52 protein-coding genes (2 of these 52 only partly in view) are annotated in these 57,671 nt (G+C 36.9%); 22 read left to right on the top strand and 30 right to left on the bottom strand.

The genetic code is table 11. From position 1 onward, the window contains the following. Positions 1 to 279: the end of a tetratricopeptide repeat protein gene (locus ACB104_RS01340; protein WP_370476478.1), read on the top strand. It extends 3,096 nt beyond the left edge of the window; the window shows 279 of its 3,375 coding nt (coding positions 3,097–3,375); its start codon lies off the left edge, out of view; it ends in the stop codon at positions 277 to 279. Positions 280 to 301: 22 nt separating this feature from the next. Here ACB104_RS01340 and ACB104_RS01335 read toward each other — a convergent pair whose 3' ends face one another. From ACB104_RS01335 to ACB104_RS01310, 6 genes are all read right to left on the bottom strand, one after another. Next, the gene (locus tag ACB104_RS01335) at positions 302 to 715 is read right to left on the bottom strand and encodes a DsrE family protein (protein ID WP_370476477.1); all 414 of its coding nucleotides are present in this window, start codon (positions 713 to 715) and stop codon (positions 302 to 304) included. A gap of 13 nt (positions 716 to 728) precedes the next feature. Then, complete coding sequence (locus ACB104_RS01330; RefSeq protein ID WP_370476476.1) at positions 729 to 1,406, bottom strand: Tat (twin-arginine translocation) pathway signal sequence containing protein; 678 nt, start codon at positions 1,404 to 1,406, stop codon at positions 729 to 731. Positions 1,407 to 1,408: 2 nt separating this feature from the next. Continuing rightward, on the bottom strand, positions 1,409 to 2,449 hold the full coding sequence (locus tag ACB104_RS01325; RefSeq protein ID WP_370476475.1) for a c-type cytochrome: 1,041 nt from the start codon (positions 2,447 to 2,449) through the stop codon (positions 1,409 to 1,411). A 268-nt stretch (positions 2,450 to 2,717) separates the two neighbouring features. Next, positions 2,718 to 6,263 carry a 4Fe-4S binding protein gene (locus tag ACB104_RS01320; RefSeq protein ID WP_370476474.1) on the bottom strand — a complete coding sequence of 1,182 codons (3,546 nt, stop codon included), beginning with the start codon at positions 6,261 to 6,263 and terminating at the stop codon, positions 2,718 to 2,720. A 14-nt stretch (positions 6,264 to 6,277) separates the two neighbouring features. Continuing rightward, entirely contained in the window at positions 6,278 to 6,832 is a 555-nt protein-coding gene (locus ACB104_RS01315; protein ID WP_370476473.1) for an OsmC family protein, read from the bottom strand. Positions 6,833 to 7,036: 204 nt separating this feature from the next. After that, complete coding sequence (locus tag ACB104_RS01310) at positions 7,037 to 8,881, bottom strand: sigma 54-interacting transcriptional regulator (protein WP_370476472.1); 1,845 nt, start codon at positions 8,879 to 8,881, stop codon at positions 7,037 to 7,039. A gap of 119 nt (positions 8,882 to 9,000) precedes the next feature. Here ACB104_RS01310 and ACB104_RS01305 point away from each other — a divergent pair, with 119 nt between their 5' ends. Then, positions 9,001 to 11,034: a FlgO family outer membrane protein gene (locus ACB104_RS01305; protein ID WP_370476471.1), complete on the top strand. Its 2,034-nt coding sequence runs from the start codon at positions 9,001 to 9,003 to the stop codon at positions 11,032 to 11,034. An 87-nt stretch (positions 11,035 to 11,121) separates the two neighbouring features. Next, positions 11,122 to 11,457: a DUF4870 domain-containing protein gene (locus tag ACB104_RS01300; protein WP_370476470.1), complete on the top strand. Its 336-nt coding sequence runs from the start codon at positions 11,122 to 11,124 to the stop codon at positions 11,455 to 11,457. 107 nt (positions 11,458 to 11,564) lie between these two features. On the opposite strand, the gene dnaN is transcribed toward ACB104_RS01300, so the two are convergent. From dnaN to ACB104_RS01270, 6 genes are all read right to left on the bottom strand, one after another. Continuing rightward, a complete protein-coding gene (gene dnaN / locus ACB104_RS01295) occupies positions 11,565 to 12,683 on the bottom strand; it encodes a DNA polymerase III subunit beta (protein ID WP_370476469.1) in 1,119 nt (372 codons plus the stop codon). A 173-nt stretch (positions 12,684 to 12,856) separates the two neighbouring features. After that, positions 12,857 to 14,524 (bottom strand): gliding motility-associated ABC transporter substrate-binding protein GldG, encoded by a 1,668-nt coding sequence (gene gldG / locus ACB104_RS01290; RefSeq protein ID WP_370476468.1) that lies wholly within the window; start codon positions 14,522 to 14,524, stop codon positions 12,857 to 12,859. After that, positions 14,517 to 15,002, bottom strand: coding sequence for a hypothetical protein (locus ACB104_RS01285; RefSeq protein ID WP_370476467.1), 486 nt, complete (start codon positions 15,000 to 15,002; stop codon positions 14,517 to 14,519). The genes gldG and ACB104_RS01285 overlap by 8 nt, the downstream gene beginning before the upstream one ends. Then, positions 14,999 to 15,718: a gliding motility-associated ABC transporter permease subunit GldF gene (gldF, locus tag ACB104_RS01280; protein WP_370476466.1), complete on the bottom strand. Its 720-nt coding sequence runs from the start codon at positions 15,716 to 15,718 to the stop codon at positions 14,999 to 15,001. The genes ACB104_RS01285 and gldF overlap by 4 nt, the downstream gene beginning before the upstream one ends. 60 nt (positions 15,719 to 15,778) lie before the next feature. After that, on the bottom strand, positions 15,779 to 16,075 hold the full coding sequence (locus ACB104_RS01275; RefSeq protein WP_370476465.1) for a putative quinol monooxygenase: 297 nt from the start codon (positions 16,073 to 16,075) through the stop codon (positions 15,779 to 15,781). Positions 16,076 to 16,088: 13 nt separating this feature from the next. Next, complete coding sequence (locus tag ACB104_RS01270) at positions 16,089 to 16,982, bottom strand: SAM hydrolase/SAM-dependent halogenase family protein (protein ID WP_370476464.1); 894 nt, start codon at positions 16,980 to 16,982, stop codon at positions 16,089 to 16,091. Between the two features lie 154 nt (positions 16,983 to 17,136). On the opposite strand from ACB104_RS01270, the gene ACB104_RS01265 reads away from it, so the two are divergent. Both ACB104_RS01265 and ACB104_RS01260 read left to right on the top strand, forming a co-directional pair. Continuing rightward, positions 17,137 to 18,090, top strand: coding sequence for a PhoH family protein (locus tag ACB104_RS01265; RefSeq protein WP_370476463.1), 954 nt, complete (start codon positions 17,137 to 17,139; stop codon positions 18,088 to 18,090). 164 nt (positions 18,091 to 18,254) lie between these two features. Beyond that, positions 18,255 to 19,205, top strand: a complete 951-nt coding sequence (locus ACB104_RS01260) for a phosphoribosylaminoimidazolesuccinocarboxamide synthase (protein ID WP_370476462.1) — start codon at positions 18,255 to 18,257, stop codon at positions 19,203 to 19,205. Positions 19,206 to 19,451: 246 nt separating this feature from the next. Here ACB104_RS01260 and ACB104_RS01255 read toward each other — a convergent pair whose 3' ends face one another. The 6 genes from ACB104_RS01255 to ACB104_RS01230 all read right to left on the bottom strand — a co-directional run bounded on the left by ACB104_RS01255 (position 19,452) and on the right by ACB104_RS01230 (position 24,211). Then, on the bottom strand, positions 19,452 to 20,099 hold the full coding sequence (locus ACB104_RS01255; protein ID WP_370476461.1) for an HAD family hydrolase: 648 nt from the start codon (positions 20,097 to 20,099) through the stop codon (positions 19,452 to 19,454). 6 nt (positions 20,100 to 20,105) lie between these two features. Continuing rightward, the gene (locus ACB104_RS01250; RefSeq protein WP_370476460.1) at positions 20,106 to 20,897 is read right to left on the bottom strand and encodes a carbonic anhydrase; all 792 of its coding nucleotides are present in this window, start codon (positions 20,895 to 20,897) and stop codon (positions 20,106 to 20,108) included. 84 nt (positions 20,898 to 20,981) lie between these two features. After that, positions 20,982 to 21,701: a 3-keto-disaccharide hydrolase gene (locus ACB104_RS01245; RefSeq protein WP_370476459.1), complete on the bottom strand. Its 720-nt coding sequence runs from the start codon at positions 21,699 to 21,701 to the stop codon at positions 20,982 to 20,984. A 144-nt stretch (positions 21,702 to 21,845) separates the two neighbouring features. After that, on the bottom strand, positions 21,846 to 22,682 hold the full coding sequence (locus ACB104_RS01240) for an OmpA/MotB family protein (protein ID WP_370476458.1): 837 nt from the start codon (positions 22,680 to 22,682) through the stop codon (positions 21,846 to 21,848). Between the two features lie 96 nt (positions 22,683 to 22,778). Further along, positions 22,779 to 23,768, bottom strand: a complete 990-nt coding sequence (locus ACB104_RS01235) for a glycosyltransferase family 2 protein (RefSeq protein WP_370476457.1) — start codon at positions 23,766 to 23,768, stop codon at positions 22,779 to 22,781. Then, positions 23,765 to 24,211: a type I restriction enzyme HsdR N-terminal domain-containing protein gene (locus tag ACB104_RS01230; RefSeq protein WP_370476456.1), complete on the bottom strand. Its 447-nt coding sequence runs from the start codon at positions 24,209 to 24,211 to the stop codon at positions 23,765 to 23,767. The genes ACB104_RS01235 and ACB104_RS01230 overlap by 4 nt, the downstream gene beginning before the upstream one ends. A 124-nt stretch (positions 24,212 to 24,335) precedes the next feature. Here ACB104_RS01230 and holA point away from each other — a divergent pair, with 124 nt between their 5' ends. The 9 genes from holA (at position 24,336) to sppA (ending at position 33,968) form a co-directional block, all read left to right on the top strand. Beyond that, positions 24,336 to 25,340, top strand: a complete 1,005-nt coding sequence (holA, locus tag ACB104_RS01225) for a DNA polymerase III subunit delta (RefSeq protein ID WP_370476455.1) — start codon at positions 24,336 to 24,338, stop codon at positions 25,338 to 25,340. Between the two features lie 7 nt (positions 25,341 to 25,347). Beyond that, positions 25,348 to 26,013: a uracil-DNA glycosylase gene (locus tag ACB104_RS01220; protein ID WP_370476454.1), complete on the top strand. Its 666-nt coding sequence runs from the start codon at positions 25,348 to 25,350 to the stop codon at positions 26,011 to 26,013. A 588-nt stretch (positions 26,014 to 26,601) separates the two neighbouring features. Then, positions 26,602 to 27,441, top strand: a complete 840-nt coding sequence (locus ACB104_RS01215) for a 1,4-dihydroxy-2-naphthoyl-CoA synthase (RefSeq protein WP_370476453.1) — start codon at positions 26,602 to 26,604, stop codon at positions 27,439 to 27,441. After that, positions 27,429 to 28,343: a 1,4-dihydroxy-2-naphthoate octaprenyltransferase gene (menA, locus tag ACB104_RS01210; protein ID WP_370476452.1), complete on the top strand. Its 915-nt coding sequence runs from the start codon at positions 27,429 to 27,431 to the stop codon at positions 28,341 to 28,343. The genes ACB104_RS01215 and menA overlap by 13 nt, the downstream gene beginning before the upstream one ends. A 34-nt stretch (positions 28,344 to 28,377) precedes the next feature. Continuing rightward, positions 28,378 to 29,055, top strand: coding sequence for a metal-dependent hydrolase (locus ACB104_RS01205; RefSeq protein WP_370476451.1), 678 nt, complete (start codon positions 28,378 to 28,380; stop codon positions 29,053 to 29,055). Continuing rightward, a complete protein-coding gene (locus ACB104_RS01200; protein ID WP_370476450.1) occupies positions 29,056 to 30,102 on the top strand; it encodes an o-succinylbenzoate synthase in 1,047 nt (348 codons plus the stop codon). Positions 30,103 to 30,113: 11 nt separating this feature from the next. Beyond that, positions 30,114 to 31,073 (top strand): CPBP family intramembrane glutamic endopeptidase, encoded by a 960-nt coding sequence (locus ACB104_RS01195; RefSeq protein WP_370476449.1) that lies wholly within the window; start codon positions 30,114 to 30,116, stop codon positions 31,071 to 31,073. Between the two features lie 2 nt (positions 31,074 to 31,075). Continuing rightward, complete coding sequence (locus tag ACB104_RS01190) at positions 31,076 to 32,152, top strand: AMP-binding protein (protein ID WP_370476448.1); 1,077 nt, start codon at positions 31,076 to 31,078, stop codon at positions 32,150 to 32,152. Positions 32,153 to 32,207: 55 nt separating this feature from the next. Continuing rightward, positions 32,208 to 33,968, top strand: a complete 1,761-nt coding sequence (gene sppA, locus ACB104_RS01185; RefSeq protein WP_370476447.1) for a signal peptide peptidase SppA — start codon at positions 32,208 to 32,210, stop codon at positions 33,966 to 33,968. Between the two features lie 63 nt (positions 33,969 to 34,031). On the opposite strand, the gene ACB104_RS01180 is transcribed toward sppA, so the two are convergent. Then, positions 34,032 to 34,454, bottom strand: a complete 423-nt coding sequence (locus ACB104_RS01180; RefSeq protein WP_370476446.1) for a DoxX family protein — start codon at positions 34,452 to 34,454, stop codon at positions 34,032 to 34,034. Positions 34,455 to 34,511: 57 nt separating this feature from the next. Next, the gene (locus ACB104_RS01175; protein ID WP_370476445.1) at positions 34,512 to 36,140 is read right to left on the bottom strand and encodes an acyl-CoA carboxylase subunit beta; all 1,629 of its coding nucleotides are present in this window, start codon (positions 36,138 to 36,140) and stop codon (positions 34,512 to 34,514) included. A 178-nt stretch (positions 36,141 to 36,318) separates the two neighbouring features. On the opposite strand from ACB104_RS01175, the gene ACB104_RS01170 reads away from it, so the two are divergent. The 3 genes from ACB104_RS01170 to ACB104_RS01160 are packed head-to-tail and all read left to right on the top strand — an operon-like array spanning position 36,319 to position 38,058. Next, complete coding sequence (locus tag ACB104_RS01170) at positions 36,319 to 36,852, top strand: NADPH-dependent FMN reductase (RefSeq protein WP_370476444.1); 534 nt, start codon at positions 36,319 to 36,321, stop codon at positions 36,850 to 36,852. A gap of 25 nt (positions 36,853 to 36,877) precedes the next feature. Beyond that, positions 36,878 to 37,315 carry a MarR family winged helix-turn-helix transcriptional regulator gene (locus tag ACB104_RS01165; protein WP_370476443.1) on the top strand — a complete coding sequence of 146 codons (438 nt, stop codon included), beginning with the start codon at positions 36,878 to 36,880 and terminating at the stop codon, positions 37,313 to 37,315. A gap of 23 nt (positions 37,316 to 37,338) precedes the next feature. Then, positions 37,339 to 38,058, top strand: a complete 720-nt coding sequence (locus ACB104_RS01160; protein WP_370476442.1) for a pirin family protein — start codon at positions 37,339 to 37,341, stop codon at positions 38,056 to 38,058. A gap of 4 nt (positions 38,059 to 38,062) precedes the next feature. Here ACB104_RS01160 and ACB104_RS01155 read toward each other — a convergent pair whose 3' ends face one another. The 6 genes from ACB104_RS01155 to tsaD all read right to left on the bottom strand — a co-directional run bounded on the left by ACB104_RS01155 (position 38,063) and on the right by tsaD (position 43,384). Next, positions 38,063 to 39,241, bottom strand: a complete 1,179-nt coding sequence (locus ACB104_RS01155) for a THUMP-like domain-containing protein (protein WP_370476441.1) — start codon at positions 39,239 to 39,241, stop codon at positions 38,063 to 38,065. A 6-nt stretch (positions 39,242 to 39,247) separates the two neighbouring features. After that, entirely contained in the window at positions 39,248 to 40,336 is a 1,089-nt protein-coding gene (locus ACB104_RS01150) for an AI-2E family transporter (RefSeq protein ID WP_370476440.1), read from the bottom strand. 21 nt (positions 40,337 to 40,357) lie between these two features. After that, complete coding sequence (locus tag ACB104_RS01145) at positions 40,358 to 40,858, bottom strand: TrmH family RNA methyltransferase (protein ID WP_370476439.1); 501 nt, start codon at positions 40,856 to 40,858, stop codon at positions 40,358 to 40,360. A 66-nt stretch (positions 40,859 to 40,924) separates the two neighbouring features. Continuing rightward, on the bottom strand, positions 40,925 to 41,569 hold the full coding sequence (locus ACB104_RS01140; protein ID WP_370476438.1) for a DUF4159 domain-containing protein: 645 nt from the start codon (positions 41,567 to 41,569) through the stop codon (positions 40,925 to 40,927). 1 nt (position 41,570) lies between these two features. After that, positions 41,571 to 42,275 (bottom strand): 16S rRNA (uracil(1498)-N(3))-methyltransferase, encoded by a 705-nt coding sequence (locus ACB104_RS01135; RefSeq protein ID WP_370476437.1) that lies wholly within the window; start codon positions 42,273 to 42,275, stop codon positions 41,571 to 41,573. 86 nt (positions 42,276 to 42,361) lie between these two features. Next, positions 42,362 to 43,384, bottom strand: a complete 1,023-nt coding sequence (tsaD, locus tag ACB104_RS01130) for a tRNA (adenosine(37)-N6)-threonylcarbamoyltransferase complex transferase subunit TsaD (protein WP_370476436.1) — start codon at positions 43,382 to 43,384, stop codon at positions 42,362 to 42,364. 150 nt (positions 43,385 to 43,534) lie between these two features. Here tsaD and ACB104_RS01125 point away from each other — a divergent pair, with 150 nt between their 5' ends. From ACB104_RS01125 to ACB104_RS01105, 5 genes are all read left to right on the top strand, one after another. Further along, complete coding sequence (locus ACB104_RS01125) at positions 43,535 to 47,935, top strand: translocation/assembly module TamB domain-containing protein (protein WP_370476435.1); 4,401 nt, start codon at positions 43,535 to 43,537, stop codon at positions 47,933 to 47,935. Positions 47,936 to 48,090: 155 nt separating this feature from the next. Beyond that, entirely contained in the window at positions 48,091 to 49,077 is a 987-nt protein-coding gene (gene pfkA, locus ACB104_RS01120) for a 6-phosphofructokinase (protein WP_370476434.1), read from the top strand. A 17-nt stretch (positions 49,078 to 49,094) separates the two neighbouring features. Beyond that, positions 49,095 to 50,099 (top strand): type I glyceraldehyde-3-phosphate dehydrogenase, encoded by a 1,005-nt coding sequence (gene gap, locus ACB104_RS01115; RefSeq protein ID WP_370476433.1) that lies wholly within the window; start codon positions 49,095 to 49,097, stop codon positions 50,097 to 50,099. A gap of 90 nt (positions 50,100 to 50,189) precedes the next feature. After that, positions 50,190 to 51,050: a BadF/BadG/BcrA/BcrD ATPase family protein gene (locus tag ACB104_RS01110; RefSeq protein WP_370476432.1), complete on the top strand. Its 861-nt coding sequence runs from the start codon at positions 50,190 to 50,192 to the stop codon at positions 51,048 to 51,050. Between the two features lie 117 nt (positions 51,051 to 51,167). Further along, complete coding sequence (locus ACB104_RS01105; RefSeq protein ID WP_370476431.1) at positions 51,168 to 52,388, top strand: ATP-binding cassette domain-containing protein; 1,221 nt, start codon at positions 51,168 to 51,170, stop codon at positions 52,386 to 52,388. Between the two features lie 74 nt (positions 52,389 to 52,462). Here ACB104_RS01105 and ACB104_RS01100 read toward each other — a convergent pair whose 3' ends face one another. From ACB104_RS01100 to ACB104_RS01085, 4 genes are all read right to left on the bottom strand, one after another. Next, positions 52,463 to 53,119 carry a class I SAM-dependent methyltransferase gene (locus ACB104_RS01100; protein ID WP_370476430.1) on the bottom strand — a complete coding sequence of 219 codons (657 nt, stop codon included), beginning with the start codon at positions 53,117 to 53,119 and terminating at the stop codon, positions 52,463 to 52,465. A gap of 100 nt (positions 53,120 to 53,219) precedes the next feature. Next, a complete protein-coding gene (locus tag ACB104_RS01095; protein WP_370476429.1) occupies positions 53,220 to 54,110 on the bottom strand; it encodes a transglutaminase family protein in 891 nt (296 codons plus the stop codon). Next, positions 54,111 to 56,669, bottom strand: a complete 2,559-nt coding sequence (locus tag ACB104_RS01090) for a circularly permuted type 2 ATP-grasp protein (protein ID WP_370476428.1) — start codon at positions 56,667 to 56,669, stop codon at positions 54,111 to 54,113. Between the two features lie 6 nt (positions 56,670 to 56,675). Beyond that, on the bottom strand, positions 56,676 to 57,671 hold the 3' end of the coding sequence (locus tag ACB104_RS01085) for a transglutaminase family protein (RefSeq protein ID WP_370476427.1). Its footprint extends 2,334 nt past the window's final position; the window shows 996 of its 3,330 coding nt (coding positions 2,335–3,330); its start codon lies off the right edge, out of view; its stop codon occupies positions 56,676 to 56,678.

Here is a 57,671-nt window from a genome sequence, read left to right as displayed (position 1 = left end):
GTGAAGGGTAAAAATAAATCGGTTGGTATTTATGAGTGTTTTGATGGGGATGAAACTGAAAGTAAGGAGCAAAAGTTGAAAACAAAATCCACTTTTGAAAAAGGTTTGAAATACTTTTTCAATAAAGAATTCCCCAAGGCATCTGCAGCATTTGATAAAGTTTTGAGCAAAAATCCACAAGATTATGTGGCAAGCTACTTTATTACCAAATCTGCAGAATATACCATTTCAGGAACTCCAGAAGATTGGGATAAGGTTAATGTATTCGATAAAAAATAAACCAACAATTAAGGGCAAAATATTATTGTCCTTCTTTTATGTACCCCCAGCCTTCTTGTTGTTTTTCTATAATTTCTAAAATACCATCGGGTACGGTTTTTACGCCTTTTATGAGTTTTGATTCGTCAACCTTATGGCGTTTCATGGTACCTTCGCAAATAACAAAGTCTATATTGTCTTTCTGTGCCAGGATTTCTAAATCTTCTGCAACCGAAGATTTGTCTTTAAGCACCATGTCCATGGCACCACTGTACATGACAACTTCAAATTTAGAATCTGGATATGCGTTAGACATTGCCTTAACGTGTCTTACAGTAGATTCATGCACTTTTGTGTTATTGCTAGTTACGTCAAATACTATTTTGACAGGTTTAGCTTGTGCATAAGCCACTCCTGTAAAGGCCAATGCCAAAACTAGATTAATTAATGTTTTCATAATTTATTTGTTTTTATTCTCCTGCAAAGATGTATCCGCAGCCATGTTCTTGAGCTCTACCTAAGGCCCAAACCCCTGAAGGAACTAACTGTATGCCCGGAAGAACGCCGTTAACCCATTCTTCATAAACTGCCTTAGGGTCTAAGTTCATTTGTGTTGCTACTGCATTGCTGTATACCTTAGTGGCCAAATCACACGCACAGAACATAGCGCCTCTTTCTTGTAGCCTTTTAATGCCCTCAATTTGTGGAAGCGGAAAATCGCCTTCTTGGGGTTCGTAATAAGGATTTCTTTTATAAGGGGTGCCATCTGCTTTTTTAACATTAAATACCTCACCTAACGGATATTTTGTCCACAAACTGTCTTCTAAGGCCAATCCAAGGGCACTGTGTCTTAAAACAGTCATGGCGGTCATATCTTCATCTGGTGTTCCAGTGCCATTATTGGTGAGATAAAAGGCCCAGTTCCATGTTATGGGGAAGCCCATATGGGGTGTTGATCCGTCGTACACGATTCTGTGTGACCCTTTAATATTGTCAAACCAGTTTTCAGCGTCATTCATTTTCTTTGTGTCAGAAACTGGAATATTCGCGTAAATTGGATTAGTTAGCACAGAAAAAGTGCTTGCTGTTGCGCCAAGGGCTAAAGCTCCTAGGAATTGTCGTCTGGAATTGCTGTTGTTTGTTTTCATAATTATTTGGTTTTGGTGATATTATACTTCTCTTTATAAAATGCCATAATTGGTTGAAATGGTCCTAATTGATGTTGTTCAATTGAAAAATCGTCTGCATAAGGGGGATAAGGTGTCGAGACGGGTTTTTTCTTTAAGTCCGGAAAATCTCGTTCAGGATTTTGCTTTTGGGGTCTCGGTTTTTGGTTGATATATCCTGCTACATCATAAGCCTCTTCATCGGTTAACACGGGTGAGTCATAAGAGGCCAGCTCAAAAGGCATGTTTCCTTTTATGAATTTAGCCGCTGTAATTACACGGTTCATGCCAGCGCCATTATTAAAAGAATTTTCTCCCCATAAAGGTGGGTATTCGAAAGTGTATCCATCGATTGCCTTTTTACCTTGCCCATTTTTGCCATGGCATGTAACACAATGTTTGGTGAACACTTTGTTGCCATTATCCAGATTTACGGCTCTGTTTGGAATTTCTAGTTTAACAAATCCTGTACCCTTAATTTTGCCATCTTTTGGGGCGTGTCTGCTTAACCATTCTAAATAGCTTACTATGGCTTTCATTTCTTTGCCGTCTTCGGGTAAAACTCGGCCATTCATACTACGTTCCATACATCCGTTAATGCGTTCTTCAATAGTGCCTATTTTATTTTCCCTTCCACGGAATTGAGGAAAACGCTGAATGATGCCAATCAAGGGTGCGGAAAATGGTTGTGTTCCCAGGTTTAAATGGCAGTTTCTGCAGGCAAGTCTATTGCCTTGATATGCCATTTGGGGGTTTCCATTATCGGGCCCTAAATACTTTGGTGTTTTTGAAAATAGCTCATAGCCATATTTTAGCATTTCATTGTCTTTTGAGTTGCCAACTAATGAAACGTCATAGTTCTTGTCATAAATATTAGATAGTTTGTGGCCTGATTTAAACCCATTAAGCGGTATAACATCAAAGCAGCAAAACAAAAAAAGAACGGCTAATATTATAATGGAACTGAAGTAAATCAATACAAGCCTAATAGCTTTTTTATACAAATGAAAGGCGTCATCCTGCATTCTACTGTTTTATAAAAAGTTAATTAATTCAAAAGTTTCATTATCCATTAAAGGGCAATATTTAAATCTTAGTCTTTTAAGATCCTTTAAAACGTTAACGAATTTGGGGCGCGTTATTAGTAAACAGTCTTGAGAGGTTGAATGGCTCACCAGGGTGATTTTTCAAAAAATTGAACAATACCTGACCTAAAGTTACAAAAAAATAGTGTGTCGATTGGGAAAACCGAGGCTTTTATGTCCATTCGTCTTGTCATTTCCTCTTAAGGGTTCAATTTTTATATGTTAGTTGTTGATTAATCTTTTTGTTCTGTAAAAGTTTTGCTCTATTCATAAATGGAGGACAAGAAAGTGCTAGATATTTATCAAACCTTCTATCTATATGCTTTTGAATTTGCCGAGTTTTACTGTTGAATTGTTCGGGGTAATTGTCAAAAAGTTTTGAAAATCTACCCTCCAATTTCAGATAATCTTGAATTTTAATTGATGGCTCTTTGGAATCCAATTGCAAAGTATTCAATCTTTTTTCAGCACGTCTCGGGTCATTTCTGTACAATAACCATTGCCCAGAATTAACCGCAGATTTATGGTACTTTGTTGGGTTTTTCATATCTATGCCATGGGATTCACTATGGCAGTAGGCAATTATAATTGAAGGGCCATCAAAGCTTTCAGCGTCATTAAAGGCTTTCAAGGTTTGTTCTTGGTCGGCTCCAATCGCTACCGATGCCACATAAACATTGTTATAAGTCATGGCCAAAAGTCCTAAGTCTTTCTTGTGTTTTTGTTTTCCGTTGAATTTAAATTTTGCTTCTGCTCCAAAAGGTGTTGCTTTTGAGGCTTGTGCGCCCGTATTATCGTAAACCTCATTGTCCAATACCAAGATGTTTATATTCTTTCCGGTGGCAATAGCATGGTCTAATCCACCATAACCAATATCGTATGCCCAGCCGTCGCCGCCAACAATCCAAACGCTTCTTTTAATTAAACTATCAACAATTGCCAAAAGTTGTTTTGCTTCCGGTTTTGAGATTTTGTTCAATAAACCCTTGAGCTTATTGACCCGTGCTCGTTGGCTGTTTATTTCAATTTCATTTTGTTGGGACGCTTTAAGAATATCATTAACTAAATCAATATCTAAATGAGGCGCAAGTTTTTTTAGAAGTTGTTTTGCTTGGTTTTCTTGTTGGTCTTTGGAAAACTTATAACCCAATCCAAATTCGGCATTGTCCTCAAACAGGGAATTTGACCATGCAGGGCCTTGTCCGTTGGCGTTTTTGCTCCAAGGGGTTGTCGGTAAAGCACCTCCAAAAATAGAACTCGCGCCAGTTGCATTGGCAATGAGTAATCTGTCACCGAATAACTGCGATAATAGTTTTAGGTAAGGCGCCTCACCACAGCCTTCAACACCACTTGAATATTTAAATAAAGGTTCTTGTAATTGCTGTTGGCTCACTTTATTAACATTGATTTTCCTTCTGTCGAATTCTGGAAGGGTTTCAAAATAGTCCCAGTTTTCGATTTCATCGTTAAACGTTTCGGATTTTTTAAATAGTTTTAAAGCTTTAACAGGACAAGCATCAACACAGTTGTTGCAGCCGTTACATTGATTGGGATTGACTAGGATGGTGTAGTTCATCAAGTCAAAATCTTGGGAAACAACATAGTCGAATTTTTCGGGTAAAGATGCAATAAACGTATCCTCAAAAACTTTAATTCTTAACGCTCCTTGTGGGCAGGCCATACTACACGCTCCACATTGTGTGCACAAATCGGTATTCCATTCTGGTAAAAAATGGTTGTTTGTTATTTGGTCATACTTTGAAGTATCTGTTGGATAGGTGCCATCTTTTGGAAGAAGACTAACCGGTATGTCGTTGCCTTGGTTGTTTAAAAGTTGCCCTAAAAACGAAGCATTAAATGCTTCATCAAAGTCAATATTGGTTGATTCTTTTTCGCTAGTAATCGTAGTTTCAACTTCATAAATAAAATCCAATAAATTAATTAGGTTTTCATTAAAGTCTATGTCATTTTTTAAAGCCAAAAAACAAGCATGGAATTCTGAAATATTGTTTTTATTCAAAACAGTACTGGCTTTTATTTCATCAGTGTTTACAGTTAAGAGTTGTATTTTCTTCTTAGTAATTAATTTTTGAGTTTTAGCCGTTAACGATTGCCAAAATGCTTTTGATGTTTGTGAAGTGTTAACCAAGAGCGTACCTCCTGTTATAAGTTTTTTAATGACATCAGTGTTTTGCGTGAAGTGTGCATATTGGCAACCGATAAAATTGGCCTGTTCTATTAAGTATGGTGCTCGAATTTGCTTTTTGTCAATGCGCAGGTGAGCGATGTTATGACTGTTTGATTTTTTATAGTTGCAAGCAATGTAACCTTGAACAAATAAGTTTTTGTTTTGTCCAATGTGCTCTAAGGTATTATTGAAGCTTTCGGTGGCTTTTTTGTTTTTTTCTTGATAAAAAATGGCTTGATAGTGACTGTTTTTTAAAATGACGTTTTCTGAATAGTCCAAGCTTAAGTTTGTTACGTCGTCATTAATGCCAATGGTAAAGTTATTTTTTGGTTGCTCTTGTTTTAAGTTGATAAAAATGGCCGCAACCATTGACGGTGTAAACTCTTTTGAAGATAACCCATAGCGACCTCCAATAATTCGTGGTATCGAGCTAATCTCACTTTTTTGATAAGTTTCTAAAATGGATTGAAGAACATCTAAATATAAAGGTTCACCAGTACTTCCAGGTTCTTTGGTTCTGTCTAAAACGGCTATGGACTTCACTGATTTTGGTAGCACTGAAATAAGATGTTTGGTGCTAAATGGACGAAACAATCTGACTTTTATCAAGCCATATTTGTTTCCTTTCTCATTTAATTGATTGATTGTGGTTTCAATAGTTTCAGTTGATGAAGCCATTGAAATGATGATGTGTTCAGCTTCTTCATGTCCAACATAGTCAAAAAGTTTATACGTTCTGCCTGTATGATTGGCCAACAAATCCATTTTATTTTGAACAACATCGGGACAGAAATTATAAAATGAATTAATGGCTTCCCGACTTTGAAAAAATACATCTGCACCTTGAGATGTACCCCTTAAAATGGGATTGTTAGGGTTTAAAGCCCTTTTTCTATGTTTTTGAATGTGTCGTTGGTCAATTAGTGAATGAATAGTTGAATCATTTATAATATCTATTTTATTGATTTCATGAGATGTTCTAAAACCATCAAAAAAATGCACAAAAGGGATTCTTGATTCAAGAGAAGCTGCCTGTGAAATTAAGGCGAAATCATGGGCTTCTTGCACAGAGGAACTTCCTAACATGGCATATCCAGATTGACGAACGGCCATAACATCGCTATGGTCACCAAAAACGGAAAGTGCATGGGTGGCGATACTTCGGGTTGCCACATGAATAACATTGGGTGTAAGTTCAGCGGCTATTTTGTACATGTTGGGTAGCATCAAAAGCAAACCTTGTGATGCCGTAAACGTTGAAGATAATGCCCCTGTTTGTAGCGCACCGTGCATGGCTCCAGCAACGCCAGACTCGCTTTGCATTTGAAAAACAGATGGCACATGGTCATTCATACCAAGTTTTTTTTCTGCGCTCCATTGTTCAACCAATTCGCTTATTTCTGAGGCTGGCGTAATGGGATAAATGGGAAACACCTCATTAGTTTTATATGCTATTTGTGCTACGGCCTGATTTGCGTTCAATATTTTCTTTGTGGTGGATTTCATTTTTGAAGGTGTTGAAAAATGGAAGTGAAAAAAAATGGCTACTTCGTGTTGAGTAGCCATTTTTTTAATTGTTGTTACCCTTTAATAATTTCAATTTTTACAGGGGTTGGGTTTGTAATCATATCGAATACTGGAGAAAATTTAGCTAAATTTTCCAATTGCTCAGCAGAAGCATCCGATTTAACCTTCAATTGCATTGTAATGCCATTAAAACCGGTTCTAACTTCAGGATCTAATCCTAAAAAGCCGTGCAAATCAGCAGTACCTTTAATTGTAGATTCTGCACCTTCAATATCAATACCGTTTGCTGCTGCATGATAAACCATGGCTCCTGTTAAACAAGAACTTAAAGCGTGCAATACTACTTCTGGTGGAGTAGCGGCTTCGTCTTTCCCAAGCAATACATGTGGGTGGCTACATTCCATGGTGAATGTTTCTTCACGTGTGGCATCTTCTTGGCCTGCACCGTAAAATCCTTTGATGCTGGAAACGCAATGTCCGCCATCAATCCAATTGTTTTTTGCTCTGAATTCGAATTTTGCCAATTCCGGTTGTTCTTGAATATGACCGATTGTTTCTACTAATTGGTCTACGTTTACACCGTTTTTTACATTTGCTGTTGTAATCATTTTTTAAAATTTAAATTGTTAAACATTATTGTTTGGTTGAAGTAAAGCCAATGGCGTGCCAAACTATATAACTAATTTGTAATCAGTTATATAAGTTGAATTTAGACTGCTAAATAATTAACGATATTTCATAAATTAACGAAATGTCGTTATTTAATTAACGAAATGTCGTGAAATGATTTGTAGTTTTTGAATGGGAGGGGATTAAACAGGCCTTTCAATACCCAAGGCTTTAATTCTCGATGCGAGGGTTGTTGGTGGTAGTTGTAATATTTCGGCAGCACCGTTTTCACCAGAAATTTTCCATTTGGTCTGTTTCAGGGCTTTCAAGATGTTTTTCTTTTCAAGAGCGACCAGTTCTTTTGAAGTCAAAATTTTTTCTTGGACTGGCTCTATTGCTCTTTCATCTTTACCCAGATTATTTGGGATGATGGTCTGCCAATTAATGTTCCCTTTTTTGGAGACAATAACGGCACGTTCAATCAAATTTTGAAGTTCCCTAACATTGCCTGGCCAAGGATAGGAGATTAGTAGAGCCTTGTCATTGTCTGATAGTTCAGCAATGGGTTTATTTAGTTTTTTTGAAAACTGCTTAATCATTTCCTCGGCAATTAAACAAATATCATTGCCTCTATCCCGCAATGCGGGTATTTCAATGGGAAAGACATTCAATCTATAATATAGGTCTTCCCTAAACTTTCCTTCTTTTGAAAACTCAAAAAGGTTTCTGTGTGTTGCCGCAATAATCCTAACATCAACTTTAATGGTTTCTGAACTTCCCACAGGGTCAAATTCGCCTTCCTGAATGATGCGCAGCAGTTTAGGTTGAAGTTCTAAAGGCATTTCACCTATTTCATCTAAAAAGATGGTGCCTTTATCAGCCAATAAAAATCGTCCTTTTCTACTTGCTGTAGCTCCAGTGAACGCTCCCTTTTCATGGCCAAACAGCTCACTTTCTATAAGGTTGGCCGGAATGGCCCCGCAATTAATCCTAATCAGGGGTTTATCATTTCTGTTGCTTTCTTTGTGTATGGCTCGGGCAACAAGTTCTTTACCTGTTCCTGTTTCGCCATGAATTAAAACAGTAGCGTCGGTTTTTGCGACTTGCTGAATGAGGTTCAAGGCATTTTTCATGCTTTTATCCTCGGCAATTATTCCATAGCTATTTGTGAGCTCCTGTATTTCTTCGGTTAAATATTCAGTCTGTTTGGTGAGTAAATTGATTTTATCTTCGGCAATCAAGCGCTCCTCAATATTTCTTAAAATGAGCGTGTAAAAGGTTTTGGAACCCTCACCATATTTGCTTATTGTGCCTTCGTTTAATGTTTCAGTATCTTTTGATCCAATAACTTTAACTATGTTTGGCAAGTATTTGTTGATGGATTTGCTGTTGTTTTCTTCCCTAACAATGCCTTCAATCAAATTTGCGCTGTCGTCATCAAAGAAAAACAAAATATTGCGTTGCAGCACGTCTTCATTTTCCAGTAGTTTGTTGGCCGAAGGGTTCGTTAAAAGTATTTTAAAATCGTTGCTAAACATAATAATGGCATCCATGGCGCCGTCAATCAGGCCACTCAATTTGCTGTTCGCCACTTCAATTTCCAATTTTGATGAAGCTAGTCGCTCTTGAATGGTATCAAGCTCGCGATGGCGTTTTATCATAACGGCCAAAATACCTTGCGCAAAACCACTATCATTTTTCATTAAATCGAAAAATTGTTCACGTTCAATTTTTAAAACTTTGGTATTTTCCAAGGCAGTTACTGAGGCCGATCGGGTGTCATTATCTATTAAGGCGTATTCGCCAAAACAATCATTTGATTTTAGTGTGTCGTAGATATGTCCTTTTTCATGGACTTTAACTTTACCGTGGGTAATGACGTACATCGAATCTCCAGTATCTCCTTTTTTAAAAATCGTTTCATTTTTAATGAAAGTTTCCTCACTAACGTTATTGGATAAACGTAGAAGGGATTCGTGCGATAACTCTGAAAAAAAAGGGGTTAGGGATAAAAACTTAGGGATATTTTCTGATGCTGCCTCAGCCATAGCATTGATTGTTTTATGATAAAGATATTAATTATTATGAGGTTTTTTGAGCTTTGTTTTTTTAACATTCAATTTCTAAAGATAATTAATTAAATTAGTTGCTTAACTCTACATGCAAGATGCCACGACATAGAGAACTTGTTGCGATTATGTTTACTGATATTGAAGGGTATACCTCATTGATGCAAGACGATGAGAAAGAGGCCTTATTGATAAGAGAAAAGCATCGAGAGATATTTGTGAGATGTACCAATAAATTTAAGGGAGAACTCATTCAATATTATGGTGATGGTACGTTAAGTACGTTTAGAAGTTCGGTAGAAGCCATTAAATGTGGCATTGAAATGCAGAAAGCATTTAGGGCTGAGCCGTCTATTCCAGTTCGAATTGGTGTACATGTTGGAGATGTTATTCGAACTGAATCAGATATTATAGGAGATGCTGTAAATGTTGCTTCTAGAATTGAATCTTTAGCAGTTGCAGGCAGTATATTGATTTCAGATAAAGTAAATGATCAAATAAGGAATCAAAAAGATTTATCTACTAAGTTCGTTGATGCCGTGCATTTTAAAAATGTAGATAAGGTGATTCCTGTTTTTGCAATTGCTAATGCAGATTTAGTAATTCCTGATAAAGACCACCTCAAGGGAAAAACCAAGCCAAATGACCTTGAGGTTTATAAAAGGTATAAGAAAAGGAGTTTTTTATTTTTAGGAATTCTATCTCTAATTTTTTTTATTTTACTTTTTACTCTTAAGAAAGGGGGTAAAGAATATGGGCTTAAGCAGCCTACATTGGCTGTTCTTCCTTTCAATAATATGAATGACGATGACCAATCCAATATTTTTACAGATGGAATCACAGAAGATATTATAACGCATCTTTCAAAAATTCAAAATCTGCAAGTTATTTCAAGGGCATCAGCAATGCACTATAAAGGAACCAAAAAATCAATACATGAAATAGCAAAAGAATTAGATGTGAATTATATTTTAGAGGGTAGTGTTAGGGTTAATAATAATCAAGTACGCATTAACGCAAATCTAGTTGATGCGGATAACAATAAAAATTTATGGGCTGACAATTATGATAAGACGCTGGTGGAAATTTTTAAAATTCAGAGTAATGTATCTAGAGATATTGCAAAAGCTTTGCAAATTACTTTAAGCGAAGGAGAGGTGCTCAGAATAGATAATCAACCTACTACAAATCCCGAAGCTTACAAAGCATTTAAAGAAGCACAAATGTATTTTCATAGAGGTGGGGGCAAAGTAGAGGAATTAAAAATGGCGGAAAATTTATTTAAAAAAGCTATTGAAAAAGACCCCGAGTTTTGTAGAGCTTATGTCGGTGTTGCGGAAACTTATTTAGAGTATATTTTTTGGGGAAGAGAATCGCCTAAAAAAATGATAGAAAAGGCTAGTGTACCTGCCTTAACGGCTCTAGCTATTAATTCAAATGATGGAGGTACTTTTGGGGTCTTAGGTGCAATAAGCTATTATAAATATGAAAAGGAAACAGCGATTAGATATTTGAAAAAAGCCATTGAACTAAATCCAAGTTATGTTGGCGCTTATAATAAATTGGCATGGATATATGCATTCGAAGGTGAGTTGGAATTAATGGAAGAAAATTTCAATAGAGTTTTGAAATTGGACCCTTTGTCTCCGAAGTATATTGGAGATATGGGGCAGGCTTATTATTATTTAAATGAGTTTCAAAAAGCAATAGACCTTATTGATGAATCTTTGAGTAAGTTCCCCAACGATAATATGCTAAAATGGATGAAGGCGACTAATTTAGCTGCTATTGGTAAATATCAAGAAGCAATTGACCTTTACACATCTAGAAGTGTTGCTTCCCACACTAATTGGATGCTCGGATATTGTTACGGTATGATTGGAGAATATGCTAAAGCCAAAGAAATTTTAGATTACCAACTTAACAAGAGTAAAACGATTTATGTACCAGCTTACATGATAGCGACAATTTACATGGGCTGCGGCGAAAAAGATAAGGCGCTGGATTACCTTGAAAAAGATTACGAATTCGGTGGTCAAGGATTGTTTTTTTGGGGATTGAAACAAGATATCAAGTTTAAGCCACTTCGAAATGAACCTCGTTTTATAGCCTTATTAAATAAAATTGATTAAGTACTATAATTTAATTATTAATATCTATTTGTAACATTTCAAATTTGAACGCGTCGTATAAGTGTCAATCAAAACACGACCATCATCATGAGACAGGATAACCAACTTTTAGTTATTACACATTTAGCCCAGTTGCTTACTTTTTTAACAGGATTTGGAGGACTTATAGTTCCTTTAGTCATTTGGGCAATCCAAAAGGAAAATGTATACAAAATGGATGAACAGGGAAAACATATTGTCAACTTTCAATTGAGTATGCTGGTGTACACCATAATTTGTATTCCTTTGGTATTTATACTGGTAGGTATTTTTGGCCTGATTATTTTAGGGATTATATCCTTTATATTTCCAATTATTAATGCCATTAAAGCGAGCCACGGAGAAAAGCCCACATACCCTTTATCTCTTAATTTTATTAGTTAGTTTAGTTATATTGAGATAAACAAAACGCCCACCAAATTGGTGGGCGTTTTTAGTTTGCTGCCAAAGGCAACTTACTTATCTAGTTTAGTTTAGAGGTTTTAAAGGAATTAATTGTTGAGCATTACAGGCATTACCAACATAGTCACTTTCTCTCCTTCATCAAGTCCGTCAATTGGCGTTAAAAGACCAGCTCTGTTTGGCATACTCATTTCCAATTGTACGTCGTCGGAATTTAGGTTATTTAGCATTTCGGTTAAAAACCGCGAGTTAAAACCAATTTGCATATCATCGCCTTGGTAGTCGCATGTTAAACGCTCTTCGGCTTTATTGCTGTAATCAATATCTTCGGCAGATATATTTAATTCAGCACCGGCAATTTTTAAGCGAATTTGATGTGTGGTTTTATTAGAAAAGATGCTCACACGACGAACAGAGTTTAAGAATTGATTTCTATCAATCACCAGTTTGTTCGGATTTTCTTTTGGAATTACGGCTTCATAATTAGGGTATTTTCCATCAATCAAACGACAAATCAATTCGGAATTTTCAAAAGTGAATTTGGCATTGGAGTCGTTGTACTCAATAGTTACGTCGTCTTCACTTGCTGCTAAAATACCTTTTAAAAGATTTAAAGGTTTTTTAGGCATGATGAACTCTGCCACTTGGTTGGCCGAAACATCCTCGCGTGTGTATTTTACCAATTTGTGGGCATCGGTAGCGACAAAGGTTAAACCTTCAGTTGAAAACTGGAAAAATACACCGCTCATTACCGGGCGTAAATCATCGTTACCTGCAGCAAAAATAGTTTTGCTAATTGCTGTTGCCAAAATATCACCGGTTACAACCGTTTTGCTCGGGTCTTCCAATGCTACTGCTTTTGGAAATTCATTTCCATTGGCATAGGCCAAGGCATATTTACCATGGTTTGAGCTTATTTCAACCGTATTGTTGTCCTCAACAATAAAGGTAAGTGGTTGCTCAGGGAATGTTTTCAAGGTATCCAATAACAACCTTGCCGGTATGGCCACGCTGCCTTCGCTATCACTTTCAACATTTAAGGTTGACGACATGGTGGTTTCTAAATCGCTTGCAGAAACAGTTAATTGGCTGCCATTCAATTCAAATAAAAAATTGTCGAGAATAGGTAGGGTGTTCGAGCTATTTATAACACCTCCTAAAATTTGTAATTGTTTTAATAAATACGTGCTTGATACTATAAATTTCATCTGAAGATTTTATCGTTTTTCTCAGGTTAAAGGAAATAAAGGTTTTAAGCTATTTCTAGAAAGTTTACTAAGAAATCCAATTTATTTCGCCAACCAGCTTAGTTTAAATTGTCATTATATTACTTACAAATATATCCCAATCAGTCTATATTTCGAAACAAACTTATTAACATTTAGCAAGCAAATTTTTTCCTTCTAATGTAGTTGAAGACAAGTCCAAAAAGACCTAATAAAACCAATGGCAAGGCAATGTTTATAAGCTGCCACTTGGTTTTTTCGTCCGCAATTTTTTCTTGGTTTAAAAAGGCTACGGCAATTTCTTTGGAACGAATGTTTATAAGTCCATTATCGTCCAAAAGGTAATTTACGGCATTCAGTAAAAATTCCTTGTTGCCATACAATTGCCCTGTCCATCTGTCAAAGCCCAATTCTTGCGGCGTGTTTCTAACCACGTCGTTTTTAATCACGTCACCGTCAGCTACCACAATCATTTTGGTTGGTTCGCTTTTATCTTCTACTCCTGACAGTTTAAAAGGCTTAATGCGGTTGCTGTATACGGAACTGAATTCACCTTCCAAAAGAACGGCAAGTGTTTGGTTGCCTTTGTTGAACAATTGCGGATTTTGCTCTTTGGTAACAATGTCCAAACTCACTTCTCGTGGCGTGCCTTCCAATTTAGTCAATGGGGCTGACTTTAAAAGAATGGTTTTTTTAACTTGGTTTTTAAGGGTGTCTATTTGGTTGGCAAAATCAAATTTCACCAAATTTAAATTATTGACGATTGGGTGGTTGCTACTCGAACCCGCCAAGGGCGAATAGGGCCATTTTAGATGTTGAAATTGCGATTCGCTGCCACTGCCCATGGCCAATGTAATTGGTGCAGAATATAAAGAACTAACCATAACCGGATTTATGCGAACACCATATTTAAAGAAAAAGTCGGTTAAGTTTAAATCCCTCGTAACAGCATAATTTTTACCCGAAGCATTGTATAGACTATCTTTTTCCATGATTACGGCATCAATCAACCAAAGGCTCTTTCCTCCGTTCATGGTGTATTGGTCCAAAACCAGTTTTTCCTCTTCGGTAAACGCTTCGGTGGGTTTTGCGGAAATTACCAAATCATAGGTTTCAATTTCCTTAAGGGCGTTTTGTGGGTTTGAAGCAACACTATCCAAAGTAAAAGGTGCGATAAAATAGTATTCACCTAGTTTTTTCAAGAAGTCGGCTATGTATTTGTCCTCTAGTTGTTTATTGCCTTTTAAAATGGCTATTTTTTGGTGTTTTGGTTTGGTAAGTTTGTTAAATCCGTCTGCAAAAGCATATTCCAAATGTTGCACGGAATTGGTAACCAGCTCTTGCTGAGAAGCACCAATTTTGTTTTTCACCAAAGGAATAATAACCGTTTGCCCATTATAACTTGCCAAAGCCCACGGAAAAATGACCGCCAGAGAGGATTTTCCACTTTCTTGAACACTAAGTTGCATTGGCGTTAAACCACGTTGGGTAAGTTGCTGAATGTTCTGTTCTTTTGTGCTTTCTTCTTCTAACGGGTTGATGAAATCAAAGACAATATTTTTGTTTTGTGCTGCAAACTCTTCAAGTAATTGTTGTGTTTCCTTTTGAAGTCGTCTGAATTCCGAGGGGAAATCTTCACCTTCCAAAAAAACGTCAACAACAATGGGAGATTCAATATCCTTTATAATGTTAACGGCCGATTCGCTTAAAGTATAACGTTTATCTGAAGTTAAATCAAAACGTTTGTAAACCTTGTGGCCTAAAAAGTTAACGGCAACCAAAGCCGCGATAAGAATGACGATATGTTTTAAATATTTAGTCAAAAGTTTTTTCTAATTGATATGAGGTAACCGACTTCACTTTGTTGTTTTCAAAATTCAGTTCAATGCATTCTTGCATGTTGTTAAACGCTCCGGGTTTAAAACCCATATTGTAGTTCCATTTATCCGGTGAGTTGGCTTTTATCGCATTATCCCACCCGTACCATTCGCTTTCACCTAAAAGGTTTTCTACTTCATTTTTGTCCTTTCCAATAAAAATACTGTCGTTTAAAATTTCATGTGCCATTTCGAAGCGCAATGCGGGTTCTGCTTCCCAAGCCTCGGCATCAAAATGTTTTTCATGATTATAACTACTGAAAATATTCAAAATTGGGTAAAACACATAAAAATAAACGATTGGCGTTAAAACCAAACTGACCAAAAAAGTTAGCCATTTGCGCTTATCAATGGTGTTGACAAACAGCCAAACCAACACAAAAACCAAAATCATAGAAATAATAAAAATTGGTGTAATAATCATTTACGTTCGGTATTCAATTTTAGTTTGGTTAACATTAAAAAAAACATGGTGATGCTCAAAAAATAAACAATATCCCTTGTATCCAGGACACCTCGCCCCATGCTCTTAAAATGGGCATTCATGCCTAATTGTTCAACAAAATTACTGGATGTGTAATCGGCGATGCCTTCAAAACCAATGTAAAAGAAAAAGCAAATAAAAACCCCAACAATAAAGGCCACAATCTGGTTGTCTGAAAGGGTAGAGGCAAACACGCCTATTGAAGTGTAAGCGGCCACCAAAAACAAGAGCCCGAAATAAGAGCCCAATGTGCTTCCCATATCCAAATTCCCAACAGGGTTGCCCAATTCATAAACCGTGTAAGCGTACAGTAACGTTGGAATTAAAGCTATAATAATTAAGATAAAGGCGCCAAAATATTTGCCCAAAACAATGTTGAAAGCCGATATGGGCTTGGTGAGCAACAGTTCTAAAGTGCCTTGTTTTTTTTCATCTGAAAAACTACGCATGGTTACCGCAGGAATCAAGAATAGCAAAATCCATGGAGCCAAAAGAAAAAACGACGATAAGTCGGCAAAGCCGTAGTTTAAAATGTTAAAATCACCCTTGAATAGCCAAAGAAATAGGCCGTTTACCACTAAAAAAATTCCAATAACCAAATACCCGATTGGTGAGGCAAAAAACGAATTTATTTCTTTTTTTAAAATGGCTAGCATTAAAGGTATTTATGGTTCAAGGTTTCAGAATCAAAATTCAAATATCGTTAATTTAATTCGTTATTTAAGCGTTTCAATTTTTTCAACACTCCAAGCCTCTGGACGAATGCTAAAAAGCGGCTTAACCCTGCTCCAGACTTTTTTGAATAATTCCGATTTTCGATATTGTTCCAAATGTTCTTCAGATTCCCAATAACTATAGGTAAAAAATACGCTCGGGTTGGTTTTATCTCTATATAACTCCAAATAAGAACAGCCTTCAAAAGCCCTAATATCTCCCTTGGTGTCATGGAAATTATCTAAAAAAGCATCAATATTCTGCTTGTAAAATCCCATTTTCACTATTCTTACTATCATAGATTACGTTTGTTTAAAAGTCGGTAGCTTTAGACACAATTTGTGGCATGTCAATACCTTTTGGTGTTAAGGGAGCAGCAATAAAATTAATGCTCACAGCATCCATTAATCTGAGCCCCAAAAGTGTTGAGGCACTGCCCACATTTTCACTATTGCTTTTGTAAACGGCAATTTCCAAAAAATCCCCAGAGTTAAAAACGGCTAGTTTACGGCCCTCGTCGTGTCGTTTGTTTTCGGGAATTTCAAAGTTTACAATGCCACTATATTTCTTGTGTATCTTTTTAAAGGTGTAGTTTCTGGCTGAAATTTCGAAAGACCGTCCCTTCTGAATGGCCTCAAAGAAACTTCGCTTAATGTTGGTCACCACATTTCCGTAATTATCCACGTATATCACACTACCCACAATTTGCGTTTTGTCGTCGTTCACATAAGGCACAATGTTCTTGATGGGTTTTATTTCTTCAATGTTTTTGCCAATAACCTCCAAGGTTCCGCCGCGCGCAATATGGCAAGCCACTTTTACAAACACATCCAAAACAGGGAAACTGGTTTGTATTTTATCATGGATGTTAATTTCAACAATTTTTTGTGGCGCAATTTCAGAACAAATCATGCTCATAATACCATTGTTGGCACATATAAAATAGTGGTCGTCCAGTTTAAGCGCAATATGTTTGTTTTCAGGATTTAATTCAGAATCAATCCCAATAATATGAATGGTGCCCTTCGGAAAACTTTTATAAGCATTTTGAATAATGTAAGCGGCCTCAGGAATATTAAATGGCGAAACGGAATGCGAGATATCAACAATTTTCACTTCGGGCAGTTCACTGTAAATAGCACCTTTTGTTGCGCCAGCAAAGTGGTCTTTTTCGCCAAAATCGGTAGTTAGGGTGATGATTGCCATGGGCAAAATTGTTGATATGTTTTTAGTTCGTGGTCACTCAAATTTAGTATTTTTGAGTTTTAATAACCAATTACAAAACTAAGAAATCATTTTGTCTGATTGGATATAAATCACATTTAATCAAACGGAAATTTTAAAAAATAATTATAAGCCTTTGAACGAAATCATTCTTGAACTTGAAGAGATTGCTCCAAAAGAACTTTTTGGAGCTCAAAATGCCAACATCGAACTTATAAAAAAACACTTTCCTAAGTTAAAAATAGTAGCACGGGGCAATAAAATTAAAGCTTTTGGTGATGAAGAATTACTGGAGGAGTTTGACCATCGTATGACTATGCTTTTTAAGCATTATGGAAAGTATAATAAGCTAGACGAAAACACCATTGAGCGTGTATTGACCAGCCAAAGCAGTGACGATTATAACACGTCACAACAAAGTGGTGAAGTCATTGTACATGGTGTAGGCGGAAGGTTGATAAAAGCCCAAACCACCAACCAACGTAAATTGGTAGAGCTGATTCGGAAAAACGATATGGTTTTTGCCATCGGGCCAGCAGGTACGGGAAAAACCTATACAGGAGTGGCTTTGGCGGTTCAGGCCTTAAAAAACAAAGAGGTAAAGCGTATTATTTTAACGCGCCCAGCCGTTGAGGCAGGGGAGAACCTTGGGTTTTTACCAGGCGATTTGAAGGAAAAGCTAGACCCATATATGCAACCGCTTTACGATGCGTTGCGCGATATGATTGCACCAGAAAAATTGGCGCATTATATTGAAAATGGTACCATACAAATTGCACCGTTGGCGTTTATGCGCGGTAGAACATTGGACAATGCATTTGTAATTCTTGATGAAGGTCAAAATACCACCCATGCGCAAATGAAAATGTTTTTAACCCGAATGGGAAAAAACGCTAAATTTTTGTTGACGGGAGATCCAGGGCAAATCGATTTGCCACGTCGTACCATTTCAGGACTCAAGGAAGCCTTATTGATTTTGAAGAATGTTGAAGGCGTAGGCATGATATTTTTGGATGATAAAGATGTTATCCGCCACAGCTTGGTTAAAAAGGTGATTGAGGCCTATAAGAGTATTGAAAACAGAGAGTAGTTTAGTTTATAGTTTTCAGTTGCGGTAAACAGTTAAATTACAAATTGATGTCACCCTGAGCGGAGTCGAAGGGTCTTTCAAAAAATAAAATAATTTCGAGGTTTACGCTAAAGCGTAATGACGATAAGAAATCAAAAATCGAAAATCGAATTTCGAAAATCAAAATGAGTAATACCATAATCGATACCAATTTCAATTTTCCAGGGCAAAAAAGTGTTTATAAAGGAAAGGTAAGGGAAGTTTATAACATAAATGATGAACAATTGGTGATGATAGCCACCGACAGGCTTTCAGCCTTTGACGTTGTTATGCCAAAAGGTATTCCATACAAAGGGCAAATACTCAACCAAATTGCAACCAAAATGATGGCAGCCACCGAAGATTTGGTTCCGAATTGGTTGACCGCCACTCCAGACCCCAATGTGGCCGTTGGGCATTTATGCGAGCCTTTTAAGGTAGAAATGGTGATTCGTGGGTATATAAGCGGTCATGCTGCTCGCGAGTACAAAGCAGGAAAACGTATGCTTTGCGGTGTGCCTATGCCAGAAGGTATGAAAGAAAATGATGCTTTTCCAGAACCAATCATAACACCGGCCACTAAAGCCGAAATGGGCGACCACGACGAAGATATTTCCCGAGAAGATATTTTAAAACGGGGTATTGTTTCAAAGGAGGATTATGAAATCTTGGAAGATTATACCAAAAAACTCTTTAAGCGCGGCACTGAAATTGCAGCGGCACGAGGCTTGATTTTGGTAGATACCAAATACGAATTCGGAAAAACTAAAGATGGAAAAATTGTATTGATTGACGAGATACACACCCCAGATTCGTCAAGGTATTTTTATTCCGATGGTTATAAAGAACGCCAACAAAAAGGCGAGCCACAAAAGCAGTTGAGTAAAGAGTTTGTGCGCCAATGGCTAATTAGCAATAACTTTCAAGGATTAAAAGGGCAAACTGTGCCTTTTATGAATGACGAATACGTTGAGACCGTTAGCGAGCGCTATATAGAGCTTTACGAAAATATTACAGGCGAAACTTTTATTAAAGCCGATGTTAGTAACATTCAAGAACGTATTGAAGCTAATGTTTTGGCTTATTTGAAAAAGTAAAAATAAATGATATGATTAAAAAAGGCTTTACATTTTGTAAAGCCTTTTATTATTATGTTGATTTTAAGGTGGGCTTATCGTTATGATATGCGTCGTTTTAATGACTTATATCAGTCGATACTCAAACAAGTTCAGCACATGTAAGCGAAGTTATATTTTTAAAATCAAAAAGTAAATAATTACGGCATATATAAAAAATAAAAGTTGTCAACTTTTTAAAAGTTAATAGTTTGGTTTTAAAGATAATTACAACAAATCCATCAGCTCCAATGGGTGCTTTAGTATATGTTTCGCACCGCTTTCAATTAATTCGGTTTTATCCCTAAAACCCCAAGACACACCAACGGCAAGCATTTTGGCGTTTTGTGCGGTTTGGATATCTATAGCGGTGTCTCCTACAAATATGACTGCTTCAGGCGGAAGATATAAGGTTTTGCTAATTTCCACCGCTTTTTTTGGGTTGGGTTTTTTGTGTGCCTCATTGCTCAATCCTTCAACAGCTTCAAAATAATTTGGAAACAGTGCCAAAACTATTTTTTTGGTCAGTTGGTCTGTTTTGTTGGAGAGTACGGCTAGTTTTATGTTTTCGGTTTTCAGGTGGTTTAACAGGTCTATAATGCCATCGTAAGGCTTGGTTTTTTGCGTGCATTGGGTACTGTAAATACTCATCATTTCATTAAAAACAGTCTCAATTTGTGCTTCCTCGCGCTGGTTTTCTGGTAAAGCCCTTACGACCAAGCGTTTTATACCGCTACCGACAAATTGTTTATAGGTTTCATAACTATGCGTTGGGTAATTGTAGCTTTGTAGCACGGTATTCATGGCATTGGCTATATCTTCAATTGAATTTACCAATGTGCCATCTAAATCAAAAATTACGGCTTTATAACCCATATTGCACTAATAATTTAAGGTTACCACCCGGTCGTTTAAGGGTTGTTCGTTACGGTAGTTGTTTAATGGCATGTTGTTTTTAAGTTTTACTACCTCTTCAACCGAAAGTACAATGGGTTGTTCAAAAACCACCCAATTAACATTTTCACTGCATGGTGGGGTGGTTAACGAGCCATTGTAAGAGTAAAAATTATTGTTGCCCTTAAAAAGGGAAGACAAATCTATGTTGTGGTGAATGTCTTTATTGGCTCCGTTTTCAATGGGTAAAAAGCTATCGAAAAACTCGAACAACTCACTGTCGTCACCTTCTTCACCCAAAATGCCCAAAACGGTGATTTTACCTAATTTACTGAGGTGTACCAAATGCATTTCAATAGGGTAGATGATACCGTTGATGCGATGCTCCGAAGGCTCATGAAAATGAATTTGCTTGAGGTAAAAGGTTTCGTTTTTGTAGTTGATGGAATCACCAGTTTCAAAATCAAACTGTATGGAATGCCCATTGTTTTCAACCTTACTGATAAGTGTTGTAGGTGTATACAGTATTTTTAAATCGGTTTTGGTAGCCGAAGAATCTGTATCTTTATGAATAATGTTTATGGGTGATTGGTGTTTTCCATCGCAATTGGAATTTTTTTCAATTTCAACCCAATGCTCAGGCGATGTTTCTCCAGAATAACTCCAATGTTGTTCATGTTCCGTCTGTTCGTGGGTGGTTATGGTTTCGCTTTTCTCGTTTTTACAAGATGAAGCCAATAACAAGCCACAAGCCAATAAAGTGAGGGATTTGGTACTCATTATGTTAGTTTTTTTAAGCTTTAAAATTAAATAATGAAGAATTCATAAAACCTAATTTTTATCAGTTTATATGGATTTTTTTTGTTATTCAGAATTCAAGGTTTTAAGTTGAATGTTTTTAAATTCAACTTTCATTGGTGGCCCCGTATGCACCTGTACGCCAATGAATCCTGATTGCTTTCGGTTTAAGCTATCGTTATCTGTAACATCACTCATAAGCTTTCCGTTAACAAAATGCTGCAATCTGTTGTTTTTTGCAATAATGTGAAAGGTGTTCCAATCGTTGTCTTTTATATAATTTAAAAGACTATCTTGGTTTCCCAAAGATGCCAGAATCTCCGAACTTTGCCACGCATTGCTCACAATATTGTTTTTTAACGAGTTTTCACTTTCTGGGTTGGGCTGGGAATTAACAATGACCTTTTGGCCGCGAGGCGCCAATGTTGTGCGTCCGCGTTCTTCGTAATTCATACCCGTGTATCGGTTACTACCGTCAATATCACCTTGATAGCCTTTTAATGCAAAAGGTAACGTGTCAATTAACGAACTTCTGTAATTGATGCCACTGTTTCCTTTATCGGAAATTTTAAAGTCTAATTTCAATTCAAAATTTGATGGTGCGCCACCTTTCCAAATAATAAACGTGTTTCTTTTAAGCAGCGTTTCCGGGATTATTTCTCCAACTAAAATACCATTTTGTACACGCCAATAGGTTGGGTCTCCTTCCCAATTTTCAAGATTCTTGCCATTAAAGATATTAATGAACCCATCTGGTTTAGATTCTGCGACTTTCTTGCAATTCATATTAGCTAATAAAGCAGTAGAAATAAACAGGAGTTTTAGGGTGCTATTTGATACCATGATTTTGTATTATTATGGACTTTGAGATGTAGTAAATGAAAAAGCCCAATCTTTTGATTGGGCTTAATTCTATAATTAGAACACAGATTATTTGCCTGCTTCTAAATTTTTCATTTCTTTTTCAATCATGTCATAGAACTGATCGATTTTTGGAAGCACAACAATGCGAGTACGTCTGTTTTTTGCTCTGTTTTCAGCAGTATTGTTATCTACCAATGGCACATAATCAGCACGTCCGGCAGCAATCAATTGTGCAGGGTTTACGCTCAATTCTTCTAAAACTCTTACAACTGAAGTAGCGCGCTTAACACTTAAATCCCAATTATCTAATAAAGGAGGTTTGTTGTAAGGAACATTGTCTGTATGGCTTTCTACCATACATTCAAAATCAGGTTTGCTGTTTACAACTTTGGCAACTTTGGCAAGAACTTCTTTAGCTCTTGAAGTTACATTGTAGCTTCCACTTTGGAACAATAATTTATCAGCAATTGAAATGAATACAACACCTTTTTCAACATTAACTTCAATGTCTGGGTCGTTAATTCCAACTTCACGTTTTAAACTTGTTACAAGTGCTAAAGTAACACTGTCCTTTTTGGTAAGGGCATCTTGTAAACGAGTGATTTTTAAATCTTTTTCTTTGATACTCTCTAATGTTTTTTCAACGTTTGAAGCACCTTTTGCGGATAAAACTTGAAGGTTTTCATTATAATTTTTCAATGTAGCTACTTGGTCTTCCAAAGCTGTAACTCTGGCAGTTGCAGAAGCTCTATCTTCTAAACAAGCGTTTAATTTTACGGTTGCTGAGTTTAATAAATCTTGAGTTTCTTTTTGTTTAGCTTGAAGGTCGGTATATAATTTTTTAGATACACATGAACTTAGTAATATCATTGAAGATACACCAAGTAATAAAACTTTTTTCATAATTGTTTAAGGATTAATTTTTCTTGTTAATTGCTAGAACAAAAATATATAAAAATCAGCCGTTTTTAACATTTTAACAAAACTTTTACTAACTATTTATAAACTTTTGTAATTAGTTTTTTTATTTACGAAATAATCAATGACAATAGATGGTTTTTTGTAATAATTTATTTTCTTTTTGACCAATCTTCGCTGTTTTACCAAGTGATTAAAATGGAAATAGAAACTTAGATGGGCTTTGACTATGGCCAGTGTATGTTCAGGTTTCAATTCCAGAAGAAATTTCACTCCGGCAATGCCATCTAAAATCAGTCGGGTTAATATTTTTCCAAATAAAATCCCTTTTCCGTTTTTGGTAAGTATAAATAGACTATTTCTAAAATTTAGATATGTTTTTTTCGGATTGGAATTGCTGAGTGTGGCACCTCCAACATGGTAAACTTTAGAATCGCTAACATATTTAATGGAATATCCCATATTTTTTGCCCGCCAGCATAGGTCAATCTCTTCCATATGGGCAAAAAAATCTTCATCCAAACCTTTTAGTTCTTGAAACACTTTACTTCTAATAAAGAAGCAAGCACCCGATGCCCAAAATATTTCGGCAACATCATTGTATTGACCCAAATCCTTTTCTATGGAATTAAAAATTCTTCCCCTGCAATAGGGATAGCCATATTTGTCTATAAAACCTCCAGCGGCACCTGCGTATTCAAAATAATCTCGGTTCTTAAAATCTAGTAATTTTGGTTGAATTATGGCTGTATCAGGGAATTTATTAAACGCTTCAATGATTGGAGTAAGCCAATTTTCTGTTACTTCAACATCACTATTCAAAAGGCAATAAATATCTGCTTCAATTTGCTTCAAGCCGTCATTGTAGCCTTTGGAATAGCCGCCATTTTCTGTGTTTTGAATTACTTTAACATCGGGAAAATTTGCATTTACAAAGGTAACTGAATCGTCCGATGAAGCATTATCAATCACATAAACCTTGGCTTCTCTAGAATATGTGACCACAGAAGGCAAAAACTGTTCGAGTAATTTTTTTCCGTTCCAATTTAGTATGGCAATGGCAATATTCATGAGTTATAATCTGGAATGTCCTTTAAAAATTGGTAACGTTCTTGTTTAAAATCCATTTGGCAATAATAATGATTTAATCCGTTGGTAACCATCAAATAAGTGGCATTCAATTCCAAATTATAACGGGCAACTTGATCAAAAGTGTCTTGGTTTATGGTTATAGTGGGTGCTTTGCATTCAACAATTAAATGAATGCTTCCGTCCGTATTAAAAACAACAACATCATAACGTTTTTTCAAGTTGTTTATAATCAATTCCTTTTCAACGTTGATTAATGATTTTGGATAGTTTTTTTCTTGAATTAAATAAAGCAAACAATGTTGACGCACCCATTCCTCAGGTTGTAAAACCACGAATTTTTTACGGATGTCATCAAAAATAGAAAGTTTATTTTCTTTATTTTTGAAACGAAATGAATACTTGGGGAAATTAAGTGCTTGCAATACTGATGCGTTTAATTTTCAAAGTTAACCACAAAATAATAAATAACAATTTCCAAATACCAAATTCCGTAGCAAGTATGTTTTGCAAAGAATATTGTTGTTGTTTTAAAACTTTTTAAACGATTTGGACGAAGTAAAAGAATTGGTCAACGATATAAAAAATGGGAATGTAAAACCCATCTATTTTTTAATGGGTGAGGAGCCATATTATATTGATAAGATTTCCGATTTTATTGAAAGTACCATACTCCAAGAAGAAGAGCGCGGATTCAATCAAATAATCTTGTACGGGCGTGATGTAACCGTTGAAGATATTGTAAGCAATGCCAAACGATATCCCATGATGGCAGAATATCAGGTGGTTATTGTTAAGGAGGCGCAAGATTTGTCACGCAGCATTGAAAAATTGGCTACATATGCCGAAAACCCTCAGCCTACCACGGTTTTGGTTATTAATTACAAATACAAAAAGATTGATAAGCGGAAGGGATTGTACAAAACCTTGAAGAAAACAGGGGTGGTTTACGAAAGTAAAAAGCTCTATGAAAACCAGGTAGCTGATTGGATACGCAGAGTGCTTTCACCAAAAAAATACGCCATTTCTCCAAAGGCAGCACAAATGCTTGTTGAGTTTTTAGGAACAGATTTGAGCAAAATCAATAATGAACTTGAGAAACTCCAAATTATTTTGCCCGAGGGAACACAAATAACACCAGAGCATATTGAGCAAAATATAGGAATAAGTAAAGATTATAATAATTTTGAACTGCGTAAAGCTATCGGTGAAAGGGACACAAGCAAGATTTTTAAAATCATCAATTACTTTGCTGAAAACCCGAAAGACAACCCCATGGTAGTTACAGTTTCGTTGTTGTTTAATTTTTTTTCACAGTTACTCCATTTTCATGGACTCAATGATAAATCGCCACGCAGTGTGGCTTCGGCCTTAAAAATCAACCCGTATTTTGTTAATGAATACATCAATGCTGCCCATAATTTCCCCATGAGAAAGGTGAGTAAGGTAGTGGCTATTTTGAGGGAATTTGATGTTAAGGGAAAAGGAGTTGGGTCAAACGCTGTGCCTCAAGGTGATTTATTGAAGGAACTTATGGTTAGAATTTTAAATTGATTTTTTAATGGATGTCACTATTCACGAAAGTTGGAAACCTTATTTGGAAGAAGAATTCAATAAACCTTATTTCAAAAACCTAGTCGACTTTGTAAAATCCGAATACAAAGACCACAAATGTTTTCCTCCTGGAAATCAAATATTCAATGCGTTTAACCATTGTCATTTTGAGGATGTAAAAGTTGTGATTATTGGGCAAGATCCCTATCACGGTCATGGCCAAGCCAATGGTTTATGCTTTTCGGTTAATGACGGTGTTGCTCATCCACCTTCTTTAATAAATATTTTTAAGGAAATTGAAACCGATATAGGAATTCCATATCCAAAAACCGGAAATTTAGAGCGTTGGGCAGATCAAGGGGTATTATTGCTCAATGCAACTTTAACGGTTAGAGCCCACGAAGCCGGAAGTCACCAAAATAAAGGTTGGGAGATATTTACAGATGCTGTTATAAAAGTAATCAGTGGTAAAAAGCAGGATGTTGTGTTTTTGCTTTGGGGTGGTTTCGCAAAGAAAAAGGCAAATTTAATAAACAATAATAAACATAAAATAATTACTTCGGGCCACCCGTCACCATTAAGTGCCAATAGAGGGTTTTGGTTTGGAAACAAGAGTTTCAGCAACACCAATAAGTGGCTAAATTTTATTGGCAAAAAGCCAATTCAGTGGTAAAAAATGCAATACACACGCCAAAAGGCGAATATAAATCGATTTACTAAACCAAATCTTAACTTCCTGTAGGAGCTAAAATAATAGGTTGATCTTCCAATTTAAGAATAACAGGCCTTTTATTTATTCCTGATTTTCTAGGTGTTTTATTACAACTAAACTTAAGTAATAAAAAGTTAATGGTAATAAGTGTTGAAAGAACAAGGGTAATTGTTATTGTCATAGGCGGTTGGGTTTTAGTTCTTTAGGCAAAAAGATTAAAGTTTAAAATTTTTGTCCTCTCAAATTTAATAACATAAATACTACAAAACAACAAGCAGAAAACCTATTTATGTATTTTTCCTACATTCACTTTGTTTTTTCTGAAATATTGCACATTTACTAATATGTTAACATGTTTTTTGATAAAGTATTAATTTTAGATGAAAATTGACTTTATAAGACCTAATTGAATCAGTTGTTTTTGCTTAATAAATAGTGATATTAAGTTCCGCGTATATAAATTTTAAAAGCTCAATTATTGCTGTTTTTTTATCATTTGACTGCTATTTCTTGAAATAAAATTTATTTTTGGCATAAATAAAATAGACTATGGAGGAACCAAAATGGGTTATAGCCAAAGAATATCAAGATATCACTTACAAAAAGTTTAATGGAGTAGCTAGAATTGCTTTCAATAGACCCAATGTTCGAAATGCATTTCGCCCCAAAACAACCAGTGAATTATACGATGCCTTTTATGATGCCAATGAAGATGTAAATATTGGTGTGGTTTTGTTGTCGGCAGAGGGTCCTTCCACTAAAGATGGTGTGTATTCTTTTTGTAGTGGTGGTGACCAAAAAGCACGCGGACATCAAGGGTATGTTGGAGAAGATGGCTATCACAGATTAAATATATTAGAAGTACAGCGTTTAATTCGTTTCATGCCAAAAGCGGTCATAGCAGTCGTACCGGGCTGGGCGGTTGGTGGCGGACATAGTTTACATGTAGTTTGCGATTTAACTTTGGCTAGTAAAGAACATGCCATTTTTAAACAAACGGATGCGGACGTTACAAGTTTTGATGGTGGCTATGGATCGGCTTATTTGGCCAAAATGGTCGGCCAGAAAAAAGCGAGGGAAATCTTTTTTTTAGGTAGAAATTATTCTGCACAGGAAGCCTTTGATATGGGCATGGTCAATGCTGTTGTGCCTCACGACGAACTCGAAATAACAGCCTATCAATGGGCTCAAGAAATATTGGCCAAGTCGCCAACTTCTATTAAAATGTTAAAATTTGCCATGAACCTCACAGATGACGGTATGGTCGGTCAACAGGTTTTTGCGGGTGAAGCAACCCGACTGGCTTATATGACTGATGAAGCCAAAGAAGGACGAAATGCATTTCTTGAAAAGCGCAAACCGAATTTTGATAAAAAATGGATTCCATAAATCAGAAAATTTCTATATGGGTTTCGGCTATTCGTTTAAGAACACTCCCATTATCAATTTCGGGTATTATTCTTGCTTCATGTTTGGCATATTATAACGGGGTTTTTAAATGGGAAATCTTTGTTTTGGCCATACTAACAACATTGAGTTTTCAGATACTTTCCAATCTTGCAAACGATTATGGTGACGGGGTTAAAGGTACAGATAACGAAAATAGAATTGGTCCAGAACGAGCCATACAATCGGGTAAAATTTCACCGGAAGAACTTTATAATGCCATAAAAATAAACGTGCTTATTTCAATTGGCTTAGCCTTCGCCCTTATTTTTTTGGCCTTGGGCACAAAGCATTTTTGGCTTACTATGACATTTTTTGTTTTGGGTGTAGCTTCCGTTGGAGCTGCTTTGCGGTACACCATTGGTAAAAACGCATATGGATATAGGGGTTTGGGCGATATATTTGTATTTGCTTTTTTTGGGTTGGTCAGCGTTATTGGCTGTTATGTGCTTTATGCCAAACAACTTGATCATGTTACATTTCTGCCAGCAATTACAATTGGTCTTCTAAGTACGGCTGTATTAAACCTAAACAATATGCGTGATAGGCAGTCTGATGAACAGTCAAACAAAATAACTTTGGCCGTTAAATTAGGCGAAAAAAGTGTTAAGCTTTATCATAATTTCCTAATTATATTGGCTATGGGTTCATCTGGTTTGTTTGGCGTTTTGTACTACACTTCACCATTTAATTTAATTTTTGCAGTAGCTTACTTGCCTCTTATTTTTCATTTAAAAAAGGTGAATACAACTGAAAATCCTAAAAATTTGGATCCAGAATTAAAAAAATTGGCTCTTACAACGGTTGTATTGGCAATATTGATGGGGATAGGTCATTTATTCTAGAATTTTTGTAAATTAATGATTTAAATTTTTTTCGATGAAAATCACATTTTACGGACATTCTTGTTTTGGAATCCAGATTAATGATGTTAATCTTTTAGTAGACCCATTCATTACCCCAAATGCAAAAGCTTCAAACATCGATATTAATAATATCGAAGCAGATTATATTCTGTTAACCCATGCACATAATGACCATACCGCTGATGTTACGGGCATAGCAAAACGAACTGAAGCTATTATCATTTCAAACTTTGAAATCGTTACACACTACAAAAACTTGGGTTTAGATGGACACCCTATGAACCATGGTGGTAAGTGGGATTTTGAGTTTGGTACTGTAAAATATGTTAATGCTGTTCATTCTTCCTCTTTCGCTGATGGAAGCTATGGAGGTAATCCAGGTGGTTTTGTGCTGGAAGGCGAACGCAAAAACATCTACATCGCTGGAGATACAGCCTTAACTTATGATATGAAATTGATTCCGCTACAAATTAAATTGGATTTGGCTATTTTACCCATTGGGGATGATTTCACCATGGGTATTGATGATGCCATAATTGCGAGTGATTTTGTTGAATGTGACAAAGTTTTGGGTTGTCATTATGATACATTCGGATATATTGAAATTGATCATGAAGAAGCCAAACGCAAGTTTTTTGAAAAGGATAAAGATTTAATGCTTCTTGAAATAGGAGAGCATATAGAACTGTAAATGATACATGCCACTTACCAGCAATACATTTTAAATTTTAAACAAGCCAGTGGTACTTCCCGCGGTATATTGAAGACCAAAGAAACCTGGTTCATTGTATTAAAAACAGAAAACAAACTGGGTATTGGGGAATGTGGTTTGTTCAGAGGGCTTTCAGCAGACGATAAACCAGATTACGAACAAAAATTAAAATGGGCCTGTGAACAAATAGATTCCGGATTGGATTTTTTATTAGGACAATTAACGGAATATCCCAGCATTCAATTTGGATTGGAAATGGCTTTTTTATCCTTGGAAAGCAAAGATTCATTTGAATTATATCCTTCAGAATTTACGAAAAGTGAAGATAGTATTCCAATTAATGGGTTAATTTGGATGGGTGACGAGGCCTTTATGAAAAAGCAGATTCAAGATAAAATTGAAGCGGGTTTCAGTTGTATAAAAATGAAAATTGGGGCGATTGATTTTCAGTCTGAGGTCAATTTGATAAAATCCATTAGAAAAGACTTTTCATCAAAAGAAATAGAATTGAGGGCAGATGCCAACGGGGCATTTTCACCAAAAGAGGTTTTGGAAAAGCTGAAAATTTTATCAGATTACGACCTGCACTCCATAGAACAGCCCATAAAGCAAGGGCAGATTGATGAAATGGCATGGTTGTGCGAAGTAGCACCATTGCCCATAGCCCTTGATGAAGAATTAATAGGGGTTTTTTCCTTGAAAAATAAAAAGGAGTTGCTTCAAATCATAAATCCCCAATATATTATTTTAAAACCCAGCTTAGTTGGTGGTTTTAATGGAACCGATGAGTGGATTGATACGGCTGAAAACCAAAATATTGGTTGGTGGATTACCAGCGCTTTAGAAAGTAACATTGGTTTAAATGCCATTGCCCAATATACCTATAAAAAACATAGTAGTTTACCACAGGGCTTGGGTACGGGCGGTTTATTTATCAATAATTTTAGTTGCCCTTTACAGGTAAAAAATGGTACATTGCAGTACCAAAAAAATAAAACTTGGAATTTAGAAAATTTATGGTGTTAAATTAATGATATATGTATATAGCTCAAGCATTTAAGGGGTTACATGAGTGGTGGCGTTATTTAATAGGTGCTCTAATAGTATTTGTTTCATGGCAGATTATTGGAATGACACCATTAGGTGCAGCCATAGTAATAAAAAGTTTTGGAGGAGGTGCAGAGCAAATACCGACTGACATTCCTGAAATGATAGCTCTTTTGGGAAGCAATCTTTTTCTGTTTCTAATGCTGATTTCATTTGTTTTTGGTTTGGTAGGGGTTTTTGTCTCTGCTAAGGCGTTGCACAAGCAATCTTTAAAAAGTTTAACAACAGCTCGACCTAAGATAGATTGGAAGCGCTTTTGGTTTATTTTTATTCTTTGGGGTATTGTTTCAATAGGTTTTGTGTTGGCTGATTATTTTTTCAGCCCCGAAGATTACCAACTAAACTTTCAGTTAAAGCCATTTTTAATTTTGGCAGTGATTGCTTTTTTATTGATTCCGTTACAAACCAGCTTCGAAGAATATTTGTTTCGTGGGTATTTGATGCAGGGATTTGGCATAATATTTAAAAATAAATGGCTGCCACTTTTATTCACTTCGTTAGGTTTTGGATTACTTCACATAGCCAATCCAGAGGTTGAAAAATTGGGCTATGTTATTATGGTATATTACATTGGAACAGGATTGTTTTTGGGTATAATTACTCTTATGGATGATGGCTTGGAGTTAGCCCTTGGTTTTCATGCGGCCAACAATTTATTTACGGCACTATTGGTAACTGCAGATTGGACGGCCTTTCAAACGGATTCTATTTTAAAAGATATGTCCGACCCTTCCGAAATGGCCATAACTGAAATATTTGTGCCTGTATTTGTTGTTTTTCCAATTTTGTTGTTTATACTAGGTAAGAAATATAAATGGACCAATTGGGGAGAGAAACTACTCGGAACTGTTGTTGAGCCACCAGAAGAAGATTATAAAATTTTAGATTAAATATGATACCAAATTATACAAACGTTCACCTTAAGTTCAAACTAGATGGCTTAAGTTATAAATATGATGACCTTATGGAAATTGCCTATAGTTATGTTAAGGAAGGGGAGCCTTATCAGCAAGAATTGGGTAATTTTTTATTGGATTGGCTAGATAGGCATGATTATGTGGTCGTCAAAACATCTGGCTCTACAGGAAAGCCAAAAAGTATAAAAATAAAAAAGCAGGCCATGGTAAACTCTGCCATAGCCACTGGGGACTTTTTTAATTTACAACCCGGTGATAAGGTGCTAAATTGTTTGCCCTCAAATTTTATAGCAGGGAAAATGATGATTGTCAGGGCTATTATGTTAGGTCTCGAATTGGATATGACTGAGCCTGCCGCACTTCCGTTAATTGATTACGAAAAAGATTACACCTTCTGTGCTTTTACACCAATGCAACTTAAAAACTTTGCTAAATACCTGAATAGCATCAAAACAGTTATTGTTGGTGGCGGCATGGTTTCCAAAGTTATTATTGAGTCCATTCAAGATAAAAAGCCGATGGTTTATGAAACTTATGGCATGACGGAAACAGTGTCGCATATTGCCGTTAAAAAATTAAATAATTTTACGGAATCTGAGTCAATAGAAACTTCTTATTTCAACACATTGCCCGAAATAAAGGTTTCGCAAGATGAAAGAAACTGTTTGGTTATTGATGCACCACAACTTTCTGATAAAAAAATTGTTACTAACGATGTTGTAAAATTGCATTCAGAAACCAGTTTTGAATGGTTGGGCAGGTATGACAATGTTGTGAATTCTGGAGGAATTAAATTGTTCCCCGAACAGATTGAAAAGAAACTTCAAAATAAAATAAAAGGTGAATTTTTTATTGCTTCAAAACCAGACGATACTTTAGGTGAAAAACTGATTTTAGTTTTGGAAGCTAAAGAAGATAGCTTAGATCGTTCTATTTTTGATGTTTTGGACAAATATGAAAAACCGAAGGAGGTTATTGCTGTTCCAAAATTTAAGGAAACTTCATCTGGAAAAATCCATCGAAAGAAAACATTAAAAATGATAAATATCTAGCCACCCAGCGTAACATTATTTATTTTTTTAATACTGATATAGAAAATATAATTCCATGGATTTTTTAAAGCGCGTTTTGTCTACCGTTACCGGTATTTTTGTTTTTTTAATCATTTGTTTTTTCTGTCTCATTATTTTAGGTGCCCTTTTTGGAAATGACCCCAATGAAGTGGTAAAGGTAAAGCCAAACGCAGTTCTTGAATTACGGCTTGATTTTCCAATAAAGGATTATGCGGGAAAAGTAGAGTACGACGATTATCCTTTTTTAAATGAAAATGAAAAGAACGGACTTTTCAATATTATTGATGCCATCAATTATGCCGCAACGGACGACAATATTAAAGGCATTTCAATAGACAATAATTTTATAGATGCAGGTATTTCGCAAACCAAAGCACTTCGAGGTGCTTTATTGAAGTTTAAGGAGTCTGGCAAGTTTATTGTTTCATATTCAGATATTTATACCCAAAAAGATTATTATTTAAGCTCTGTCGCAGATACCATTTACATCAATCCTGCTGGAATAATGGAGTTTAAAGGTTTATATTCAGAGCGATTGTATTTTAAGGATTTTCAGGAAAAGTCGGGCTTTAAGATGGAAGTTGTGAGACTTGGCAAGTATAAAGAGGCCGTTGAACCGTTTTTGGATAGCAAAATGAGCGATAACAACCGCGAACAGATTTCAGCATATTTAAATTCTCTATGGGATGAAATTAAAAAGGACATTTCAATAAGTAGAAACCTGTCCGTAGAACAACTTGATATAATTGCTGATAGTTTGTTGGCTAGAACCCCAGAAATGGCAAAAGCGACCAGCCTTATTGATAAAATAGGGTATTATGATGAGTATATGAATGGCATTAAAAAAGCCGTGGGTATTGCCATTAATGAAGATGTTGAAACCGTAACCGTAGAAGATTATGCGCAATACGCCGCAACAAAAATGCACAATTACAGCAAGAACAAAATTGCCGTAATTTATGCTGAAGGTGAAATTATTTATGGTGAAGGCAATCAAAATGCCGTTGGTCAAGGTACGATGAGTAAGTCCTTGGTTGAAGCCAGGGAAGACAATAGGGTTAAGGCAGTTGTACTTCGAGTTAATTCGCCAGGAGGGAGCGCTTTGGCAAGCGAGCTTATTTGGCGAGAGGTTGAACTTACCAAACAAGTAAAACCGGTTATTGTTTCTATGGGCGATATGGCTACTTCGGGAGGCTATTATATTTCTTGTAATGCTGACAAAATCATAGCGGAACCTACAACAGTTACCGGAAGTATTGGTGTATTTGGTATTTTGCCTAATGGGAAAGGTTTGGCCGATAATATGGGCATTAATGCAGAACAAGTTGCCACTAACAAAAATGCCGTAACCTATAGTTTCTTCGAGCCTTTAAATGATGGTCAACGTCAATTTTTTCAAGAAAGCATTTTAGGTACATATGAATTGTTCTCAAAACGGGTTGCTGACGGAAGAGGTATAAGCTTGGAACATGTTGAATCTGTGGCACAAGGAAGGGTTTGGACCGGAGCAGATGCTTTAAAAAATGGTCTTGTTGATGAACTTGGTGGACTGGATTTGGCCTTGCAACGTGCCGCTGAAGCTGCTAGCATAGAAGATTACCAAATTAAGGAATTGCCGATTTTCAGGAGAAATCTTGAAGAAATCCTTGAAAAATTTGGTTTAGCAAAAACCAAGGAAACCATTTTAAAAGATGAATTGGGTGAGGAAAACTATAAACTTATGAAGGAAGTAAAAGCTATGGCCCAAAGGAAAGGAATTCAATTGTTGTTTCCCTTTAGTACTGAGATAAAGTAACAAAAGATTATTATAGGTTAAAAAATGGTGGTTGCTAAATATTTAGTAACCACCATTTATAGTTTACTTCTGCATTTTAAAATAATAATCTAACGAATGCTTACCGGAACCGTAAACCAAAAAGAAAGCACAGGCCAATAGGGTTATTAAAGCCATTGTTAAATTACCTGAATTCATTTCGCCAACAAAATTAATGGCAACTGCGCCAATTAAAATGGGTAATTGGGCAATAATAGTCCAACGGGTCAAAAGTCCAAAAGCTATTAAAAGACCGCCAATAAAATGTGCTGGGGCAAGGTAATGAACCAAAACCATGCCTCCGGCCATATTTTGCATGGGTTTAAAAAGATCCATCAGCATAGCACTGTCTGACATAAAATTAATGCCCTTATAAAATAAAAAGGCTCCCAGTGCAACGCGTAACAAGTCAAGGGGCAAATAAGTGTGCGCATTGGCCCACTTATTCAAGGTTTTTATTGTATCCATGATTGAATTTGTTGATTTTCAATCAATAAGTTACTGAATTTTGATGAGATTAGAAAATTAAACTTGCAAAACCCCCATGTTAAAGGGTTTCTCAATAGGGGCGTGGTTGGCAGCTTCAATGCCCATACTAATCCATTTTCGGGTATTTAGAGGGTCTATGATTGCGTCGGTCCAAATACGTGCCGCAGCATAATAGGGTGAAACTTGGTTATCGTATCGGTCCTTAATTTTATTGAATAATTCGGCTTCCTTGTCTTTGGTTATTTTTTCACCTTGTTTTTCAAGTGACGCTTTTTCAATCTGTAACAAAACTTTTGCGGCAGAATTACCGCTCATCACAGCGAGTTCGGCACTTGGCCAAGCCACTATAAGTCGAGGGTCATAAGCTTTGCCACACATGGCATAATTTCCAGCTCCATAACTGTTACCAATAATTACGGTGAACTTTGGCACAACCGAATTACTAACGGCATTCACCATTTTTGCGCCATCTTTAATAATGCCACTGTGCTCACTTTTGCTGCCCACCATAAAACCGGTTACGTCTTGCAGAAACACCAATGGAATTCTCTTTTGGTTGCAATTGGCAATAAATCTTGTGGCTTTATCAGCACTATCGTTGTAAATAACGCCACCAAATTGCATTTCACCTTTTTTGGTTTTTACCAATTTGCGTTGGTTGGCCACAATACCAACAGCCCAGCCATCAATTCTGGCATAGCAAGTAATGATGGTTTGTCCGTAACCCACTTTATATTCCTCAAATTCGGAATTGTCGACCAAACGTTTTATAACCTCATACATGTCGTATTGGTCTGCTCTGGATTTCGGGATAATCCCATAAATATCCTCGGTGTTTTCTTTTGGTTTTTTTTCTTCAACTCTGTTAAATCCCGCTTTCGTGAAATCACCAATTTTATCAATAATATTTTTTATAGTATCTAAGGCATCCTTGTCGTCTTTCGCTTTGTAATCAGTAACCCCGGAAATTTCGCAGTGTGTTGTTGCGCCTCCTAAGGTTTCATTATCAATAGTTTCACCAATAGCAGCTTTAACCAGATAACTTCCCGCTAAAAAAATGCTTCCCGTTTTATCAACAATAAGTGCTTCGTCACTCATAATGGGCAAATAGGCGCCACCAGCAACACAGCTCCCCATAACGGCTGCAATTTGTGTAATACCCATGCTGCTCATAACCGCATTGTTTCTAAAGATGCGACCAAAATGTTCTTTATCTGGGAAAATCTCATCCTGCATAGGTAGATAAACTCCAGCAGAATCTACTAAATAGATAATTGGCAACCTGTTTTCAATGGCGATTTCTTGGGCCCTCAAATTCTTTTTTCCCGTAATGGGAAACCATGCACCTGCTTTAACCGTGGCATCGTTGGCCACAACAATGCATTGCTTTCCTCTTATATGGCCTATTTTGACCACGACACCACCCGATGGGCAACCTCCATGCTCTTTGTACATGTCTTCACCGGCAAATGCCCCAATTTCAATGGATTTATGTTTATCATCGAGCAAATAATTAATGCGCTCCCTGGCAGTCATTTTGCCTTTTTCGTGCAGTTTTTCAATTCTACTTTTGCCACCGCCAAGGTGTATTTTTGCTAAGCGTTTATTTAATTCTGACAGCAAAAGTTTGTTGTGGTCTTCGTTTTTATTGAAGTTGATATCCATGTAAGACAGTTTAGGGCTAATGTACAAAAGTTGACCTTCCCGTGAAAACAGGAATCTGATTATTTAAGATTTGAAATGGATTAATTATGTTAATAAAATCACAAAATATATAACATGGAAATATATTCCTTGGAATATAAATAATTTCATTGTATCTTTGCTCAAAAAGAAGCGAATCATGAAGAAGATTATAGCCTTTGCGGGCAGTAACAGCAGTAATTCAATAAACAAGCAATTGGTAGCCTATGCATCTAGTTTGGTTAAACATGCCAAGGTTGATGTTTTAGATTTAAATGATTACGAATTGCCAATTTTTGGGGTGGATTTAGAAAAGCAACTTGGCGGACAGCCAAATAACGCCCATAAATTTTTAAATAAAATTAAAGAGTCAGACGGTATTGTTTTGTCTTTGGCAGAGCACAATGGAGCCTATGCTACAGTCTTTAAAAACTTGTTGGATTGGATGTCTCGTTTAGAAAGCAAAACCTTTTTTGGAAAACCTATGTTGCTCATGGCCACATCAACAGGCGGAAGAGGAGGTAAATCAGTTTTGGGTATAGCGCAAAACAGGTTTCCTTACCATGATGCCAATATTATTGATGTTTTTTCGCTGCCGCTATTTAATGATAACTTTTCCAATGGAAGAATCAGCAATGAAGAATTGAACGAGGAATTAAAATCAAAGGTAAAAGCATTTCAAGAAGCTCTTTAGGTTTTTGAATTAAAAACTGAACGTTATGGGAGATATTTCAAAAGACATAAATTCAAAATTTGAGAACAACCGCACGAAGGCATTAATCAATATTGTTTACACGGCAAATTGGATTAATAGTCATCAAAACGAATTTTTCAAAACGTATGGGATATCGCCACAGCAATACAATATTTTAAGAATATTAAGAGGTGCTGGCGAGGCATTGAATGTACAAACCATAAAAAATAGAATGATAGAGCGTTCGCCAAATGCAACGCGTTTAATGGATAAATTGTGCGCTAAAAATTATATTGAACGTTTGCCATCGCCACACGATAGGCGGGTGGTTAAAATAGCGATTACCGAAAAAGGTATCGGTTTACTTAATGATATTCCAAATACATTCAACGCCAAACTGTTACAAAACTTAAGTGAGGAAGAAGCTGAACAGGTTAGCAACTTGCTTGATAAAATGAGATAATTTAAAGGGAAAGGATAGAAAATATGAAAACAATAATTCACAGAGCAAAAGATAGGGGTTTTGCCAACCACGGTTGGTTGCAAGCAAACCATTCATTCAGTTTTGCAGGCTTTTTTGATGCCGAAAAAATTCAATTTGGGGCATTAAGGGTCTTAAATGATGACGTTATAGCACCCAAAATGGGTTTTGGAACACATCCCCATGACAATATGGAAATTATAACCATTCCGTTAAAAGGGGTTTTAAAGCATCGTGATTCAATGCATAACCATTGGCAACCCGTCGTTCCCGGCGAGGTTCAGGTAATGAGTGCTGGAACCGGTGTGCAACATTCCGAAATAAATGGTTCGTCAGATGAATATTTAAGTCTGTTCCAAATTTGGATTATTCCCAATAAGCGAAATGTAAGTCCGCGTTACGACCAAAAGAGGTTTGAAGCCGAGGACCGAAAAAACAAACTTCAGGTTTTGGTAACGTCAATTGATGAAAGCCATGAGGGCAGTTTAAAAATCCATCAAGATGCCAAAATATCGGGGATAGATTTAGATGAAGGAAAAACGTTGAACTATGATTTAATTAGTGAAAACCACGGTGTTTATGTAATGAACATTAACGGAGAAATTCATGTTGATGGCAACACGTTAAATACCCGTGATGCCATAGGCGTCTCCAAAACGGATTCCTTTGAAATTAAAGCTGAAACAGATTCCAATGTTTTATTTATAGAAGTGCCCATGCAATAAAACTTTATTGTTTTTTAGCGATAATAATACACTTGTTATTATCGATGGCGGTGGTAAAAAACAAATAGATATCACCACCATCTTTTATTTTAAGCTTTTTACGAATATTTTGAACCGTTTCCGGGAAATCTCGAGTAGTGATATTGGCCTTGATAATGCCCGATGCTTTTATTTCCTTCTTGTTATATGGAACTGTTTTTTCAATTTTAAATGTGCGCCCTGGAAAGTCCAAAAGTTCATGAGAGGTGTATAAATGAGCGTGACGACCAAGCTTATAAACAGATAGCTGATTTGATACCGAATGAAACCCGCCTGCTTTTAAAATGGAGCTATTAGGTTCATACAAGTAAGTGAGCGGTGCACGATATTCCGATTCCAATTTCTTTTCGTCATCAAATAAAAACTTAAAAAACTCGTTTTTTGTTTTTTTAAGGTTAACGGTTTCTATTGAAATAGAGCCACTATAGTCTTTTTCTAAAATCCATAGCAATTCTTTTACTTCATTATTTACAGCAACAACATGAATGGTTTTAACATGTTTTAATTCGCCAATGCCAACAGAAATGTCCAATAACGGCGATGTTTTAATCAATATATTTTTTGAATGTCGAAATAACAAATCGATATGCTCTGGCACGTTTGGTAAACAATCGTTAAGGAAGAAAACCTTGCCCTTATTATCGTTTCGTCTTGAAGGGTCTATGTAAATCCAATCGTATTTTTTTGTTGAATTTTTTAAATATTCGATGCCGTCAACATTAATGGTTGTAATATTTTTTATGTAAAGTTGCTTATCATTGTGATGAACGATTTTTGAAAGAGATTCATTTATTTCACAATGCTCAACCGTTTTAAAGTATTTTGAAAAATAGAAACAATCTACCCCAAAACCTCCTGTTAAATCGATAATGGATTCGCCTTTTATCAATTCCGATTTGTATTTCGCTGTAACTTCAGAAGAAGTCTGCTCAATATTCAGCTTATTGGGGTAGTAAATATTTGCCGCATTAAACCAGGTTGGCAGTTTCTTTTCACATCGTTTTTTAGCTTCAATTTGCTCGATGATTTCTTTAGTTTCTACGGTAGGGAAATCAGTTCCCTTTAACAAAATGGGTGTAATATCCGAGTTTAAGTTGTTATTAATAAACTCTTGAGTATCAGTATTTAAAATAAAATAATTCAAGTAAAACTACAAGTTTTTTGTCAATTTTTTTACAATCTTGTTTTCCGACAAAAATTCTTTTAATATCACCTTAATGGCAGTGTAAGCAGGAACGGCCAAGATAAGCCCAATAATACCAAATAAGATGCCGGTGATGAGGATAACCAAAAATATTTCTAAAGGGTGCGACTTCACACTTTTCGAAAAAATAATGGGTTGGCTTCCAAAGTTGTCCACCAATTGGCCGATGGCAAAAACAAAAAATACCCAAAAGGTTTTAGGTAAGATAACTGTACTAAAACTTTGACCTAAATTGCTGGTCATGGTTAAGGTAAGCATTAAAAAAGCACCAATCAGCGGCCCAACGTAAGGTATAAGGTTTAACAAAGCGCATAAAAAAGCGATTACGATGGCATTTTCTACACCGATTATGAGCAAACCAATGGTGTAAATGATGAAAAGAATCAAGATTTGAAAAATAAGGCCAACAAAGTATCGAGAAAGTAAGTCTTTAATTTTTGTTGATGAGGTTTTCCAGCGAGACTCTTTATCGTCAGGAATAAAGGTCATAATACCACTTTCAAATAATCTGCTGTCCTTTAAAAAGAAAAACGATATAAAAATTACCGAAAACAGACCAATGCTAAAGTTGCCTAAGCCGCTAATAATGGAGTTTAAAAAGTTCGGGATTAAGGAATAATCAATATTTGTAAGTAGATTGGAATCCTTTATAGATTGCTCAATATCAATTTGATGCAAATCAAAATAGGTTATGATTTGGGAATACAAATTTTCAATATTGCCCTGCAATTCCTCAATATTCAACAGCGATAAATTATGCCCTTGTTTGATAACCAAGGGAATAAACAAACCAACCAAGCTTACAAAAACACCGAGTAAAAGTACCATGGTGACAACGACGGCAATGGTGTTTTTAAATTTTAATCGACGTTCCAAAAACAATACTATTGGTCGCCCTATAAGTGAAATCACGGCAGCAATGGCCACATAGCCAATAACGGATTGTATTTTATATAAAAAGCAAAGGATTAGGGCAATGCCTAAAATAATGCCTACCGCTTTTAAGATGCCATTTGAGATAGTGTTGGAGTTCATTCAGTAAATATATAAAACGGTTTATAATAACTGCCGGGTCATTTCATATAAAGTAATGTTGGTGGCCTGAACAACGTTCATACTGCTGTTTTGTCCAAACATATCAATATGGATAATAGCATCAGATTTTTCCAAGATGTCTTCTGAAACCCCAAAATTTTCATCGCCAACAATTAAAGCTATGGGTTTTTCTTTAGAAAATTGAAAGTTGTTAAGGGGTTGGCTAGTTGAAGTAATTTCCAATGAAATAATTTTATAGCCTTCTGTTTTTAGGGATTCAACAACCTCTGAAGCTGACGGTTTAATTTCAAAATCCAAAACTTTTTCGGTTGCCCTAGAGGTTTTTGTCATTTTTCTGCCCATGGGAATATGCTCCCCACAAAGTACTAGCTTTTCAACACCAAATGCATCGCAAACCCGGAACAAACTACCAATGTTTGTGGCATTGGTAACGTTATCGCAAACTACAGTAATCGGGAATGTGTGTTTTTTAAAGTAGGTATTGTAGTGAGTCAGTTGCATTTTAGTTAGCAGTTAGCAGTCATTAATTAGTAAACTTTGGGTCTTTGCGCCGTTGCAAGAAAATGCTCAGTTTTCAAAAGCATATTTAACAATATTCGCACCCATTTTCAGGGCTTTTTCTCGAACATCGGCGGGGTCGTTATGTACTTCGGGGTCTTCCCAACCATCTCCCAAATCACTTTCATAAGTAAACAATAAAACCAATCTGTTTTCATCAAAAATACCGAATGCTTGCGGACTTTTTCCATCGTGTTCATGGATTTTCGGTAAACCGTTGGGGAATGGATATGCAATACTGAAGATAGGATAGTTTCCAGGTAGCTCGATTAAATCTTTATCCGGAAAAACTTTTTTTAGTTCTTTAGTAATGTAAGGTTCCATGCCGTAATTGTCGTCTATATGTAAAAAACCTCCTGAGAGCAAATAATTGCGAAGATTTTCGGCATCAGCCTCACTAAAAAACACATTACCGTGCCCGGTCATATGCAAAAACGGATATTGAAAAATATCAATGCTTCCTACTTCAACAGTTTCGGGTTTTGCGTTGATTTTAGTATTGATGTTACTATTGCAATATGCTATGAGGTTAGATAAGGCCGTGGGGTTACTGTACCAATCGCCTCCGCCTTTGTATTTTAAAACGGCCAGTTCTTGAGCGTTTAAACTTAAAAGTGAAAATTGAAAAATTAAAAGTAATACAACTTTTTTCATGTTATTCATTGGTAAATGCAACAGAATGGCACGCTACAATAGCTGCTGTTTCGGTGCGTAATCTCGTGTCTCCCAAAGTTACAGGAATATAATTATTTTCAAGGGCTTTTTCAATCTCTTTAAGCGAAAAGTCACCTTCAGGACCAATTAAAATAGTGACGTTCGTTTTTGGTTTTAGTTGCTGCTTTAACGACTTTCTGTCGGTCTCTTCGCAATGGGCGATGAATAAATCCCCTTCAAAATCCTGATCGATAAATTCAGAAAACGAAATAGCCTCATGCAATTCGGGCAAATAGCAATTTAAACTCTGTTTCATGGCCGATTGCAAAATACGTTGAAAGCGCTCCAACTTCACAACCTTGCGCTCGCTGTGGTCACAAATAATCGGGGTTATGGTATCGATGCCGATTTCAGTGGCTTTTTCCAAAAACCATTCGTAGCGATCGTTCATTTTTGTTGGTGCCACAGCCAAATGCAGGTTGTAATCTTTCTTTGGTTGAAGTGTTTTTGAAACCACGAGAGCCGTACATTTATTAATGTTCACATTGGCAATTTCAACAGTAAACAGCCTTCCTTTTCCGTTGGTGATGTGTGCTTGGTCTCCAACAGATTTGCGCAATACTTTTACAATATGCCTGCTTTCTTCTTTATCAAAAGTGAATTCTGTTGTTTGTTCCGTTATTTCGGGATTATAGAAGAGTTGCATCAAACGAATATAAAACAATTTAATTTTCTAGCGAATTCGGTTATGATTTTCTAGAACTTCAAAAATTATTTGTATAAATGTCCTATTTATATTTTCAACCTCGCCGAAGCCACAACATCCTGCTGAGCAAAATCTCCTTCCAAATACTTTAAATGCCCCACAATGGCTATCATGGCGGCGTTATCCGTAGTGAATTCAAATTTTGGCACATAGGTAGTCCATCCGAATTTTTTTTCACCGTCTTTTAGTGCTTGACGTATTCCCGAATTAGCCGAAACCCCACCGCCAATGGCAATATGCATTATGCCTGTTTCTTTTGATGCCTGTTTCAATTTATCAATCAAAATGCCAATAATGGTATGCTGTATTGAAGCACAAATGTCGTTGAGGTTTTCTTCAATAAAATTAGAGTTGGTTTTGGTTTCCTTTTGCACAAAATACAAAATGGCCGTTTTTAGTCCGGAAAAACTAAAATTCAAACCATCAACCTTTGGTTTGGTAAATTTAAAGGCTTTGGGATTGCCCAACTTCGCTCGCTTGTCTATTTCAGGCCCAGCAGGATAGCCCAAACCTAAAATCTTCCCGCTTTTATCAAAAGCTTCACCAACAGCGTCATCGATGGTTTCACCTATAACGGTCATGTCAAAATAATTATCTACCCTCACAATTTGTGTATGTCCACCAGAAATGGTCATGGCCATAAAAGGCAAAGGCGGTTTTTCATAGCCTTCTTCATCAATAAAATGCGCCAAAATATGGCCTTGCATGTGGTTCACATCAATAAGTGGAATATTGAGTCCAAAGGCCAAAGACTTGGCAAACGAAGTGCCTACCAACAAACTGCCCATTAAACCGGGACCTTTGGTAAAAGCAATGGCGTTCAATTGTTCTTTACTGACGTTGGCTTTTTTAAGGGCTTGGTGTACCACGGGAACTATGTTTTGCTGATGTGCCCGAGAGGCCAATTCTGGTACCACACCGCCATATTCCTCATGTATTTTTTGGTTGGCAACCACATTGCTTAAAATGCGTCCGTTATGCATTACAGAAGCCGCCGTATCGTCGCATGAAGACTCAATTCCTAGGATAAAAATATTTTGTAAGGACATTAATAAATATTAGGCACAATAATTGTTAATTTTGAAAACGAATAAACATCTCAATCACTGGTTTTTCTCGTAATTACAAAAGTAGTTTATTCATAACAAAGTTATAACTTTAAGCGTATCAAAAAATTCTTCAAAATATTATATAAAGTATTGGGCATTCTGCTCATGTCGTTCATCATTTTGGTGCTCGTATTGTCTATACCTTTTGTTCAAACCGGTTTGGGGAATTATGCCACAAAACGTTTGAATGAAGAATTCAACACAAACATCAATATAGACCGCGTTAGCCTTCAGTTTAATGGAGATGTTGAGCTGAAAAACATTTACATTGAAGACTACAAACAAGATACACTTATAAGCATTAAGGAGCTAAATACGTCTATCATTAACGTTAGAAATTTAATTAATGGGAAATTGAATTTTGGTGATATTGATATCGAAAAGCTTTTATTCAACATAAAAACCTACAAAGACACAACCGAAACTAACTTGGATATTTTTGTGCGCAAGTTTGAAAGCGATAATCCTAGAAAGGAGAAAAGCGGATTTTTATTGTCGTCAAGCGATGTTTCTATATACGATAGCAAATTTCTTTTATCTGATGAAAACAGGGAAACTGTTGAAAGACTCCACTTCAACGATTTAAACATTAATGCCACCAATTTTTTAATAAACGGAAGCGATGTAAGTGCCAGGATAAACACTTTGGCTTTTGAGGACAGTAGGGGCGTAGTGGTTAAAAATTTAATGACCAACTTTAGTTATACCTTAACGGATATGACTTTTGGAAATCTTCAAATTAATACGCCACTTTCCATTTTAAAAGGGAATTTAAAGTTTTCTTATAACCGGGAAGATTTACAATTTTTTGAGGACAAAGTTTTGGTATCGGCCAGTTTTGATGGATCTAATGTTTCATTGGACGAGCTAAATACCTTTTACAATGAGTTTGGCGCCAATCAATCGGCGAGATTCGATGTTGATTTATCAGGAACTCTAAACGATTTGCAAGCCAATAACCTAAAATTGACCACTAGCACAAGGACTTTGGTTTACGGCGATATTAAGTTCAAAAACCTATTCAACAAAGAGCCTGGCAACTTTTATATGAACGGTGATTTTAGCAATCTGTCGTCAACTTACAAAGATTTAAAATCCTTACTTCCAAATGTGTTGGGGAATGCCATCCCCAGTTCTTTTGACAGGCTTGGTAATTTTACCATAGTAGGTAATTCACAAATTACATCTTCTACGGTCATCGCTAATATTCAAACCGATACAGAACTTGGTTTTGTAGATTCCAACCTTAAAATCACCAATGTTAATGATATAGATAATGCCGATTATAGAGGGAAGATTATTTTTGAGAACTTCGATTTCGGAACCTTTTTAAACGACCCAAATGTGGGTGTAGCCTCGTTGGATTTTGATGTAAATGGAAAGGGTTTTGTTACTAAAACTATTGATACACAGGTAAAAGGAGATATATTTCAACTGGAATATAACAAATACAACTACCAGAACATAAAAGTTGCTGGAAACGTAAGAAACAAGATTTTTGATGGATTTCTGCTTGTGAACGACAACAATCTAAAATTGAAATTTAACGGATTGGTAGATTTCTCCGAAGCTGTTAAAAAATATGATTTTGAGGCAGATGTGGACTATGCCAACCTTAATGCCATGAATTTTGTAAAAAGAGATAGTATCTCGAGTTTTAGCAGTAAGGTGAGAATGAACATGAATAGTAGCAGTTTAGATGATGCATATGGTAGAATATCCTTTAAGAACACAGTTTATAGAAATGAATTTGATAGCTATACTTTTGATGAGTTTGATGTTTCTTCTCGCTTTGAAGACAATATTAGGTTCGTTGAGTTCAAATCGCCCGATATCATTGAAGGTAATTTAAGAGGCCGCTTCTTTTTAAAAGATTTAAAGAAATTATTTGAAAACTCTATTGGGCATATTTACACCAACTATATTCCCCATGAGGTGAAGACCAACCAGAGCATCGATTTTAATTTTAAGATTTATAATAAAATTGTTGAGGTGGTTTTTCCGGATATCGAACTTGGTAAAAATACCTTTATACGCGGCAGGGTTGAAAGTGAAGAAGAACGGTTTAAGCTCACCTTCAAATCGCCCATGATTAAATTATTGGATTACTATGTGCAAAATATTGAATTACAGGTAGATAATAGTAATCCGCTTTTCAATACCTATGTAGAGATTGATAGTTTGGATGCCAAATATTACCAGGTTTCCAAGTTCAACCTTATTAATGTAACCGTTAACGATACGCTGTTTATGCGTTCGGAGTTTAATGGAGGGAAACAAAGTAGCGATAGCTATAATTTAAGTTTTTACCATACTATAAACGAAAAAAACGAATCAGTAATTGGGTTCAAAAAATCTGATGTAACTATCAAGGATAACAAATGGTTCATCAATGAAGATCAGGATAAATTCCATAAAATAGCGTTCGATAAAAAATTAACGAAATTGGATATCGACAAGTTTAAGATTAATCATAAAAAAGAGGAGATTAAGCTTTCAGGTTTTCTTAAAGATTCCACGCAGAAGGACATCAGGTTGAATTTCACAAATGTTGATTTAGCCAAAGTAACCCCAGACATTGATAGTTTATCGCTGGCAGGAAACATAAACGGAAAACTGGACATTCTCCAAAAAAATGGAAGTTACCTGCCCAATTCAACCATATTAATAGACGATTTTACGGTGAATGATTTTCTCTTGGGGTCATTTGATGCCACCATCACCGGAAACGAATCCCTAACCGATTATGTTGTTGATATTGCCATAAAGGATGATGAACAAAAATCCTTTAGTGCAAAAGGCGATATCAACGTTTTGGGAACGCAATCCAACATCAATGTATCGCTCGATTTTAATAAATTCAATTTATTTCCATTGAATCCATTGTTGGATGGAGTCCTATCAAATATTCGAGGAGACGTAACTGGAGCAGTTAAAGTAGTTGGCGATTTAAGACGACCAGATATTAATGGCGATTTAAGGCTCAATAATGGCGGTATGGGCATTCCTTATTTAAATGTTGATTATGGTTTTAATAACAATGCCTCGGTTAATTTAAAGGATCAAACATTTGTCTTCAATAATATCAGGTTGACAGATACCAAGTATGATTCAAAAGCATTGTTGAATGGTACTTTGAGTCATATAAACTTTTCCAACTGGAGTTTGGGGCTGGATATCAGTACGCCACGTTTGTTAGTTTTAGATACCAAGGAAACCGAAGACGCCCTTTATTATGGCACTGGATTTATTGGAGGAAGGGCTAACCTAACCGGCCCAACAGAGCAATTGGTGATTAGTGTTGTTGGGGAAACTAAACGAGGCACTGTTTTTAAAATACCATTGACTGATGCTGAGTCTTTTGGCGATAATTCATTCATCCATTTTATTACCAAGGAAGAAAAAGAAGCTAGAAAAGAAGGCGCTGAGATTGTTTTTGAGGAATTGCAGGGATTGGAACTGGATTTTGATTTGGATGTCACTGAAGATGCCGAAGTGGAAATCATTATTGATAAAAACACAGGGCATTCACTTAAAGGTCGAGGTCGTGGTGGTTTGTTGGTAGAAATAAACACCAATGGTAAATTTGATATGTGGGGTGATTTTGCGGTATTCGAAGGTATTTATAATTTCGCCTATGGTGGATTAATCCAAAAAGAGTTTATCGTGCAACCTGGAGGAACTATTGCCTGGGACGGCGACCCTCTAAAAGCTCAAATAGATATGTTGGCCATTTATAAAACGCAGGCCAACCCGTCGCCATTGCTGGACAACCCGATTAACCGAAGTATTCCGGTCGAATTGAATATTGAGTTAACGGGTGACTTGGAGCAACCCAATCCGGAGTTTAGTTTTGAGTTTCCCAATGTAAACTCAACGGTAAAATCTGAGCTTCAATATAGGTTAGAGTCACCAAACGACAGGCAAAACCAGGCACTTTATTTAATATCCACAGGGTCGTTTTCCAGAGGACTTAATGAGCTTAATTTCTCAGGTACCATCGCCGAACGACTTAATGGTATCATTAATGGAATTTTTACGAATGGTGATAGTAAAATCAATATTGGTTTAAATTACGAAGCGGGACAAAACAGACCAGATTATCAAACCGATGATAGAGTTGGCGTTACTTTGCAAACACAAATCAGTGACCGCGTATTGATAAACGGTAAGGTCGGTGTTCCGGTTGGTGGCGCTACGGAAACGGTTGTGGCAGGCGATGTGGAAATAGATTTTCTTTTAAATGAAGAAGGAACCCTAACGGCCAAAGTATTCAACCGCGAAAATAGTATCCGAAATTTTGGAGAGGCCATTGGCTATACGCAGGGCGTGGGACTTTCCTATAATGTAGATTTTGATACCTTTAAAGAGTTGCTTCGAAAACTGTTTAAAAAACCAGAAAAGGAAAACGACCTTCTTGAAGAGCAACCTGAGCAAGAAAAAGCAGAGGTATTGCCCAATTATATATCCGTTAAATCGGCCACAGAATAGATTAAGTTCTGTTTTCGCCCCACTTTTTTATCACATTGCTATTTATTACAAAACTAAAACGTTATAGTTTTAAAATTGTATGAATTTGCAATAAATACCATAGATATATGCCATATGTTTATTAATTTTACGCTGCAAAAAATTAAAATAAACGAATGCCTAAAACAATAAAAAGAATAGCTGTACTAACTTCTGGTGGTGATTCTCCAGGAATGAATGCAGCAATACGATCGGTAGTTAGAACGTGTGCCTATCATGGTGTAGAATGCGTTGGTGTTTATCGTGGATATCAAGGCTTAATAGAAGGTGATTTTGAGAAAATGGATGCCCGTAGTGTTAGGGGCATTATCAATAAAGGAGGAACTATTTTAAAGTCGGCACGTTCCAATGAGTTTAGAACTATAGAAGGACGAAAAAAAGCATACCAAAAATTAATTGAAGCTGAAGTTGATGGCTTGGTGGTTATTGGTGGGGACGGTTCGTTTACAGGAGCCCTAATATTTAACGGTGAGTTTGATTTCCCCGTAATGGGCATTCCTGGAACGATTGACAACGATATTTTTGGAACATCGCACACTTTAGGGTTTGATACGGCGCTAAATACCGTGGTTGATGCCATCGATAAAATCCGTGACACAGCAAGTTCGCATAACAGATTGTTTTTTATAGAGGTTATGGGGCGCGATGTTGGACACATTGCCCTTAATACCGGAATTGCTGGTGGTGCTGAGGAAATATTGATTCCAGAAGAAGATTTAGGATTGGATAGATTGGTAGAATCTCTTAACAAAAGTAGAAAATCTGGAAAAACTTCAAGTATAGTCATCGTAGCTGAAGGTGATAAAATTGGTAAAAACATTTTCCAACTCAAGGAGTATGTTGATGAAAACATGGAAGGTTACGACGTGCGTGTATCTGTGCTAGGCCACATGCAACGCGGGGGGGCACCATCTTGTTTTGATAGGGTACTTGCCAGTAGAATGGGGGTAAAAGCTGTAGAGTCTATGCTTAACGGCCAAACTAACTATATGGTTGGGCTATTGTGTAATAAAATGGAGCTTACACCATTGGAAAAAGCAATTAAAGGAAAAACTAAAATAAACTTAGAATTATTGCGTGTTTCAGATATAATGAGCACTTAACATTAACAAACATAATTATGTCAAAATTAAAAATTGGAATTAACGGATTTGGACGAATAGGTAGAATCGCTTTTAGAGTAGCAGCTTCAAGACCTGATATTGAAATAGTGGGAATCAACGATTTGTTGGATGTAGATCATTTAGCTTATTTGTTAAAATATGATTCAGTACACGGAAGATTCAACGGAACAGTTGATATCAGTGCTAGCGGAAACTTAGTGGTGAACGGAAACGAAATTAGAATTACTGCAGAGCGTAACCCGGAAGATTTAAAGTGGGATGCTGTTGGAGCAGAGGTTGTTTTAGATTGTACAGGTATCTTCACAACTTTAGACAAAGCTCAAGGGCACATTAAAGCTGGCGCTAAAAAGGTAGCTATTTCTGCGCCTTCTGCTGATGCACCAATGTTTGTAATGGGTGTAAACCACGATAAAGTAACTGCTGCAGATACAATCGTTTCTAATGCATCTTGTACTACGAACTGTTTAGCACCTTTGGCCAAAGTTATTAATGATAACTTCGGAATCGTTGAAGGTTTAATGACAACCGTTCACGCAACAACTGCAACTCAAATGACTGTTGATGGTCCTTCAAGAAAAGACTGGAGAGGCGGACGTAGTGCTTTGGCAAACATCATTCCTTCTTCAACCGGTGCTGCAAAAGCCGTTGGTAAAGTAATTCCAGAATTAAACGGAAAATTAACAGGTATGGCATTTAGGGTTCCAACTCCTGATGTTTCTGTGGTTGATTTAACCGTTAGAACTGAAAAAGCTGCATCTTGGGATGATGTTAAAGCTGCTTTAAAAGCTGCTTCAGAGGGTCCTCTTAAAGGTGTTCTAGGATACACTGAAGAAGCTGTAGTATCTCAAGATTTCGTTTCAGAATCACTAACTAGTGTTTTTGATGCCGAAGCTAGTATTGCATTAAATGATAATTTCCTTAAATTAGTATCATGGTACGATAACGAGTTTGGTTATTCTACTAAATTGGTTGACTTGGCGCAACACATCAGTAAAATATAATTTGAGAAAATTTAATTAATATTAATAACTCCACAGCCCCGTTTATATTATATAATTAGGTTCTGTGGAGTTTTTTTATCCCATAAACTCATGATTTTAATTGTTGATAGTGGTTCTACAAAAAGCGATTGGATTGCTGTAGATAGTAACGGAAAACAGCTTTTGGAAAAACAACGGACAAAAGGGCTAAATCCTGAGATTCTGTCCGAAGAAAAGCTCAAGAAACTAATTAAGAAAAATGAGCATTTAAAAGCCAATAGAAAGACCGTTACCCACGTGTTTTTCTACGGGGCCGGTTGTGGTACAGACCGTGGTAAGGACATTGTGCGCAATGCATTGGTAGAGGTATTCCCCAATGCCATGATTAATGTGGATGAAGATACCATGGCTGCTGTTTATGGAGCCATAAACCACGATACCGAAGCTGCTGTGGTTTGCATTTTGGGTACGGGCTCCAATTGCAGTTATTACGATGGTAAAAAACTGCACCAACGAGTACAGTCCTTAGGCTATATCTTGATGGATGATGCAGCGGGAAATTATTACGGTAAGGAATTGATTCGTGAGTATTATTTCAACCACATGCCCGTAAATATAAAGTTGGCCTTTGAAAGTAAATACAATCTCGAGGCCGATTACATCAAATACAATATTTACAAACAGCCTAATCCCAATGCGTATTTGGCCAATTTTGCCGAATTCATGTTTTTAAATAAAGATTCGGAATACATTGTAGAACTCATAAAAAAGGGCATTCGCATATTTGCCAAAAACATGATTTTGCAATATAAAGAAGAGCTTAAAACTGTACCGGTGCATTTTGCTGGTTCCATTGCATTTTTTGCACAGGACGAAATTAAAGCCGTTGCCAAAGAAATGGGCTTTACTACGGGTAATTTTGTACGCAGACCCATTGAAGGCTTGGTAACCTACCACATTAAAAATTTGTAGAGCAATAATCATATTGCTCGTCCCCCTGAACTTGCTTCAGGGTCTCATAAAGTAAAGCTAACTTCCCAACGTGATGGGATGCTGAAACAAGTTCAGCATGACAGTTAAACCGTCAAAATGCCGCAAAAAGCACATGTAGCCTTTTATATTTCTAATCAAGACAATAAGCCCTTGCTTATTGAACAGGTGCTTTCAGGGGAACTTATTCCAGAATTAAAAGGTTTAAAATCGACACTTTTTTCTGAAATAACCCTAAATCAATTCATTTTAGAGGAAATTCGGCACGACGATTTTAGCGTCGTGACCGATACCAAAAACAGTCTTAAAAATTCCTCGGAAGGCGAGCGCAAAAAAGCCTTGTTACGACACCTCATCAACCAAAACCCGGATTATATGGTGGTTGATAATGTTTTTGACAGTTTGGATGTAGCCACACAAGAAAGTATTGTCAAAACTTTGGAGGAATTAAGTGCTACTACTGCCATCATCCAAATAGCCAATAGAAAGCGAGATATGCTTTCGTTTATAAAGTTAAAGTACACCTTGCAAAATGGGATTCCAAAAAAAGTGGTGGACGTTACCCGTTCCCAACCGCGCTCCAGATTTGTTAACGACTTGCCCAGTCCGGAACACATTTCCACGAAAACCTTTAATCCGTTGGTGAAGTTGACCAATGTTTCTGTTGCCTATGGCGAACGTTCTATTGTAAAGGATATTTTTTGGGAAATAAAGGCAGGCGAGTTTTGGCAATTGCTTGGGCCAAATGGCTCGGGTAAAAGTACTTTGCTCACCTTAATTTCTGGTGATAACCCCAAAGCCTACAACCAAGATATTGTGCTGTTTGGTAGAAAAAAGGGTAGTGGCGAAACCGTTTGGGAAATAAAAAATAATATTGGACATTACACTGCTGAAATGTTGCGCGGGTTTAGACGTTTGGACTCTATCGAGAAAATGATACTTTCGGGTTTTTTTGATTCTATTGGGCTGTACAAATACCCCACCGAACGGCAAATATTTATTGCCCATGATTGGTTAAAGCTATTGGGTTTGTTCGATAAAAAAGACAAAGATTTTTTATCACTCAGCGCCGGACATAAACGTTTGGTATTGATTGCCCGTGCCATGGTAAAGCATCCGCCTTTACTAATTTTGGATGAACCCACCAACGGTTTGGACGATGTCGACGCCGAACTCTTTGCCGACCTTATTAATAAAATTGCAGCCGAAAGCAACACCGCTATTTTATATGTTTCCCACCGAAAAGAGGAAAACATCAACCCCGATTTTGTTTATGAGTTGGTGCCGAGTGAGACAGGGTCTGTGGGCCGAAAAATTTAAGGTTTCTAATGGAATTTTGGAAGATTTTCTGTGGATGAATAGGTTATCCAGGCTTCTTCACATTTCTTTACTTATTAATGTTTCTTGGCAACTACATGAAATATTTGCCAATGCTTTGGCTTTCTGAGTTCCGGGGGGTCCTCACGTTCTTCTTCCCTCATCATTTCTATTGAAAAACCTTCTAGTAATTTTAAAACTTCTTCACGAGAATGATGAGACCTATTTGGAAGTGAAGCCCAAGAATCTCTGTTTCCAAAGAACTGTCCTGCAAATCGTCCTCCTGGGCGGATTGATGTTACAATTTTATTCCAAAGTTCTTTGAAGTCTTCTGGCTCACAAAACGGTAAAGCAAAACTAGCATTTACCATATCGCTGTCAGGAAACTTCATATCGCAGAAGTTCACCTCTGTTGTTGTTAAATGAGGTTTCAATTTTTCTGGCACCCTTGCCCATAAATGCGGGAATGCCTCTGGGTGATTATCAGTTGCCAATACATGCCAGTTTCTGTTGAGTAGTTCAAGCGAATCTCGTCCTTCCCCGGCAGCTAAATCGACTGCAAAACCATTATGAAAGCCCTCCTGCTCAAATGAATTTAGGGCCGTAATTAAAGTATCTCTAGCTCCTTTTCCGATAACCGCATTATAATATCCAGACCAATCTTCTATCTCTGAGAAATCTTGCGCATTCATTGGGTGTAAACTGGACTTTTTTGATTTGTCTTTTGCGCACATAAGTTTTTAGTTTTGAAATAGTATAATTCTACGAATGTAAACATACTAATGTACTTGAAGTTTTTCACAAAGTCAAGAACAATAATTCAAAAGAAAAATATTAAACCGCAGGCCTAATATCTACAGCTACTTTCATTTTGTTTTTACCAGTGCTGTAAATCACACCTTTTAGTGGGGGCACATCGTAGTAATCACGTCCATAGGAGACAATAATATGCTGGTTTTTGGGTATTTGGTTGTTGGTGGGGTCAAAATCCACCCACCCAAAACCAGGTATATACAACGAAAACCACGCATGCGAGGCATCGGTACCAATAAGTTTTTCCTTGCCCGGTGGCGGCAGCGTTTCAATATAACCACTTACATAGCGTGCCGGCAAACCCACAGAGCGCACACAGGCAATGGCTATTTGGGCAAAATCTTGGCAAACGCCTTTTTTCTCTTTCATCACCTCATGAATGGGCGTGGCCACATTGGTAACTGCGGTGTTAAACTCAAAATCGGTGTAAATGCGTTGCATGAGTTCGTAAGCGGCCTCAAAAATAGGGCGGTTGGGCGTAAACGATACTTCGGCATAGGCCCTAATTTCGGGCGTAATTTTTGCCACTAAGATGGATTCCAGAATAAACTGCTTGGCATTCACCAATTCTGGATGAAACCCATTTAAGGCATAGTGCGCTTGGTGCAGGGTAATATTTTGCCCGTCAAGCGAATCGTAAATATTGGGTTCCATGGTATAATCCCGCAATACTTTGCTTGTTGCTTTAACCTTTAGTTTGCTGTGTTGTTGCTGTATGGAAAACCGTGTAATGGTATTGCCAAAAAAATCTAATTTTTCTGAAATTTCAGTGGGCTTGGGGCTGATTTTCAATTTATAGTCCAACACTTTTTGCCCGGGCATGTCTTTGGGTTTAATCGTTGCTATGTTGTGGCAAAAGGTGACCCCATGCTCATACTTATAACTGGTTTCGTGCGAAATTTGATAAATCATTTACGAAAACGGGAAATTTTGGTTCACCAATTGTTTTTGTTGGTACGAATGGTTGAAATAGGTATCGGAAATAGCCATGGAAGTGTCGTGCAGCAAATCACTGATTTTAGACAAGGCCTCTTCCAGATTTTTACGTTCCGAACCTGTGCTATCCGTTTGTAAAAGCGATGAAACCTGTAAATTTTGAATCAGTTGGTAGGCCTCGTTTATTTTATCCTGACATTTTTGATAGGACGAAGCCCCTTTAGATTCCGGTAATCTGGAAATATCTTTTTTGATGCGCCCAATTTGATAGGTCAAGGATTTGGCGTATTCCTTATCCAGTAAAATTAAGTTGATAACGTTTTCTAAACTCAAATACGAGCGGTAGCTGTAGCGGTAAATGTTTAAACTTTCGTGGCTGGCCAGTAAGGATTCCAAAATTTCATATTGCAAGTGTTCTTCATGTTCAAAAATAAGTAGGGAACGGCATTTGGCAATGCTCATCATGGCTTGTTCTGCCTGCAAACCAATAAAGTATAGCAACAATCCTTGGTTTACCAGGATGCTTTCCTCAATAAGCCCCATAAAGGCAATCAATCGGGTGATGATGCGGTCCAAAACTTTGGTGAGTTCGATAATGGAACGATCTTCATTTTCTTTAAATCGGCTCCATTGTTTGTTGATGCCATCAAAAACGCGCCACATGTCTTTAGACCATAAACTGCGCAACGAGTAATAGGAATTGCCAAAACTGAACATGGTTTGTGCCAAACTGCCCCAACGTTGCTCGTCGGTCATTAAAGAAATGATTTCGCCCAATGGGTTTTTCATGGCTTCTTGTCCGCCTTTACCAACAAAACCAGGGAAGGTAGAGGTGATGTTGGTGATGGACTTGTAGAGTAATTTTAAACTCTCGGAATTTAATTTTTTACTGTGGTACTGCTCTTGGTTCATTTTGTTGAGCACCATACGCAGATAGCGTGCGGTTACCAAAGCACGACCTAAATACCGGCCAGACCAATAGAGGTTTTCGGCGGTGTTGCTTGGTAAATCGTTAATGTCGGCAATTGAAATTCGACAGGAGCTGTTCCAGGCATAATTTTGAATACTTGATTGCTCCTCATCCGAAATGACCCAAAAATCCTTACTAATACCGCCACGTTGATTGGAAACAAATAGGGTTTCCCGCTCAGGGGCCACACGAACCAATCCGCCGGGCATCACCTTATAACTGTTTCTTTTAGCAATGGCAAAGGTTCTGCAAATCACTTTTCGGGGCTCTAAGGTTTCATTTCTAAAATCGGGAGCGGTAGAAAACATGATTTTTTCTTGGGCCACAAATTTGTACGGCGCTAAAAGAATTTCCTTGCGTAAATCTTCTAAGGCCGTATCATCCAAAAATTCACAGAAGAATATATTTTCACGGTTGGAGCGGTCAATACGTTTTACAACTAAATCCCTTAAATGTTCCAACACGTAATTGCATTCAATTTGCTGTCCGCACCACCACGAAGCTATTTGCGGCAAAATAAGATCCTGACCGAAAAAATAGTTGCAAATGGTGTTCATGAAAGGAATCAATCCCGAGTTTTCCAAAATGCCACTACCTATGGGGTTCACAATGGCCACACGTTGTTCCCGAACCACATCCAACAAACCGGCAACGCCCAAATAGGAATCTTCACGAAGTTCCAACGGATCCATAAAAATATCGTCTACACGGCGTAAAACCACATCAACCTGTTTCAGCTCTTTAATGGTTTTCATCCAGAGCTTACCATTTCTAACCACTAAATCGTTACCCGTTACCAACGGATATCCTAAAAATGAGGCCATATAGGCATGTTCAAAATAGGTTTCGTTGTGTGGGCCTGGTGTTAAAATAACAATACTCGGATTGTCCCTGTTTTGAGGCGCCGCTTCTATGAGCATTTGGTTAAGCTCATAAAAGAACGCGGAGGGTTGCTTTACGTTGATATTCTGAAAAATATTGGGCAATACCCTGCTCAGCGCATATCTGTTTTCAAGCGCATAGCCCATGCCTGAAGGTGCTTGGGTTCTATCACTCACTACCCACATACGACCGTCCGGACCTCGAGCCAAATCGCATGAATAGATGAGCAGATTTTTTAAGGTTTTATACTGAATTTGGTCGCACTGCCTTAAGAAGCCACGATGGGCAAAAATAACTTCTTGCGGAATAATGCCATTTTTAATGAGCAGGCGCTCGCCGTAAATATCCTTTAAAATAAGGTTTAAAAGTTCTGCACGTTGGGCAATGCCGTTTTCAATGATTTTCCATTCGTTTTGATGGACCAAAAAAGGGACAATGTTCAATCCCCACGAGCGACGCATACCGTTAGGGTCGTTGTAAACATTATACGTTACCCCATTTTCATCCATGAGCCAATTGATTTCCTTTTGTTTGGCCACAAGGTTTTTGGTGCCCATTTGGGACAGATTATCCAACAATTTTCCCCAATTCGGATTTATGGACATATTGGATTTCAATACTTCATCGTAATTCCTGAAATCGGTAAAATAGTTTTGAAATAGGATATTTGAATCTGTGGGCATTCGGTATTACTTTTTTCGTAAATCTAAGGTTACCGGAAACTCAGCATTTACAGGTAGCTCTTTATATTTAAACTTTTTGGAACTATATTGTTTTCTCATGTTTTTATATTCTTCTTTGGTAATAGTGCCACCTTTATCTGGAACAATATCGCCTTGCGTATGGCCTAAATCCCAAAAACGGTTAATCCGCCTTGATTCTGCTTCAAGACTATTAACAGGGTAGGTTTCGTAGGCACGTCCTCCAGGATGGCCCACAAAATAGGTGCAGCCACCAACCGAATGCTTGTTCCACATATCAACAATATCAAAAACTAAAGGTGCATCAATACCGATTGTGGGATGTAATGCCGAGTATGGATTCCAAGCCTTGTATTTAATTCCGGCTACGTATTCGCCTTTTACCCCGGTACTTGTAAGCGGTACTTTTACACCGTTGCAAGTTACAACATATCTTTCACTAATGAAGTTGGAAACCTTTATCTGGACGCGTTCTACCGATGAATCGACATATCGGGCTGTTCCGCCTCCAGACATTTCCTCTCCAAGCACATTCCAAGGCTCTATGGCGGCACGTAATTCAAAATGAACGTTGTTGATTGTAGTCATGCCGTGAAGCGGGAATCTGAACTCAAAAAATGGGTCAAACCAATCTTCCTTAAATGCATATCCAGCTTTATTGAGCTTTTTAACGATGTCTTTTATGTCTTCCCTAACGAAGTGTTCTATAAGGAATTTATCGTGCAACTGAGTGCCCCAACGTACCAAATCGTGTTCGTAGGGTTCTTTCCAGAACCAAGCCACTAAGGTTCTTACCAATAAGTTTTGCATCAAACTCATTTGAGGATGTGGCGGCATATCAAACGCACGAAGCTCCAAAATACCTAATCTACCAGAAGAAGAATCCGGTGAATAAAGCTTGTCGATACAGAATTCGGCGCGGTGTGTATTTCCTGTTAAGTCGGTGAGTAAATGACGGAACAATCTATCGGTCAACCAAAACGG

Origin of the sequence: Tamlana flava, from assembly GCF_041287255.1 — a bacterium.
In the GTDB taxonomy this organism is placed as follows: domain Bacteria; phylum Bacteroidota; class Bacteroidia; order Flavobacteriales; family Flavobacteriaceae; genus Tamlana; species Tamlana flava.
The sequence above is the reverse complement of the archived record's forward strand: the minus strand, read 5'-3'. Positions and strand labels throughout refer to the sequence as shown.

Excerpts from the sequence above, each read along its gene's own strand:
- ACB104_RS01335 (WP_370476477.1), bottom strand. The coding sequence starts at position 715 with ATGAAAACATTAATTAATCTAGTTTTGGCATTGGCCTTTACAGGAGTG.
- ACB104_RS01330 (WP_370476476.1), bottom strand. The coding sequence starts at position 1,406 with ATGAAAACAAACAACAGCAATTCCAGACGACAATTCCTAGGAGCTTTA.
- ACB104_RS01325 (WP_370476475.1), bottom strand. The coding sequence starts at position 2,449 with ATGCAGGATGACGCCTTTCATTTGTATAAAAAAGCTATTAGGCTTGTA.
- ACB104_RS01320 (WP_370476474.1), bottom strand. The coding sequence starts at position 6,263 with ATGGCTACTCAACACGAAGTAGCCATTTTTTTTCACTTCCATTTTTCA.
- ACB104_RS01315 (WP_370476473.1), bottom strand. The coding sequence starts at position 6,832 with ATGATTACAACAGCAAATGTAAAAAACGGTGTAAACGTAGACCAATTA.
- ACB104_RS01310 (WP_370476472.1), bottom strand. The coding sequence starts at position 8,881 with ATGGCTGAGGCAGCATCAGAAAATATCCCTAAGTTTTTATCCCTAACC.
- ACB104_RS01305 (WP_370476471.1), top strand. The coding sequence starts at position 9,001 with ATGCCACGACATAGAGAACTTGTTGCGATTATGTTTACTGATATTGAA.
- ACB104_RS01300 (WP_370476470.1), top strand. The coding sequence starts at position 11,122 with ATGAGACAGGATAACCAACTTTTAGTTATTACACATTTAGCCCAGTTG.
- dnaN (WP_370476469.1), bottom strand. The coding sequence starts at position 12,683 with ATGAAATTTATAGTATCAAGCACGTATTTATTAAAACAATTACAAATT.
- ACB104_RS01285 (WP_370476467.1), bottom strand. The coding sequence starts at position 15,002 with ATGATTATTACACCAATTTTTATTATTTCTATGATTTTGGTTTTTGTG.
- gldF (WP_370476466.1), bottom strand. The coding sequence starts at position 15,718 with ATGCTAGCCATTTTAAAAAAAGAAATAAATTCGTTTTTTGCCTCACCA.
- ACB104_RS01275 (WP_370476465.1), bottom strand. The coding sequence starts at position 16,075 with ATGATAGTAAGAATAGTGAAAATGGGATTTTACAAGCAGAATATTGAT.
- ACB104_RS01270 (WP_370476464.1), bottom strand. The coding sequence starts at position 16,982 with ATGGCAATCATCACCCTAACTACCGATTTTGGCGAAAAAGACCACTTT.
- ACB104_RS01260 (WP_370476462.1), top strand. The coding sequence starts at position 18,255 with ATGAGTAATACCATAATCGATACCAATTTCAATTTTCCAGGGCAAAAA.
- ACB104_RS01255 (WP_370476461.1), bottom strand. The coding sequence starts at position 20,099 with ATGGGTTATAAAGCCGTAATTTTTGATTTAGATGGCACATTGGTAAAT.
- ACB104_RS01250 (WP_370476460.1), bottom strand. The coding sequence starts at position 20,897 with ATGAGTACCAAATCCCTCACTTTATTGGCTTGTGGCTTGTTATTGGCT.
- ACB104_RS01245 (WP_370476459.1), bottom strand. The coding sequence starts at position 21,701 with ATGAATTGCAAGAAAGTCGCAGAATCTAAACCAGATGGGTTCATTAAT.
- ACB104_RS01240 (WP_370476458.1), bottom strand. The coding sequence starts at position 22,682 with ATGAAAAAAGTTTTATTACTTGGTGTATCTTCAATGATATTACTAAGT.
- ACB104_RS01235 (WP_370476457.1), bottom strand. The coding sequence starts at position 23,768 with ATGAATATTGCCATTGCCATACTAAATTGGAACGGAAAAAAATTACTC.
- ACB104_RS01220 (WP_370476454.1), top strand. The coding sequence starts at position 25,348 with ATGGATGTCACTATTCACGAAAGTTGGAAACCTTATTTGGAAGAAGAA.
- ACB104_RS01215 (WP_370476453.1), top strand. The coding sequence starts at position 26,602 with ATGGAGGAACCAAAATGGGTTATAGCCAAAGAATATCAAGATATCACT.
- menA (WP_370476452.1), top strand. The coding sequence starts at position 27,429 with ATGGATTCCATAAATCAGAAAATTTCTATATGGGTTTCGGCTATTCGT.
- ACB104_RS01205 (WP_370476451.1), top strand. The coding sequence starts at position 28,378 with ATGAAAATCACATTTTACGGACATTCTTGTTTTGGAATCCAGATTAAT.
- ACB104_RS01200 (WP_370476450.1), top strand. The coding sequence starts at position 29,056 with ATGATACATGCCACTTACCAGCAATACATTTTAAATTTTAAACAAGCC.
- ACB104_RS01195 (WP_370476449.1), top strand. The coding sequence starts at position 30,114 with ATGTATATAGCTCAAGCATTTAAGGGGTTACATGAGTGGTGGCGTTAT.
- ACB104_RS01190 (WP_370476448.1), top strand. The coding sequence starts at position 31,076 with ATGATACCAAATTATACAAACGTTCACCTTAAGTTCAAACTAGATGGC.
- sppA (WP_370476447.1), top strand. The coding sequence starts at position 32,208 with ATGGATTTTTTAAAGCGCGTTTTGTCTACCGTTACCGGTATTTTTGTT.
- ACB104_RS01180 (WP_370476446.1), bottom strand. The coding sequence starts at position 34,454 with ATGGATACAATAAAAACCTTGAATAAGTGGGCCAATGCGCACACTTAT.
- ACB104_RS01175 (WP_370476445.1), bottom strand. The coding sequence starts at position 36,140 with ATGGATATCAACTTCAATAAAAACGAAGACCACAACAAACTTTTGCTG.
- ACB104_RS01170 (WP_370476444.1), top strand. The coding sequence starts at position 36,319 with ATGAAGAAGATTATAGCCTTTGCGGGCAGTAACAGCAGTAATTCAATA.
- ACB104_RS01165 (WP_370476443.1), top strand. The coding sequence starts at position 36,878 with ATGGGAGATATTTCAAAAGACATAAATTCAAAATTTGAGAACAACCGC.
- ACB104_RS01160 (WP_370476442.1), top strand. The coding sequence starts at position 37,339 with ATGAAAACAATAATTCACAGAGCAAAAGATAGGGGTTTTGCCAACCAC.
- ACB104_RS01150 (WP_370476440.1), bottom strand. The coding sequence starts at position 40,336 with ATGAACTCCAACACTATCTCAAATGGCATCTTAAAAGCGGTAGGCATT.
- ACB104_RS01145 (WP_370476439.1), bottom strand. The coding sequence starts at position 40,858 with ATGCAACTGACTCACTACAATACCTACTTTAAAAAACACACATTCCCG.
- ACB104_RS01140 (WP_370476438.1), bottom strand. The coding sequence starts at position 41,569 with ATGAAAAAAGTTGTATTACTTTTAATTTTTCAATTTTCACTTTTAAGT.
- ACB104_RS01135 (WP_370476437.1), bottom strand. The coding sequence starts at position 42,275 with ATGCAACTCTTCTATAATCCCGAAATAACGGAACAAACAACAGAATTC.
- tsaD (WP_370476436.1), bottom strand. The coding sequence starts at position 43,384 with ATGTCCTTACAAAATATTTTTATCCTAGGAATTGAGTCTTCATGCGAC.
- pfkA (WP_370476434.1), top strand. The coding sequence starts at position 48,091 with ATGCCTAAAACAATAAAAAGAATAGCTGTACTAACTTCTGGTGGTGAT.
- gap (WP_370476433.1), top strand. The coding sequence starts at position 49,095 with ATGTCAAAATTAAAAATTGGAATTAACGGATTTGGACGAATAGGTAGA.
- ACB104_RS01110 (WP_370476432.1), top strand. The coding sequence starts at position 50,190 with ATGATTTTAATTGTTGATAGTGGTTCTACAAAAAGCGATTGGATTGCT.
- ACB104_RS01105 (WP_370476431.1), top strand. The coding sequence starts at position 51,168 with ATGCCGCAAAAAGCACATGTAGCCTTTTATATTTCTAATCAAGACAAT.
- ACB104_RS01100 (WP_370476430.1), bottom strand. The coding sequence starts at position 53,119 with ATGTGCGCAAAAGACAAATCAAAAAAGTCCAGTTTACACCCAATGAAT.
- ACB104_RS01095 (WP_370476429.1), bottom strand. The coding sequence starts at position 54,110 with ATGATTTATCAAATTTCGCACGAAACCAGTTATAAGTATGAGCATGGG.
- ACB104_RS01090 (WP_370476428.1), bottom strand. The coding sequence starts at position 56,669 with ATGCCCACAGATTCAAATATCCTATTTCAAAACTATTTTACCGATTTC.